52 protein-coding genes (2 of these 52 running past the window's edge) are annotated in these 57,671 nt (G+C 71.7%); 7 read left to right on the top strand and 45 right to left on the bottom strand.

Annotation, left to right across the window (positions count from 1 at the left end):
- The 10 genes from gmk to pyrR form a co-directional block, all read right to left on the bottom strand.
- On the bottom strand, positions 1-520 hold the 5' portion of the coding sequence (gene gmk, locus AB0A97_RS31115) for a guanylate kinase (RefSeq protein WP_125048152.1). 74 nt of this gene lie to the left of the window's left edge; only the first 520 of its 594 coding nucleotides appear in the window; the start codon lies at positions 518-520; its stop codon lies beyond the left edge, outside the window.
- A gap of 38 nt (positions 521-558) precedes the next feature.
- Positions 559-882 (bottom strand): integration host factor, encoded by a 324-nt coding sequence (locus AB0A97_RS31120; protein ID WP_030999380.1) that lies wholly within the window; start codon positions 880-882, stop codon positions 559-561.
- Positions 883-1,074: 192 nt separating this feature from the next.
- On the bottom strand, positions 1,075-1,953 hold the full coding sequence (gene pyrF / locus AB0A97_RS31125; RefSeq protein ID WP_361156045.1) for an orotidine-5'-phosphate decarboxylase: 879 nt from the start codon (positions 1,951-1,953) through the stop codon (positions 1,075-1,077).
- The gene (locus AB0A97_RS31130) at positions 1,950-3,062 is read right to left on the bottom strand and encodes a quinone-dependent dihydroorotate dehydrogenase (RefSeq protein WP_361156047.1); all 1,113 of its coding nucleotides are present in this window, start codon (positions 3,060-3,062) and stop codon (positions 1,950-1,952) included. Before AB0A97_RS31130 ends, pyrF begins: the two co-directional genes overlap by 4 nt.
- A 146-nt stretch (positions 3,063-3,208) precedes the next feature.
- Positions 3,209-6,520: a carbamoyl-phosphate synthase large subunit gene (gene carB, locus AB0A97_RS31135; RefSeq protein WP_361156050.1), complete on the bottom strand. Its 3,312-nt coding sequence runs from the start codon at positions 6,518-6,520 to the stop codon at positions 3,209-3,211.
- On the bottom strand, positions 6,513-7,694 hold the full coding sequence (gene carA / locus AB0A97_RS31140) for a glutamine-hydrolyzing carbamoyl-phosphate synthase small subunit (protein WP_361156053.1): 1,182 nt from the start codon (positions 7,692-7,694) through the stop codon (positions 6,513-6,515). Before carA ends, carB begins: the two co-directional genes overlap by 8 nt.
- A complete protein-coding gene (locus AB0A97_RS31145) occupies positions 7,691-8,272 on the bottom strand; it encodes a hypothetical protein (protein ID WP_361156055.1) in 582 nt (193 codons plus the stop codon). Before AB0A97_RS31145 ends, carA begins: the two co-directional genes overlap by 4 nt.
- Entirely contained in the window at positions 8,269-9,564 is a 1,296-nt protein-coding gene (locus tag AB0A97_RS31150; RefSeq protein WP_361156058.1) for a dihydroorotase, read from the bottom strand. Before AB0A97_RS31150 ends, AB0A97_RS31145 begins: the two co-directional genes overlap by 4 nt.
- A 2-nt stretch (positions 9,565-9,566) precedes the next feature.
- Entirely contained in the window at positions 9,567-10,571 is a 1,005-nt protein-coding gene (locus tag AB0A97_RS31155) for an aspartate carbamoyltransferase catalytic subunit (RefSeq protein WP_361156060.1), read from the bottom strand.
- 94 nt (positions 10,572-10,665) lie between these two features.
- Positions 10,666-11,241 (bottom strand): bifunctional pyr operon transcriptional regulator/uracil phosphoribosyltransferase PyrR, encoded by a 576-nt coding sequence (gene pyrR, locus AB0A97_RS31160; protein ID WP_361156063.1) that lies wholly within the window; start codon positions 11,239-11,241, stop codon positions 10,666-10,668.
- Positions 11,242-11,463: 222 nt separating this feature from the next.
- Here pyrR and bldD point away from each other — a divergent pair, with 222 nt between their 5' ends.
- A complete protein-coding gene (bldD, locus tag AB0A97_RS31165; protein ID WP_003982726.1) occupies positions 11,464-11,964 on the top strand; it encodes a transcriptional regulator BldD in 501 nt (166 codons plus the stop codon).
- 215 nt (positions 11,965-12,179) lie between these two features.
- Here the strand turns inward: bldD and nusB are convergent, their stop codons facing one another.
- From nusB to AB0A97_RS31235, 14 genes are all read right to left on the bottom strand, one after another.
- Positions 12,180-12,614 carry a transcription antitermination factor NusB gene (gene nusB, locus AB0A97_RS31170; RefSeq protein ID WP_030024534.1) on the bottom strand — a complete coding sequence of 145 codons (435 nt, stop codon included), beginning with the start codon at positions 12,612-12,614 and terminating at the stop codon, positions 12,180-12,182.
- Between the two features lie 2 nt (positions 12,615-12,616).
- Positions 12,617-13,183, bottom strand: a complete 567-nt coding sequence (gene efp / locus AB0A97_RS31175; RefSeq protein ID WP_361156067.1) for an elongation factor P — start codon at positions 13,181-13,183, stop codon at positions 12,617-12,619.
- A 67-nt stretch (positions 13,184-13,250) separates the two neighbouring features.
- Complete coding sequence (locus tag AB0A97_RS31180; protein ID WP_361156069.1) at positions 13,251-14,357, bottom strand: aminopeptidase P family protein; 1,107 nt, start codon at positions 14,355-14,357, stop codon at positions 13,251-13,253.
- 713 nt (positions 14,358-15,070) lie between these two features.
- Entirely contained in the window at positions 15,071-15,922 is an 852-nt protein-coding gene (locus tag AB0A97_RS31185) for an AAA family ATPase (protein WP_361156072.1), read from the bottom strand.
- 265 nt (positions 15,923-16,187) lie between these two features.
- Complete coding sequence (gene aroQ / locus AB0A97_RS31190; protein WP_361156074.1) at positions 16,188-16,625, bottom strand: type II 3-dehydroquinate dehydratase; 438 nt, start codon at positions 16,623-16,625, stop codon at positions 16,188-16,190.
- Positions 16,622-17,713: a 3-dehydroquinate synthase gene (gene aroB / locus AB0A97_RS31195; RefSeq protein WP_361156077.1), complete on the bottom strand. Its 1,092-nt coding sequence runs from the start codon at positions 17,711-17,713 to the stop codon at positions 16,622-16,624. The genes aroQ and aroB overlap by 4 nt, the downstream gene beginning before the upstream one ends.
- The gene (locus AB0A97_RS31200) at positions 17,710-18,291 is read right to left on the bottom strand and encodes a shikimate kinase (RefSeq protein WP_361156080.1); all 582 of its coding nucleotides are present in this window, start codon (positions 18,289-18,291) and stop codon (positions 17,710-17,712) included. The genes aroB and AB0A97_RS31200 overlap by 4 nt, the downstream gene beginning before the upstream one ends.
- The gene (gene aroC, locus AB0A97_RS31205; RefSeq protein WP_361156082.1) at positions 18,288-19,472 is read right to left on the bottom strand and encodes a chorismate synthase; all 1,185 of its coding nucleotides are present in this window, start codon (positions 19,470-19,472) and stop codon (positions 18,288-18,290) included. Before aroC ends, AB0A97_RS31200 begins: the two co-directional genes overlap by 4 nt.
- Before the next feature lie 117 nt (positions 19,473-19,589).
- Positions 19,590-20,429: a shikimate dehydrogenase gene (locus AB0A97_RS31210; protein WP_361156085.1), complete on the bottom strand. Its 840-nt coding sequence runs from the start codon at positions 20,427-20,429 to the stop codon at positions 19,590-19,592.
- 122 nt (positions 20,430-20,551) lie between these two features.
- Positions 20,552-22,441 carry an endolytic transglycosylase MltG gene (gene mltG / locus AB0A97_RS31215; RefSeq protein WP_361156088.1) on the bottom strand — a complete coding sequence of 630 codons (1,890 nt, stop codon included), beginning with the start codon at positions 22,439-22,441 and terminating at the stop codon, positions 20,552-20,554.
- Between the two features lie 125 nt (positions 22,442-22,566).
- Positions 22,567-23,031 carry a Holliday junction resolvase RuvX gene (ruvX, locus tag AB0A97_RS31220; RefSeq protein WP_030023480.1) on the bottom strand — a complete coding sequence of 155 codons (465 nt, stop codon included), beginning with the start codon at positions 23,029-23,031 and terminating at the stop codon, positions 22,567-22,569.
- A 13-nt stretch (positions 23,032-23,044) separates the two neighbouring features.
- A complete protein-coding gene (alaS, locus tag AB0A97_RS31225; protein ID WP_361156090.1) occupies positions 23,045-25,714 on the bottom strand; it encodes an alanine--tRNA ligase in 2,670 nt (889 codons plus the stop codon).
- Complete coding sequence (locus AB0A97_RS31230) at positions 25,714-26,082, bottom strand: DUF6167 family protein (RefSeq protein ID WP_361156093.1); 369 nt, start codon at positions 26,080-26,082, stop codon at positions 25,714-25,716. Before AB0A97_RS31230 ends, alaS begins: the two co-directional genes overlap by 1 nt.
- An 8-nt stretch (positions 26,083-26,090) precedes the next feature.
- Positions 26,091-26,528 carry a DUF948 domain-containing protein gene (locus AB0A97_RS31235; protein WP_361156095.1) on the bottom strand — a complete coding sequence of 146 codons (438 nt, stop codon included), beginning with the start codon at positions 26,526-26,528 and terminating at the stop codon, positions 26,091-26,093.
- Positions 26,529-26,696: 168 nt separating this feature from the next.
- Here AB0A97_RS31235 and AB0A97_RS31240 point away from each other — a divergent pair, with 168 nt between their 5' ends.
- Complete coding sequence (locus AB0A97_RS31240; RefSeq protein ID WP_361156098.1) at positions 26,697-28,976, top strand: AAA family ATPase; 2,280 nt, start codon at positions 26,697-26,699, stop codon at positions 28,974-28,976.
- 59 nt (positions 28,977-29,035) lie between these two features.
- On the opposite strand, the gene rpsD is transcribed toward AB0A97_RS31240, so the two are convergent.
- Positions 29,036-29,647 (bottom strand): 30S ribosomal protein S4, encoded by a 612-nt coding sequence (gene rpsD / locus AB0A97_RS31245; RefSeq protein WP_030023487.1) that lies wholly within the window; start codon positions 29,645-29,647, stop codon positions 29,036-29,038.
- Between the two features lie 185 nt (positions 29,648-29,832).
- Here rpsD and AB0A97_RS31250 point away from each other — a divergent pair, with 185 nt between their 5' ends.
- A complete protein-coding gene (locus AB0A97_RS31250) occupies positions 29,833-30,591 on the top strand; it encodes a DUF2470 domain-containing protein (protein ID WP_361156373.1) in 759 nt (252 codons plus the stop codon).
- A gap of 78 nt (positions 30,592-30,669) precedes the next feature.
- On the opposite strand, the gene AB0A97_RS31255 is transcribed toward AB0A97_RS31250, so the two are convergent.
- The 5 genes from AB0A97_RS31255 to AB0A97_RS31275 all read right to left on the bottom strand — a co-directional run bounded on the left by AB0A97_RS31255 (position 30,670) and on the right by AB0A97_RS31275 (position 35,711).
- A complete protein-coding gene (locus AB0A97_RS31255; protein WP_361156101.1) occupies positions 30,670-31,185 on the bottom strand; it encodes a 2,4'-dihydroxyacetophenone dioxygenase family protein in 516 nt (171 codons plus the stop codon).
- Positions 31,186-31,416: 231 nt separating this feature from the next.
- Complete coding sequence (locus tag AB0A97_RS31260; RefSeq protein ID WP_361156104.1) at positions 31,417-32,772, bottom strand: replication-associated recombination protein A; 1,356 nt, start codon at positions 32,770-32,772, stop codon at positions 31,417-31,419.
- Between the two features lie 92 nt (positions 32,773-32,864).
- Positions 32,865-33,509 (bottom strand): vitamin K epoxide reductase family protein, encoded by a 645-nt coding sequence (locus AB0A97_RS31265; protein ID WP_361156107.1) that lies wholly within the window; start codon positions 33,507-33,509, stop codon positions 32,865-32,867.
- Between the two features lie 208 nt (positions 33,510-33,717).
- On the bottom strand, positions 33,718-34,980 hold the full coding sequence (hisS, locus tag AB0A97_RS31270) for a histidine--tRNA ligase (protein WP_361156108.1): 1,263 nt from the start codon (positions 34,978-34,980) through the stop codon (positions 33,718-33,720).
- Between the two features lie 11 nt (positions 34,981-34,991).
- Positions 34,992-35,711 (bottom strand): MBL fold metallo-hydrolase, encoded by a 720-nt coding sequence (locus AB0A97_RS31275; RefSeq protein WP_361156111.1) that lies wholly within the window; start codon positions 35,709-35,711, stop codon positions 34,992-34,994.
- A gap of 155 nt (positions 35,712-35,866) precedes the next feature.
- On the opposite strand from AB0A97_RS31275, the gene AB0A97_RS31280 reads away from it, so the two are divergent.
- Both AB0A97_RS31280 and AB0A97_RS31285 read left to right on the top strand, forming a co-directional pair.
- Positions 35,867-36,691 carry a peptidylprolyl isomerase gene (locus tag AB0A97_RS31280; RefSeq protein WP_361156114.1) on the top strand — a complete coding sequence of 275 codons (825 nt, stop codon included), beginning with the start codon at positions 35,867-35,869 and terminating at the stop codon, positions 36,689-36,691.
- A 252-nt stretch (positions 36,692-36,943) separates the two neighbouring features.
- Positions 36,944-38,176, top strand: a complete 1,233-nt coding sequence (locus AB0A97_RS31285) for a DUF349 domain-containing protein (RefSeq protein WP_361156116.1) — start codon at positions 36,944-36,946, stop codon at positions 38,174-38,176.
- 57 nt (positions 38,177-38,233) lie between these two features.
- Here the strand turns inward: AB0A97_RS31285 and AB0A97_RS31290 are convergent, their stop codons facing one another.
- From AB0A97_RS31290 to pgsA, 15 genes are all read right to left on the bottom strand, one after another.
- Entirely contained in the window at positions 38,234-40,750 is a 2,517-nt protein-coding gene (locus AB0A97_RS31290; protein ID WP_361156118.1) for a RelA/SpoT family protein, read from the bottom strand.
- Positions 40,751-40,969: 219 nt separating this feature from the next.
- Positions 40,970-41,518, bottom strand: coding sequence for an adenine phosphoribosyltransferase (locus AB0A97_RS31295; RefSeq protein ID WP_361156121.1), 549 nt, complete (start codon positions 41,516-41,518; stop codon positions 40,970-40,972).
- Positions 41,515-42,657 (bottom strand): protein translocase subunit SecF, encoded by a 1,143-nt coding sequence (gene secF / locus AB0A97_RS31300; protein ID WP_361156124.1) that lies wholly within the window; start codon positions 42,655-42,657, stop codon positions 41,515-41,517. Before secF ends, AB0A97_RS31295 begins: the two co-directional genes overlap by 4 nt.
- 1 nt (position 42,658) lies before the next feature.
- A complete protein-coding gene (secD, locus tag AB0A97_RS31305; protein WP_361156126.1) occupies positions 42,659-44,431 on the bottom strand; it encodes a protein translocase subunit SecD in 1,773 nt (590 codons plus the stop codon).
- 149 nt (positions 44,432-44,580) lie between these two features.
- Positions 44,581-45,150 carry a preprotein translocase subunit YajC gene (gene yajC / locus AB0A97_RS31310; RefSeq protein ID WP_361156129.1) on the bottom strand — a complete coding sequence of 190 codons (570 nt, stop codon included), beginning with the start codon at positions 45,148-45,150 and terminating at the stop codon, positions 44,581-44,583.
- 162 nt (positions 45,151-45,312) lie between these two features.
- Complete coding sequence (gene ruvB, locus AB0A97_RS31315; RefSeq protein ID WP_361156375.1) at positions 45,313-46,341, bottom strand: Holliday junction branch migration DNA helicase RuvB; 1,029 nt, start codon at positions 46,339-46,341, stop codon at positions 45,313-45,315.
- 214 nt (positions 46,342-46,555) lie between these two features.
- Positions 46,556-47,176, bottom strand: coding sequence for a Holliday junction branch migration protein RuvA (gene ruvA / locus AB0A97_RS31320; RefSeq protein ID WP_361156132.1), 621 nt, complete (start codon positions 47,174-47,176; stop codon positions 46,556-46,558).
- Entirely contained in the window at positions 47,173-47,796 is a 624-nt protein-coding gene (ruvC, locus tag AB0A97_RS31325; protein WP_361156134.1) for a crossover junction endodeoxyribonuclease RuvC, read from the bottom strand. The genes ruvA and ruvC overlap by 4 nt, the downstream gene beginning before the upstream one ends.
- A 149-nt stretch (positions 47,797-47,945) precedes the next feature.
- Positions 47,946-48,698: a YebC/PmpR family DNA-binding transcriptional regulator gene (locus AB0A97_RS31330; protein ID WP_360135757.1), complete on the bottom strand. Its 753-nt coding sequence runs from the start codon at positions 48,696-48,698 to the stop codon at positions 47,946-47,948.
- A 102-nt stretch (positions 48,699-48,800) separates the two neighbouring features.
- The gene (gene pdxT, locus AB0A97_RS31335) at positions 48,801-49,388 is read right to left on the bottom strand and encodes a pyridoxal 5'-phosphate synthase glutaminase subunit PdxT (RefSeq protein WP_361156138.1); all 588 of its coding nucleotides are present in this window, start codon (positions 49,386-49,388) and stop codon (positions 48,801-48,803) included.
- 46 nt (positions 49,389-49,434) lie between these two features.
- A complete protein-coding gene (gene pdxS / locus AB0A97_RS31340) occupies positions 49,435-50,364 on the bottom strand; it encodes a pyridoxal 5'-phosphate synthase lyase subunit PdxS (RefSeq protein ID WP_361156140.1) in 930 nt (309 codons plus the stop codon).
- A 98-nt stretch (positions 50,365-50,462) separates the two neighbouring features.
- Positions 50,463-51,008: a membrane protein gene (locus tag AB0A97_RS31345; RefSeq protein WP_030999449.1), complete on the bottom strand. Its 546-nt coding sequence runs from the start codon at positions 51,006-51,008 to the stop codon at positions 50,463-50,465.
- A 408-nt stretch (positions 51,009-51,416) separates the two neighbouring features.
- Positions 51,417-52,577: a glycosyltransferase family 4 protein gene (locus AB0A97_RS31350; protein ID WP_361156144.1), complete on the bottom strand. Its 1,161-nt coding sequence runs from the start codon at positions 52,575-52,577 to the stop codon at positions 51,417-51,419.
- Complete coding sequence (locus AB0A97_RS31355; RefSeq protein WP_361156147.1) at positions 52,574-53,566, bottom strand: phosphatidylinositol mannoside acyltransferase; 993 nt, start codon at positions 53,564-53,566, stop codon at positions 52,574-52,576. The genes AB0A97_RS31350 and AB0A97_RS31355 overlap by 4 nt, the downstream gene beginning before the upstream one ends.
- Positions 53,563-54,219 carry a phosphatidylinositol phosphate synthase gene (pgsA, locus tag AB0A97_RS31360; protein WP_361156378.1) on the bottom strand — a complete coding sequence of 219 codons (657 nt, stop codon included), beginning with the start codon at positions 54,217-54,219 and terminating at the stop codon, positions 53,563-53,565. Before pgsA ends, AB0A97_RS31355 begins: the two co-directional genes overlap by 4 nt.
- Positions 54,220-54,497: 278 nt before the next feature.
- On the opposite strand from pgsA, the gene AB0A97_RS31365 reads away from it, so the two are divergent.
- Together AB0A97_RS31365 and AB0A97_RS31370 are read left to right on the top strand one after the other, a co-directional pair.
- Positions 54,498-56,699, top strand: a complete 2,202-nt coding sequence (locus tag AB0A97_RS31365; protein ID WP_361156150.1) for an elongation factor G-like protein EF-G2 — start codon at positions 54,498-54,500, stop codon at positions 56,697-56,699.
- 130 nt (positions 56,700-56,829) lie between these two features.
- On the top strand, positions 56,830-57,671 hold the 5' portion of the coding sequence (locus AB0A97_RS31370; protein ID WP_361156153.1) for a hypothetical protein. Its footprint extends 829 nt past the window's final position; 842 of the gene's 1,671 nt are visible here — the first part of the coding sequence; it begins with the start codon at positions 56,830-56,832; its stop codon lies beyond the right edge, outside the window.

Genomic DNA, 57,671 nt, shown 5'->3' on the forward strand with positions numbered 1-57,671 from the left:
ACTCGGTCTCTGCGGCGAGCTCGACCTTGGCGGCCGTCAGACGGCGCTCGATGACCTCGGGCGCCTCCGTACCCCGGCCGGTGAGCCGGCGGACCAGTTCCTCCCAGCTCGGCGGGGCCAGGAAGACCAGCTGGGCCTCCGTCATGGACTCGCGGACCTGCCGCGCGCCCTGGAGGTCGATCTCCAGCAGGACGGGCTCGCCGGCCTCCAGGCGGTCCTGGACGGCCTTGCGCGGCGTGCCGTAGCGGTTCCCCGCGAATTCGGCCCACTCCAGCAGTTCGCCGTTGGCGACGAGCTTGTCGAATTCCTCGTCGTCCACGAAGAAGTACTGGACGCCGTGCCGCTCCCCGGGGCGCGGCTTGCGGGTGGTGGCCGACACCGAGAGCCAGACCTCGGGGTGGACCTTGCGCATATGGGCGACGACCGTGCTCTTCCCGACCCCGGAGGGGCCGGAGAGCACGGTCAGCCGCGGACGGGAGTCCGGGGATGCGGGGGATGAGCCCCGGGGTGTTGCAGCCATGCGGCGATTATTCCAGTTCCCCGGCGGTGCCAGAAAACTCAGCCGGCCTTGCTGCCGAATTCCCGCTCCAGGGCAGCGATCTGGTTGGTGCCCAGACCGCGGACCCGGCGGCTCTCGGAGATGCCGAGCCGCTCCATGATCTGCTTGGCGCGGACCTTGCCCACGCCGGGCATGGACTCCAGGAGGGCGGAGACCTTCATCTTGCCGATGACGTCGTTCTCCTGGCCCTGCTTGATGACGTCATGGAGGGAGGCGCCGGAGTTTTTGAGCCGATTCTTGACCTCGGCGCGCTCCCGGCGAGCCGCGGCGGCCTTTTCGAGCGCGGCTGCGCGCTGTTCAGGGGTAAGGGGCGGAAGAGCCACGCCTACGTCACCTCGGATGTAGAACTGTCGGATACGGACCGGTGTGGAACCTAGTCGCCCCGCACCTGCGGGGCAACGAGCAACGCGCTTACGTGCACTGCTCTCGTCGGAGACTAGCGGCCAAGGCGCTCGGAGTCAGCGAGAACAGACGAAAAGTCCTGGTCAGACTCTGCTGACCAGGACATATCGGGACTAAAGCCCCTGCCGTTCGACCGCTGTACGCACCTCGGCGACCGCCGTACGCACCTCGTCGGCACATCCGAGGGCGGCCGCGCGAAGTGCCGCGACGTCCGGACCGTGCCGCAGCACCCCCCGGCTGACGCTCGGCACGACGTTGCGGACCGCGGCACCGAAGACCCGCGGGAGGTCTGCGGGGGTCGCGCCCTGGGCACCGATGCCGGGCGCGAGCAGCGGTCCGCCGGTCGCCAGGTCGTACGAGGACAGGTCGCCGAGCGTGGCGCCGACGACGGCTCCGTACGAGCCCAGCTCCCCGCGGGCGGCCGCGTCGGCGTTCGCCGCCTTCAGGTGGCCCAGCACGGTCGCGGCCACGGTACGGCCGTCGGCCCGTACGGCGTGCTGGACCTCCTGCCCCTCGGGGTTCGAGGTCAGCGCGAGGGCGAACAGGCCGCAGCCGTTCTCCCGGGCCAGGTCGACGGCCGGACGCAGCGACCCGAAGCCCAGGTACGGACTGACCGTGACCGCGTCGGAGAACAGCGGGGAGGCCGGGTCCAGGTAGGTGGCGGCGTACGCGGCCATGGTGGAACCGATGTCGCCGCGCTTGGCGTCCATCAGCACGAGGGCACCGGCCTGCCGGGCCGCCGCGACGGTCTCCTCCAGGACGGCGACGCCGCGCGAGCCGAAGCGCTCGAAGAAGGCGGACTGCGGCTTGAGGACGGCGACCCGGTCGGCCAGCGCCTCCACGACGGTCCGCGAGAAGGCCGCCAGGCCCGCCACGTCGTCGTTCAGGCCCCAGTCGGCCAGCAGCGAGGCGTGCGGGTCGATGCCGACGCAGAGCGGGCCGCGGGCGTCCATGGCGCGGCGCAGGCGGGCGCCGAAGGGTTCGGGGCTCACGAGGAGGTCACCTTCCTGTGCTCGGCGCCGACGGCGTCGGCGAGGGTGGCGTACGGACTGTTGCGCAGGCGGGCGGCGAGGCCCTTGTGGATCGCGCGGGCGTAGAACGGGCCCTCGTAGACGAAGGCGCTGTAGCCCTGTACGAGGGTGGCACCCGCGAGGATGCGCTGCCAGGCGTCCTCGGCGTTCTCGATGCCGCCGACGCCGACCAGGGTGACGCGGTCGCCGACGCGGGCGTACAGGCGGCGCAGCACCTCCAGGGAGCGGGCCTTGACCGGGGCGCCGGACAGGCCGCCGGTCTCCTGGACCAGGGCCGGGTCGGAGGCCAGGCCGAGGCTGTCGCGGGCGACGGTGGTGTTGGTGGCGATGATGCCGTCCAGGCCCAGTTCCACGGCGAGGTCGGCGACCGCGTCCACGTCCTCGTCGGCGAGGTCCGGGGCGATCTTGACCAGCAGCGGGACGCGGCGCCCGGTGACGGTACGGTCGGCCGCCTCACGGACCGCGGCGAGCAGCGGGCGCAGGTGGTCGACGGCCTGGAGGTTGCGCAGGCCGGGGGTGTTCGGCGAGGAGACGTTGACGACCAGGTAGTCGGCGTGGCCGGCGAGGCGCTCCGTGGAGGTCACGTAGTCGGCGATCGCCGCGTCCTCCGGGACGACCTTGGTCTTGCCGATGTTGACGCCCAGCGTCGTGCGGAAGACCGGGTTGCGGGCCGCCAGGCGGGCCGCCACGGCCGCCGAACCGTCGTTGTTGAAGCCCATCCGGTTGATGAGCGCGCGGTCCGGTACGAGGCGGAACAGGCGCTTCTTGGGGTTGCCGGGCTGCGGCTCGGCGGTGACCGTGCCGATCTCGACGTGGTCGAAGCCGAGCATGGCCATGCCGTCGATCGCGACAGCGTTCTTGTCGAAGCCGGCGGCCAGCCCGAAGGGACCGTGCATCCGGCGGCCCAGGGCCTCGGTGCGCAGCTCCTTGTAGCGAGGGGCCAGCACGGCCGCGGCGAAGGTGCGCAGCACCGGGATGCGCGCGGTCAGCTTGATCCAGCGGAAGGCCAGGTGGTGGGCCTTCTCGGGGTCCATACGCCGGAAGATCAGTTTGAAGAAGAGGGAGTACACGAGCGGGCGGGGCCTTCCGCGGGTCGAGGAGGTCGGAGGGGACGGGGCTCATGAACGGTCCCGGTGAGGGCGGGGCTCATGAATGTTCCCGGCGGGACGGGGCTCATGAAGAGGGGGACACCGCGTGGTGTCCCCCTCCGGTGGCCCTACTCCTCGCGGGCCGCGGTCAGCTGCCGCGCGTGTTCCTGGAGGGAGCGCACGCCCACGTCGCCGCGGGTCAGCGCCTCGATGCCCTGGACGGCGGCGGCCAGCGCCTGGACCGTGGTCAGGCACGGAACGGCGCGGGCGACGGCCGCGGTGCGGATGTCGTAGCCGTCCAGGCGGCCGCCGGTGCCGTACGGCGTGTTGACGATGAGGTCGACCTCGCCGTCGTGGATGAGCTGGACGATGGTCTTCTCGCCGTTGGGGCCCTCACCCTCGCTCTTCTTGCGCACGACGGTGGCGTTGATGCCGTTGCGGCGCAGCACCTCGGCGGTGCCGGAGGTGGCGAGCAGTTCGAAGCCGTGGGCGACCAGCTCCCGCGCCGGGAAGATCATCGAGCGCTTGTCGCGGTTGGCGACGGAGACGAACGCGCGGCCCTTGGTGGGCAGCGCGCCGTACGCACCGGCCTGCGACTTGGCGTACGCCGTGCCGAAGACCGAGTCGATGCCCATGACCTCGCCGGTGGAGCGCATCTCCGGGCCCAGCACGGTGTCCACGCCGTGCCCCGCGGCGTCGCGGAAGCGCGACCAGGGCATGACGGCCTCCTTGACGGAGATCGGCGAGTCCAGCGGCAGCGTGCCGCCGTCGCCGCTCCTGGGCAGCATGCCCTCGGCGCGCAGCTCGGCGACGGTGGCGCCCAGCGAGATCCGCGCGGCGGCCTTGGCCAGCGGCACCGCGGTGGCCTTCGAGGTGAAGGGGACGGTGCGCGAGGCGCGCGGGTTGGCCTCCAGCACGTACAGGATGTCGCCGGCCATCGCGAACTGGATGTTGATCAGTCCGCGCACGCCGACGCCCTTGGCGATGGCCTCGGTGGAGGCGCGCAGCCGCTTGATGTCGTAGCCGCCGAGCGTGATGGGCGGCAGCGCGCACGCGGAGTCGCCGGAGTGGATGCCGGCTTCCTCGATGTGCTCCATGACGCCGCCGAGGTAGAGCTCGTGGCCGTCGTAGAGGGCGTCCACGTCGATCTCGATGGCGTCGTCCAGGAAGCGGTCGATGAGGACCGGGTGCTGGTCGATGAGGCCGGCGTGCCGCTCCAGGTACTCCCCCAGCGACGGCTCGTCGTAGACGATCTCCATGCCGCGGCCGCCCAGGACGTAGGACGGCCGGACCATGACCGGGTAGCCGATCTCGGCGGCGATGCCCTTGGCCTCGGCGAAGGAGTAGGCGGTGCCGTACTTGGGGGCGGGCAGGCCCGCGTCGGTCAGCACCTGGCCGAACGCGCCGCGCTCCTCGGCCAGGTCGATGGCCTCCGGCGAGGTGCCGACGATCGGTACGCCGTTGTCCTTGAGCGCCTGCGCCAGGCCCAGCGGGGTCTGGCCGCCGAGCTGGACGACGACGCCGGCGACCGGGCCCGCCTGCTGCTCGGCGTGCACGATCTCCAGGACGTCCTCCAGGGTGAGCGGCTCGAAGTAGAGCCGGTCGGAGGTGTCGTAGTCGGTGGAGACGGTCTCCGGGTTGCAGTTGACCATGACGGTCTCGTAGCCCGCGTCGCTCAGCGCGAAGGAGGCGTGGACGCAGGAGTAGTCGAACTCGATGCCCTGGCCGATGCGGTTCGGGCCGGAGCCCAGGATGATCACGGCGGGCTTCTCGCGCGGCGCGACCTCGCTCTCCTCGTCGTAGGACGAGTAGAAGTACGGGGTCTTCGCGGCGAACTCGGCGGCGCAGGTGTCCACCGTCTTGTAGACGGGGCGGACGCCGAGCGCGTGCCGGACCTCGCGGACGACGTCCTCGGTCAGGCCGCGGATCGCGGCGATCTGGGCGTCGGAGAAGCCGTGCCGCTTGGCGTACGCCAGGACCTCGGGGCCGAGCTGGTCGGCGGCCGCGATCTCGTCGGCGATCTCCTTGACCAGGAAGAGCTGGTCGACGAACCACGGGTCGATCTTCGTGGCGTCGAAGACCTCCTCGGGGGTGGCGCCGGCCCGGATGGCCTGCATGAGGGTGTTGATCCGGCCGTCGGTGGGGATCTCGGCCTTCACCAGAAGCTCGGCCTTGTCGCCCGGGTCGCCGGTGAAGTCGAACTGGCTGCCCTTCTTCTCCAGGGAGCGCAGCGCCTTGTTGAGCGCCTCGGTGAAGTTGCGGCCGATGGCCATGGCCTCACCGACCGACTTCATGGTGGTGGTCAGCCGGGCGTCCGCCGCCGGGAACTTCTCGAAGGCGAAGCGCGGGACCTTGACGACGACGTAGTCGAGGGTGGGCTCGAAGGACGCCGGGGTCTGCTCGGTGATGTCGTTGGGGATCTCGTCGAGCGTGTAGCCGACGGCCAGCCGGGCGGCGATCTTCGCGATCGGGAAGCCGGTGGCCTTGGAGGCGAGCGCGGAGGAGCGCGAGACGCGCGGGTTCATCTCGATGACGATGACCCGGCCGTCGACGGGGTTGACGGCGAACTGGATGTTGCAGCCACCGGTGTCCACGCCGACCTCGCGGATCACGGCGATGCCGACGTCCCGCAGGATCTGGTACTCGCGGTCGGTGAGCGTCATCGCCGGCGCGACGGTGATGGAGTCACCGGTGTGCACGCCCATCGGGTCGAAGTTCTCGATGGAGCAGACGACCACGACGTTGTCGTTCTTGTCGCGCATCAGCTCCAGCTCGTACTCCTTCCAGCCGAGGATGGACTCCTCCAGGAGCACCTCGGTGGTCGGCGACAGAGTCAGGCCCTGGCCGGCGATACGGCGCAGCTCCTCCTCGTCGTGGGCGAAGCCGGAGCCGGCGCCGCCCATGGTGAAGGAGGGACGGACGACGACCGGGTAGCCGCCCAGCTCCTCGACGCCCTTCAGGACGTCGTCCATGGTGTGGCAGATGTAGGAGCGGGCGGACTCGCCGTGGCCGATCTTGCGGCGGACGGCCTCCACGACCTCCTTGAACAGGTCGCGGTCCTCACCCTTGTTGATCGCCTCGACGTTGGCGCCGATCAGTTCGACGCCGTACTGCTCCAGAATGCCGGACTGGTGCAGCGAGATCGCGGTGTTCAGCGCGGTCTGGCCGCCCAGGGTGGGCAGCAGGGCGTCCGGGCGCTCCTTGGCGATGATCTTCTCGACGAACTCCGGGGTGATCGGCTCGACGTACGTGGCGTCGGCGATCTCCGGGTCGGTCATGATCGTGGCCGGGTTGGAGTTGACCAGGACGACCCGCAGGCCCTCGGCCTTCAGGACCCGGCACGCCTGCGTACCGGAGTAGTCGAACTCGGCTGCCTGGCCGATGACGATCGGGCCGGAGCCGATGACCAGGACGGACTGGATATCGGTGCGCTTAGGCACGCTGGCCCTCCATGAGCTGGACGAAGCGGTCGAACAGGTAGGCCGCGTCGTGCGGACCCGCGGCGGCCTCGGGGTGGTACTGGACGCTGAAGGCCGGCCGGTCGAGGAGCTGGAGCCCCTCCACCACGTTGTCGTTGAGGCAGACGTGGGAGACCTCGGCGCGGCCGTAGGGGGTCTCGGAGACCTGGTCGAGCGGCGCGTCGACGGCGAAGCCGTGGTTGTGCGCGGTGACCTCGACCTTGCCGGTCGTACGGTCCTGCACCGGCTGGTTGATGCCGCGGTGCCCGTACTTCAGCTTGTACGTGCCGAAGCCCAGCGCGCGGCCGAGGATCTGGTTGCCGAAGCAGATGCCGAACAGCGGCGTGCCGCGCTCCAGGACCGCCTGCATGACGGAGACCGGGTGGTCGGCAGTGGCCGGGTCGCCCGGGCCGTTGGAGAAGAAGACACCGTCGGGGTTGACGGCGTACACGTCCTCGGCGCTCGCCGTGGCGGGCAGCACGTGCACCTCTATGCCGCGCTCGGCCATGCGGTGCGGGGTCATGCCCTTGATGCCCAGGTCGACCGCGGCGACGGTGAAGCGCTTGGTGCCCTGCGCGGGCACGACGTACGCCTCCTTGGTGGCCACCTCGGCGGACAGGTCGGCGCCCTTCATCTGCGGGGCCGCGTGCACCTTGGCGAGCAGCGCCGCCTCGTCGGCGAGACCGGTGCCGGACGGGCCGTCGAGGCCGGGGCCGGAGAAGATGCCGACCCGCATCGCACCGCGTTCGCGCAGGTGGCGGGTGAGCGCGCGGGTGTCGATGCCGCTGATGCCGACGACGCCCTGGGCGGCCAGCTCGTCGTCGAGGGAGCGGGCCGAGCGCCAGTTGGACGGGGTGCGGGCGGGGTCGCGTACGACGAAGCCGGACACCCAGATGCGGGCGGACTCAGGGTCCTCGTCGTTGACGCCCGTGTTGCCGATGTGCGGGGCGGTCATGACGACGACCTGGCGGTGGTACGAGGGGTCGGTCAGCGTCTCCTGGTAGCCGGTCATGCCGGTGGAGAACACCGCCTCGCCGAAGGTCTCCCCCACGGCCCCGTAGGCGCGGCCGCGGAAGCTGCGGCCGTCCTCCAGGACGAGTATGGCGGGAGACGCCGCCCTCCTCTGCGAGGCGTTCCCCTGGATGGAGGTCGTCATCGTGCGCCTTCCGTTTCGGTGGTCTTGCTGTTCTTGCCGGTCAGCTCGGTCAGAGCGGTGACCCATGCGGTGTGCTCGGCGGCCCGGTCGGACCGGAAGCCGGAGTCGAGTTCCTTGTCGCCGTGCGCCCAGGTGATCACCAGCAGGCCGCCCTCGGGCAGGACCTTGCCGGCGATGCCCTTGTCCAGGCGGGCGCCGCGCAGCGCGGCGGCCGGGACGAAGAAGTCCTGCGCACCGGGCCGTACGACGTCCAGGCCGGCGTCCGTCAGGGTCAGCTCGGCGCGGCTGCGGGTGCCCAGGCCGCGGGCGACGACGCGGTCCAGCCACTGTCCGGCGGTGGTGGAACCGTGGTAGCGGCCGGTCATCGTCAGCCGCGGCTCCCCGGTGTCCTCGGGCGCCGTGGGCAGCTCGGGCAGGTCGCCCTGGAGGGTGCCGCGCCACTTCCAGCCCTCGCGCATCAGCCAGTACAGGAGCGCGACGAACAGGAGCAGTCCGACGACCCAGCCGATCCGGGCCGCCCAGTCGGTGACCTCGGCGGACTTCTGCTCGGCTGCCAGTTGGATGATTGAAGATGTCACGCCAGTTTCCCGTCCACGACCGTTGCCCGGCCCCGCAGGAAGGTGTGGGTCACGCGACCCGGCAGCTCACGGCCCTCGTAGGGCGTGTTGCGGCTGCGGGAGGCGAAGCCCGCGGGGTCCACGGGTCCACGGTATGCCGGATCGAGCAGCGTGAGGTTGGCGGGCTCGCCAGGCGAGACCGGACGGCCGTGCCCCTTGAGACGGCCGATCTCCGCGGGGCGGCTGGACATCCGGTCGGCGACGCCGGCCCAGTCGAGCAGGCCGGTGTCGACCATCGTGTGCTGGACGACGGAGAGCGCCGTCTCCAGGCCGACCATGCCCATGGCGGCCGCGCCCCACTCGCAGTCCTTGTCCTCGTGCGGGTGCGGGGCGTGGTCGGTGGCGACGCAGTCGATGGTGCCGTCGGCCAGCGCCTCGCGCAGCGCGAGCACGTCGGCCTCGGTACGCAGCGGCGGGTTCACCTTGTAGACGGGGTTGTAGGACCGGACCAGCTCGTCGGTCAGCAGCAGGTGGTGCGGGGTGACCTCGGCGGTGACGTTCCAGCCCTTGGACTTGGCCCAGCGGACGATCTCGACGGACCCGGCGGTGGACAGGTGGCAGATGTGCACCCGCGAACCGACGTGCGCGGCGAGCAGCACGTCCCGCGCGATGATCGACTCCTCGGCCACCGCGGGCCAGCCGGCCAGGCCCAGCTCGGCGGAGACGATGCCCTCGTTCATCTGGGCGCCCTCGGTCAGCCGGGGCTCCTGGGCGTGCTGGGCGATCACGCCGTCGAAGGCCTTCACGTACTCCAGCGCGCGGCGCATGATCACCGCGTCGTCCACGCACTTGCCGTCGTCGGAGAAGACCCGGACGCCCGCGGCCGAGTCGTGCATGGCGCCCAGCTCGGCGAGCTTCTTGCCCTCCAGGCCCACGGTCACCGCGCCGACCGGCTGGACATCGCAGTAGCCGGACTCCTTGCCCAGGCGCCAGACCTGCTCGACGACGCCCGCGGTGTCGGCGACGGGGAAGGTGTTGGCCATGGCGTGCACGGCGGTGAACCCGCCGACGGCGGCGGCCTTGGTGCCGGTCAGGACGGTCTCGGAGTCCTCACGGCCCGGCTCGCGCAGGTGGGTGTGCAGGTCCACCAGGCCGGGCAGCAGGATCTGGCCCGCGGCCTCGACGACGGTGGCGTCCTCGGCACTGGAGACGGTCAGGTCCGTACCGACGGCGGTGATCGTGCCGTCAGTGATCAGGACGTCCTGCGGCTCGCCACCCAGGACCTTCGCCCCGCGGATCAGGGTCTTGCTCATGATTACTTGCTCTCCTCGGTACGAATGGAGGGGCGGCGCGCAGCGCCTCCGTCCGGGGTGGTGGTGACGGCGGGCTCGTTGCCGCCCAGCAGCAGGTACAGGACGGCCATCCGGATGCTGACACCGTTGGCCACCTGCTCGACGGCGGTGCAGCGCGGCGAGTCGGCGACCTCGGCGGTGATCTCCATGCCGCGGTTCATCGGTCCTGGGTGCATCACGATCGCGTGGTCGGGCATCCGGCCCATCCGGTCGCCGTCCAGTCCGTAGCGCCGGGCGTACTCCCGCTCGGTGGGGAAGAAGGCGGCGTTCATCCGCTCGCGCTGGACGCGCAGCATCATCACCGCGTCCGACTTGGTCAGCACCGCGTCCAGGTCGTAGCTGACCTCGCACGGCCACCGCTCGACACCGACCGGCACCAGCGTGGGCGGCGCGACCAGCGTCACCTCGGCCCCCAGGGTGGTCAGCAGGTGGACGTTGGAGCGGGCGACCCGGCTGTGCAGGATGTCGCCGACGATGGTGATGTGGCGTCCGGACAGGTCCTGGCCCGCGCCGTCGGTCAGGTGCCGGCGCATGGTGAAGGCGTCCAGCAGCGCCTGGGTGGGGTGTTCGTGCGTACCGTCGCCCGCGTTGACGACCGAGCCGCCGATCCAGCCGGAGGTGGCCAGGCGGTGCGGGGCGCCGGAGTCCCCGTGCCGGATGACGACGGCGTCCGCGCCCATCGCCTCCAGGGTCAGCGCGGTGTCCTTCAGCGACTCGCCCTTGGAGACGGACGAGCCCTTCGCGGAGAAGTTGATGACGTCCGCCGACAGCCGCTTGGCGGCCGCCTCGAAGGAGATGCGGGTGCGCGTGGAGTCCTCGAAGAAGAGGTTGACGACGGTGCGTCCGCGCAGGGTGGGGAGCTTCTTGATCGGCCGGTCCGCCACCCGGGCCATCTCCTCGGCGGTGTCGAGGATCAGGACGGCGTCGTCGCGGGTGAGGTCGGCGGCCGAGATGAGATGACGCTTCATCCGGTTTTCTCCGTGATTGATGGAGGTGTACGGGTATGTCCGTCGAGCAGGCATGACTGGCGGCCCGGCCGTACCGGGTCCGTCCAGAGAGGCGCTACTGCTCGCCGGCCGGGGCGGTCTGCTTGACGCCGAGCAGCACGGCGTCGCGGCCGTCCTCCTCGGTGAGCAGGACCTTGACCGTCTCCCGCAGCGACGTGGGGAGGTTCTTGCCCACGTAGTCGGCACGGATCGGCAGCTCGCGGTGGCCGCGGTCGACCAGGACCGCGAGCTGCACGGCGCGCGGCCGGCCGATGTCGTTGAGGGCGTCGAGCGCGGCGCGGATGGTCCGGCCGGAGAAGAGCACGTCGTCGACGAGGAGGACCACACGGCCCTCGATGCCGTCACCGGGGATGTCGGTGCGCGCGAGGGCGCGCGCCGGACCCAGGCGCAGGTCGTCGCGGTACATCGTGATGTCGAGCGAGCCGACCGGTACGGCGCGGCCGGTGATCTCTTCGAGCTTGGCGGCCAGCCGGCGGGCGAGGAAGACCCCGCGGGTGGGGATGCCGAGGAGCACCACGTCGTCGGCGCCCTTGGCGCGTTCGACGATCTCGTGGGCGATGCGGGTGAGCATGCGCGTGATGTCCGGCCCTTCGAGGACCGGACGCGCAGCGTTGGAGCTGGGGGCGTCCATGACGAACGGACCTCCTTCTCCGCCTCACAGGACGGACTTTAAAGGACGTCGGGGTTACGCCGTTCACGGTACCAGGAGCCGCGGCGGAGTCCGAGCGCACCCCTTCGGGGCCACCGTGTGACTCATTCGGCTTGACGATGCCGAATTACGCTGCGTAACCTCACAGTGAGTTACCAGCCGCGCGGCCCGCGCCGCACGTCTACACAGCGTCCGGGGAGCTTTATGTCCAGCGAATACGCCAAACAGCTCGGGGCCAAGCTCCGCGCCATCCGCACCCAGCAGGGCCTCTCTCTCCACGGTGTCGAGGAGAAGTCCCAGGGCCGCTGGAAGGCCGTCGTGGTGGGTTCGTACGAGCGCGGCGACCGTGCCGTGACCGTGCAGCGCCTGGCCGAGCTGGCCGACTTCTACGGTGTGCCGGTGCAGGAACTGCTGCCGGGCACGACCCCGGGCGGAGCGGCCGAGCCGCCGCCGAAGCTGGTCCTGGACCTGGAGCGCCTCGCCCACGTCCCCGCCGAGAAGGCCGGCCCGCTGCAGCGCTACGCCGCCACGATCCAGAGCCAGCGCGGTGACTACAACGGCAAGGTCCTCTCGATCCGCCAGGACGACCTGCGCACGCTCGCCGTGATCTACGACCAGTCGCCCTCCGTGCTGACCGAGCAGCTGATCAGCTGGGGTGTGCTGGACGCGGACGCGCGCCGCGCGGTGCAGCACGAGGACATCTGACCCCGTACGGGCGTCACCTGCCACCTGCAGAAACGTACCGCCGCTTCCGACTCCGTCGGGGCGGCGGTTTTCTGTGTCGGTACGGCGGTTCTCCGCCGGGGCGGAGAGTTTCCGTGCCGACGACGCAGGGCTGCCGCACTGGCCCCTGCGCCCCCCCGTGCGAAGGGCCCGGAGCGTCGATACGCTCCGGGCCCTTTCAGGGATCCACCGCCGCCTCAGCGCGCCTCGCGCCGCAGGCCGGGCTTCAGTTCCTTCAAGCGGGCCAGCAGGCCGTTGACGAAGGCCGGGGATTCGTCCGTGGAGAACTCCTTGGCCAGCTGCACCGCTTCGTCGATCGCCACGGCGTCCGGGATCTCGTCCTCCCAGATCAGTTCGTACGCACCGAGCCGCAGGACGTTCCGGTCGACCACCGGCATCCGGTCGAGCGGCCAGTCGACGGAGTAGTCGGAGATCAGATCGTCGATCCGCTCGATGTGCTCGGCGTACCCCTCCACCAGTTGCAGGGTGTACTCGTTGACCGGCGGCTGCCGCGAATCGGTCCGGGCGTGCCGCATCCAGTCCGCCAGCACGGTCTGCACGTCGGCACCGCGCTGGTCGGCCTCGAAGAGAATCTGGAAGGCGCGCTTACGGGCCTTGTTACGGGCGGCCACGGTTAGCTGTTCACCCGGCCGAGGTACTCGCCGGAGCGGGTGTCGACCTTGATCTTCTCACCGGTCGTGATGAAGAGCGGCACCTGGATCTGGTAGCCGGTCTCCAGGGTGGCGGGCTTGGTGCCACCGGTGGAACGGTCACCCTGGACGCCCGGCTCGGTCTCCTGGATGACCAGCTCGACGGCGGCCGGCAGCTCGACGTAGAGCACCTGGCCGTCGTGCTGGGCCACCACGGCCTCGAAGCCTTCGAGCAGGTAGTTGGCGGCGTCACCGACGGTCTTGCGGTCGATGTGCAGCTGGTCGTAGGTGTCCATGTCCATGAAGACGAAGTACTCGCCGTCCATGTACGAGAACTGCATGCCGCGCTTGTCGACGTTGGCCGTCTCGACCTTCACACCGGCGTTGAAGGTCTTGTCCACCACCTTGCCGGACAGCACGTTCTTGAGCTTGGTGCGGACGAAGGCCGGGCCCTTGCCGGGCTTGACGTGCTGGAACTCGACGACGGACCAGAGCTGGCCGCCTTCGAGCTTGAGCACCAGGCCGTTCTTGAGGTCGTTCGTGGAAGCCACGGTTGCGGAATCTCCTGGACTGCGGGTGGTGGGACCCCGGGCAGTCGCGCGTCGAACCGGGTCCGGCTCAGAGCGCGAGCAGCTCCTTGGTCGTGATCGTGAGTAGCTCGGGTCCGCCGTCCGCCTCGGGGCGGACGACGAGTGTGTCGTCGATCCGGACGCCGCCGCGGCCCGGGATGTGAACCCCTGGATCGACGGTGACCGGCACGCAAGCGTCCAGTTTACCCATGGCCGCAGGTGACAGCCGAGGGTCCTCGTCGATTTCGAGTCCCACGCCGTGTCCGGTACCCGGTCGCAGGCGCTCGCCGTGGCCCGCGCCGACCAGTACCTGACGTGCCGCCCGGTCCACCTCGCGGCACTCCACCCCCGGCGCCAGTGCCTCCCGGCCGGCCCGCTGGGCTGCGAAAACAAGGTCGTACAGCTCGATCTGCCAGTCCGCCGGCGTGGTGCCGATGACGAAGGTACGGCCGATCTCGCAGCGGTAACCGCGGTAGTTCGCGCCCAGGTTGACGCTCAGGAAGTCACCTTCCTCGACCCGGCGGTCGGTGGGCAGATGTCCGGGACGTCCCGAATGCGGGCCCGTGGCGACCGAGGTGGCGAAGGCAGGGCCGTCCGCGCCGTGGTCGACCAGGCGGCGCTCCAGTTCCAGGGCGAGGTGCCGCTCCGTACGGCCCACCAGGATCGACTCCAGCAACTCGCCGAGCGCCTGGTCGGTGATCTCGGCGGCGATCCGCAGGCAGGAGATCTCCTCGTCGTCCTTGACGACCCGCTGCGCCTCGACGGCGCGGGCGAGGTCGGCGAGCCGCAGCCGGGGCGCCACCTGGGCCAGCGCGCGGTGCCGGGCGACCGTGAGGTGGTGCTCCTCGACCGCCAGCGAGCCCGCCCCGGCCCGCACGGCCTGATCGGCGGCGGCCACCACCGGGTCGCCGTCCCGGGTGGGCAGCTCGGAGACCCGCAGCTCCTCGGCGGGCCGCCCCTCCGAGGGATCGCCGCTGAGCGGCCCCTCGGTCAGCAGGAGGTCGTCGGCGGGGCCGAGCAGCAGCGCCGCGCCGGGCGGCGCGCAGCCGGCGAGGTAGCGGACGTTGGCGGGACGCGAGATCAGCGCCGCGGCGCTGCCGGCGGCGGCGCAGCGGTCGCGCAGCCGCGTACGCCGGGCCGAGTAGAGCTCGGACATGCACCGAGCGTACGGGCCCCGGTCCGGGGCGGCCGGTCGGGCGGGTCCGGCCGGGGGACCGGGGGGGTGGGTTCGTCGGGGTGCTGTGAGGCGGGTTCGTCAGGGGGGTGCGAGACCGTCCGGAAGCCGTGCGGCGGGTCCGCTGGCGGTACGCGCGGCGGGTGCCGACGGGCACGGCGAGCACGGCCGGGGGCTGCCCGACGGGTGCGGCCGGGGGGCGCGCGGCGGGAATCGGGGGGCGGGGGAATCGGGGGGGGGGGACGCGCGACGGGTCCGGGCGGACGGGCAGGGACGGGCGGACGGTGCTGCGCGCGGGCCAGGCGGGGCGGGCTCGACTCGGCGGGCAGGCAGGGTCGGGCGGACGACGCCGGGCAGGCTCAGCCTGATGCGCCAGGCCGGGCGCGCGGACTGGATCGGACGCGTCCCGCCGGGCCGGGCAGGCTCGGCCCAGCGGGCAACCAGCGGTCGGGCAGACGACGCCGGGTGGGCCTGGCCGGGTGGTCAGAGCCGGGCATACGGCGCCGCCCACACGGGCCTGGCCGGGCAAGCTGGGCCGGACGGGCCAGGCCGGGCGGGCGGGATCGGCCGGGCGGGCAGGTGGCCCTACGGGGCGAATCGAAAATGATCGTCCCCCCGACGGGGGAATACCCGGAGGGGGTGGCGGGAACCCCGGGAGCCCTGGGAAGCCCGTGGCCCCTGCGTCTTCGTGCCCGCTACCAGCTCGGCGGGCTGGCGATGCTGCGGGCGACCACGTCGTCCAGGAGGCGGGCCGTGGTGGGCACGTCGTGCGCGGAGTTGTCGATGATGGGCAGTCCGGAGCCGTACCACCCCGCCATCCGGCCGTGGATGCGGGCGACCTCCTCGTCGGAGAGGCGCCGGTTGCCCGTGCGGCGGGCGTTGCGCTCCAGGACGATCTCCAGGCCCGGCAGCAGCACGATCGGCAGCAGACCGGGACCCACGTGGCGCTTCCAGCCGCCGAGGCCGATGACCGGGCGGTCCGGGAAGACGGCGTCGTCGAGGATGCAGGAGATGCCGTTGGCGAGGAAGTTGCGGGCCGCGAAGCCGCAGGTGCGGCGGGCCAGGCGGTACTGCGCCTCGGAGTGGTCGTTCCAGCCCGACCGGGGGTCGGCGAAGCCGGACCGCACCCATTCGCGGACGTCGTCGAGGCTGATGTGCGCGGTGGGCACCCGGCGGGTGTCGGCCCAGTGCCGGGCGACGCTGGTCTTGCCGGCGCCGGCCGGGCCGATGAGCAGCACGGCCACGGCGGCGTGCGCGGCGTCCGGCGCGGAGGCGCCGGCGGGCGGGCTGGGCAGCGCCACGGGGGCGCCGGGCGGTAGCTGGATGTGCCCGGTGGCCTCGGCGGGCGGCGGCGCGGTCGGTGCGCCGTGCGGCGGGGCGGCGGGCAGCGGGGGCCAGCCGGGCGCGGGCGGCGCGGCCTGCGGCTGTTGCTGGTGCTGGTGCGGCGGTATGGGGTGGCCCGGGCCGGGATGCGGGGTCATCGCGGCCCCGTGGCCCGGCACGGGCCCGTGAGGCGGTGGCAGCGGAGTCCCCCCTGCGTGCTGCATCCGGTGGCTCTCCGTCTCGTGCGGTCGAATCTTCGCGGGCCACCCGGGGGATGCGCAGTGTCCGCGGTACGGGCGGGAGTTCCGTCCGTACGGTGCTCGCGTGTCCGGCGCGCCGGGCGTCCGGCCCGGGTGGGCCGAGGTGGTTGTCCGGCGAACGGTACCCGCAGAACACGGCCGCAGTCCTCCCCCGGCGGGGGCAGCCGGTGCCTCCGGCCGTCGGCTCTGCGACGGCCGGAGGCGGCGCGGTGGGCGGGGCGGGCCGCGCTCAGCCGGTGAGTTCGGCGGCCAGTGCGCGCAGCGCGAGTTCGTAGGAGCCGATGCCGAAGCCGGCGATCGTACCGCTGGCCACGGCCGCGATCACCGAGGTGTGGCGGAACTCCTCGCGGGCGTACGGGTTGGAGATGTGCACCTCGACGAGGGGCGCCGTGCGCTGGGCGGCGGCGTCCCGCATGGCGTACGAGTAGTGCGTGAACGCGCCGGGGTTGAGGACGACCGGAACCGATCCGTCCGCCGCCTCGTGCAGCCAGCGGACCAGCTCACCCTCGTCGTTGGTCTCCCGGACTTCCGCCTCGAAGCCCAGCTCCTTGCCGAGCGCGGTGCACCGCTCGACCAGCCCGGCGTAGGAGGTGGCCCCGTACACGTCGGGCTCGCGGGAGCCCAGCCGGCCGAGGTTGGGCCCGTTGAGGACCAGGACGCGCCTCACGCGGCGATCTCCGCGTGTGCGGCGAGCAGCATGGCCGGGTCGGGGCCCTCCAGGACGGTGGGCTTGGCCAGGCCGTCCAGGACGATGAAGCGCAGCCGGTCGCCGCGCGTCTTCTTGTCGACCTTCATCGTCTCCAGCAGCTTGGGCCACTGGTCGCCGCGGTAGGTCAGCGGCAGGCCGACCGAGCCCAGTACGGCGCGGTGCCGGTCGGCGGTCGCGTCGTCCAGCCGGCCGGCGATCCGGCCCAGCTCGGCGGCGAAGACCATGCCGACGGAGACGGCGGCGCCGTGCCGCCAGTTGTAGCGCTCGTTCTTCTCGATGGCGTGCGCCAGGGTGTGCCCGTAGTTGAGGATCTCACGCAGGCCGGACTCCTTGAGGTCCGAGGAGACCACCTCGGCCTTGACCCGGATGGCGCGCTCGATCAGCTCGGCGGTGTGCGGGCCGTCGGGGCGCTTGGCGCCCTCGGGGTCGGACTCGATCAGCTCCAGGATCGCCGGGTCGGCGATGAAGCCCGCCTTGATGACCTCGGCGAGCCCGGACACGTAGTCGTGGACCGGGAGGGAGTCGAGCGCGGCCAGGTCGCACAGCACACCGGCCGGCGGGTGGAAGGCGCCGACCAGGTTCTTGCCCTCGGCGGTGTTGATGCCGGTCTTGCCGCCGACCGCGGCGTCCACCATGCCGAGCACGGTGGTCGGTACGGCGATCCAGCGCACCCCGCGCAGCCACGTCGCGGCGACGAAGCCCGCGACGTCGGTGGTGGCTCCGCCGCCGACGCCCACGATCACGTCGGTGCGGGTGAAGCCGGTCTGGCCGAGCGCCTTCCAGCAGTACGCGGCGACCTCGGCGGTCTTGGCCTCCTCGGCGTTGGGCAACTGGACGGCGATGGCCTCGTAGCCCTGGCCCGCCAGGTCCTCGCGCAGCGCCTCGCCGGTGGCGGCCAGCGCCTCCGGGTGCAGCACGGCGACGCGCTTGGCCTTCTTGCCGATCAGGCCCGCCAGCTCGCCCAGGAGCTGCCGGCCGACCAGGACCTCGTACGGGTCGGTGCCCGCGGTGCCGCCGACCTGGATACGGGTGGCCTGCTCCGTCACGGGTGTTCCTTCCTCCCGGGCGTGCCGGGGGCCGCGGCGTCCGCCGCCGGTGTCCCGGCCTCCGGTGATGTGTGTAGCTGCAATGCGTCCAGTACGGCCGCGGCGACCTCTTCGGGCGTCCGGCTGTCCGTGGCGACCACGGCGCGCGCGACCTCCGTGTACAGCGGGCGGCGCGCCTCCATCAGCTCGCGCCACCGCTGCCGCGGGTTGACGGCGAGCAGCGGGCGCGGCGCGTCCAGCCCCACACGCCGTACGGCGTCGGCCAGTTGGACGTCCAGGAAGACGACCGGCAGGCCGGTGAGCAGGGCGCGGGTGCCCTCGTCCATGATCGCGCCACCGCCGAGCGAGAGCACGCCGGGGTGGCTCTCGACCGCGGCGCGTACGGCCTGCCGTTCCAGCTCGCGGAAGTGCGGCTCGCCGTGGTCGATGAAGATGTCCGGGATGGGCTTGCCCGCGCCCGCCTCGATGTCCGTGTCGGTGTCGCGGTACCCGGCGCCGAGCCGCTCGGCCAGCAGGGCCCCGACGGTGGACTTCCCCGCGCCCGGGGGGCCCACCAGCACCACCAGCGGCGGCGTCACTTGATCGCCAGGCCGTCGAGGAAGGACCGCACGTTGCGGCGGGTCTCCGGCACGCTGTCGCCGCCGAACTTCTCCGCCACCGCGTCCGCCAGCACCAGCGCGACCATCGCCTCGGCGACGATGCCGGCCGCGGGGACCGCGCACACGTCGGAGCGCTGGTGGTGCGCCTGCGTGGCCTCGCCGGTGGCGACGTCGACGGTGGCCAGGGCGCGCGGGACGGTCGCGATGGGCTTCATCGCGGCCCGTACGCGCAGCAGCTCGCCGGTGGTCAGGCCGCCCTCGGTGCCGCCGGAGCGGCCGGTCGTACGGCGGATGCCCTCGTCGGTGGAGACGATCTCGTCGTGCGCCTTGGAGCCGGGCACCCGGGCCAGGTCGAAGCCGTCGCCGACCTCGACGCCCTTGATGGCCTGGATGCCCATGAGGGCACCGGCCAGCCGCGCGTCCAGCCGCCGGTCCCAGTGGACGTGCGAGCCGAGGCCCACGGGCACGCCGTACGCCAGCACCTCGACGACGCCGCCGAGGGTGTCGCCGTCCTTGTGGGCCTGGTCGATCTCGGCGACCATCGCCGCGCTCGCCTCCGGGTCCAGGCAGCGCACCGGGTCGGCGTCCAGCCGCTCCACGTCCGAGGGCGCGGGGACCACGCCGTACGGGGCCTTGGCGGCGGCCAGCTCGACCACGTGCGAGACGATCTCGATGCCGGCCGTCTCCTTGAGGAAGGAGCGGGCGACCGTGCCGAGCGCGACGCGGGCCGCGGTCTCGCGGGCGGAGGCGCGCTCCAGGATCGGGCGGGCCTCGTCGAAACCGTACTTCTGCATGCCGGCGAGGTCGGCGTGGCCGGGGCGGGGCCGGGTCAGCGGGGCGTTACGGGCCAGCTCGGCCAGCTCCGCCTCGTCGACCGGATCGGCCGCCATGACCTTCTCCCACTTGGGCCACTCGGTGTTCCCGACCATGATCGCGACGGGCGAGCCGAGGGTGCGGCCGTGCCGGACACCGCCGAGGAAGGTGACCTCGTCGCGCTCGAACTTCATGCGGGCACCGCGGCCATAGCCGAGCCGGCGACGGGCCAGGGCGTCCGCCACCATGTCCGTGGTGATCGGGACGCCGGCCGGGAGGCCCTCCAGCGTCGCCACGAGTGCGGGGCCGTGCGACTCCCCCGCCGTCAGCCAGCGCAACCTGCTCAACGATGCTCCTCATGTCCTGCTACTGCGCGAACAGTCTTCCCCTGATCCTCCCACGTCCGCGCCGGTGGACCGCCGCCCGTCCAGGAACCGGACCACCGGCCGGACAGGCCGGACGGGTCACCGCCCCGCGAGCGCCGCCTCCCCCGCCGCGCGCATCGCTTCCAGGGGTGCCGGGTACCGCCCCGTCATCTGCTCCACCTGGAGTACGGCCTGGTGGACGAGGAGGTCCAGGCCGCCCACGACCGCCCCGCCGCGCGCGCCCCACGCGGTGGCGAGGGTGGTCGGCCAGGGCTCGTACAGGACGTCGAAGAGGGTGCCGGGCTGTTCGGGCACGTCGGCGGCGAGCGCGTCGGTGGTACCGGCCGGGGTGGTGGCGATCACCAGCGGCGCCTCGAAGGCGGCGGCGGCCTGCGACCAGTCGGCCGTACGGACGGCGACGCCCAGCCGCTCGCCCCAGCCGCGCATCTCCGCGGCGCGCGCCTCGCTGCGCACGTAGGCGGTCACCTCGCCCGCGCAGATACGGGACAGCGCCGCGAGCGCGGAGGAGGCGGTGGCACCGGCGCCCAGGACGGCGGCCTGTTCGACCTGCTGCACGCCGCGTTCGCGCAGGGCGGCCAGCATGCCCGGGATGTCGGTGTTGTCGCCCATGCGCCGCCCGTCCTCGGTGAAGACGACGGTGTTCACGGCCTCCACGGAGGCGGCGGTGTCGCTGATCCCGTCCAGCAGCGGGATCACCGCGCGCTTGAGCGGCATGGTCAGGGAGAGGCCCGCCCAGCCGCCGTCCAGCCCGGCCATGAAGCCGGGCAGCGCGGCCTCGCCGACCTCGTGCCGGCCGTACTCCCAGCCGGTCAGGCCCAGTTCGGTGTAGGCGGCCCGGTGCAGGACCGGGGAGAGGGAATGGGCGATCGGCGACCCGAGGACCGCCGCACGGTGACGGCCCTGGACTTCACTGGACATGCTTCTCCTCAGCTCGGACCCGCGAAACGATAGACGAACCGCGCGCGGGGGCCGAGGCACCCCCTGACCTGAGGCCCCCGGCCGCCCGCCGTACGCGGCGGCCGGGAGCCGGGAGCCGGGTCCTACGACGTGCGCTTGCGCTGGTTGAACTCCTGGACCAGCTTCTCGTGGTCCTTGAGGTTGGTCGTGAAGTCCGTCTTCTTGCCGTCGATCGAGATGAAGAACAGCCACTTCGCGCTGTCGTCCGGGTCGACCGACGCCTTCAGCGCATCCGCTCCCGGATTGCCGATCGGGCCGGGCGGCAGGCCCTTGTAGAAGTACGTGTTGTACGGATCGTCGTAGTTGCGGATCTCCCGCGTACTGATGTCGATCTTGCTCTGGTTCTTCAGGTAGTTGTACGTGGAGTCGAATTCGAGCTTCTGGTTGGTGATCGTGTTGCTGGTCGCCAGCCGGTTGTAGACGACCGCGGCCATCTTCCGGAAGTCGTCGTGGGTGATGCCCTCGGCCTGGGTGAGACTGGCGACCGTGATCAGGTCCAGCGGCGACTTGAGGTCCAGCTTCCTGGCGTTCTCCTCCAGGTCGTACTTGGCGTACTCCCGGTTGGCCCGCGCCACCATCTCCTTGAGGACGTCCTCCGGCTTCGCCTTGCCGCTGACGCTGTAGGTGGACGGGTAGAGGAACCCTTCCAGCGGATCCTTGATCTTCGGATTGCTGTTCGCCCAGGAGGGCAGCCCGAGGTTCTTGACCTGCGAGGCGGCGACGTCCTTGGTCGTGCCGGACTTCAGGTGCAGCTTCTTGTCGATCAGGTCGTAGACGGCACCGTTGCGCAGGCCCTCGCGGACGGTCAGGCCGTTGCGGCTCTTGGGGTCGAGCATGAGCTGCACCGCGGACGCCGCGGACATCTGCTTGCGCAGCGAGTAGGCGCCGGCCTGGAGCTGCTTGTCGCTCGCCGCCTCCGTGAAGGCGTCCGCGCTCTTGACGACGCCCGCCTGCTTGAGGAGCAGGCCCATCTTCAGGAGGGAGGCGCCGGACGGGATCTCGACCTGCACGTCCCCGCTGCCCTCGCCCTCGAAGTCGGGGGCCGGGCCGAAGTGGCTCTGCCAGAAGTCGTAGCCGAAGTAGGCGACACCGCCGCCGCCGACGACGAAGACACCGGCGACGATCAGGCAGGCCATCCGGCTGCGCTGTTTGCCCTTGCGGCCGCGGCGCTCGCGGCCGGCGCGGCGTTCCTCGCGCGGGTCGGTGTCGGCGTCGTCGTAACCGTCGTCGCCGTCCCGGTCGCCCCGGTCGTCCTGGAAGAAGGAGTGCGCCGGGTCGCGTACCTGCTCGTCCTGCTCCGGACCCGGACCGGCCCGGAAGTCGTCGCCGGGCGGGGACGGGTGCGGCGGCTGGCGCAGGTGCTCCGGCCGTACGGCCTCGAACTGGGCGGTCTGGGCGACCTGGTCTCCCTGTTCGCCCTGCCCCTGCGGTCCGTGGGAGCCGGGCTGGCCGTGCGGTCCCGACTGTCCGGCCTGGCCGTGCGGTCCGGGCTGCCCGGCCTGCTGCTGCCGGAGGTGCTGGGGCTGCGGCGGCGGGTAGGCGTCCTGCGTCCCGTAGTAGTCGGGGCTCTGGCCGCTGTACGGGTCGACCGGCGGGTGCTGCCCGTACGGGTCGTACGGGGCGCCGCCCTGGGACGCGTCCCAGCCGCCGCCGTACTGCTGCTGGACCGGAGGGTACGGGCCGGACAACTCGTCCCACTGCCGGTCCTGCGGCTGCTGCCCGTAGGGCTGCGGCTGACCGCCATGGCCGCCGTGCTGCTGGCCACCATGCTGCTGACCGCCGTGACCGCCGTGCTGCTGGCCCCCCTGCTGCTGCCCGCCGTAAGCGTTCTGCTGCTGCGGGCCGCCGTACTGCTCCCCGTAGGGACCTTGCTGAGGTTGTTGCGGCTGGCCCCCGTAACGACCCTGGTCTCCGTAGAGTGGGTCGTCCGGATGCCACGGTTCGGAGCCGTAGCCCCGGCCATACTCAGTCATCGATCCCCTAGAGCCGCGAGGCGGTGCGCTCCTGGGTGGCAGCGCCTGCGGTAGCGACCGCCTCTTTCTGCACGTGCGGTTGTTCGATCCGCCGCCACGTCGCGCGGAACGTTACCGTACCGCGATCAGATGACCACTTCGACGCTCTCTCCGGGTGGCTGACCAGACACCCGTTCGGTCTCCAGCGCGCTCTGCAGAATCACCACGGCAGCGGCCTGATCCACCACCGAACGGCCCTTCTTGCTCCGCACCCCCGACGCCCGCAGCCCCTGCGTGGCTGTGACGGTTGTCATGCGCTCATCGACGAGACGTACCGCCACCGGAGCGATCCCGCGCGCCATCTCCTGCGCGAAGGCCCGCACCTTGGCCGCGGCCGGCCCCTCTCCCCCGTTCAGGGAGCGGGGCAGGCCGACGACGACCTCGATGGGCTCGTACTCCTCGACGATCGCCTTGAGCCGCCGGTGCGCCGCCGGGACGTCCCGGCCCGGCACCGTCTCCACGGGGGTCGCGAGGACCCCGTCGGGGTCGCACGAGGCGACTCCGATCCGGGCGTCACCGACGTCGATGGCGAGGCGCCTGCCGCGCCGCATCTCACTCACGTGCTCAGGCCGCCTCGGCCACGAGGCGCTCGACGGCCTCGACGGCCTCGGGCACCGCGGCGGCGTTCTGGCCGCCGCCCTGGGCGACGTCCGGCTTGCCGCCGCCACCGCCACCGAGCGTCTTGGCAGCCGTACGGACCAGGTCACCGGCCTTGATGCCGCGCTCGCGGGCGGCCTCGTTGGTGGCGATGACGGTCAGCGGGCGGCCGTTGGCCACGGTGAACAGGGCGACCACGGCCGGGCGGTCGCCCGGGATGCGACCCCGCACGTCCAGCACCAGCTTGCGCAGGTCGTCGGCGGAGGTGCCGTCGGCGACCTGGGCGGCGGCCAACGCGACGCCCCGTACGTCCTTGGCGTCCCGCGCCAGCCCGGCGGCGGCCTGGAGGACCTTCTCGGCGCGGTAGCGCTCGATCTCCTTCTCGGCCTCCCGGAGCTTGGCCAGCATCCCGGAGACCTTCTCGGGCAGCTCCTCGGGACGGCCCTTGACCAGCTCGGTCAACTGCGAGACGACGGTGTGCTCGCGGGCCAGGAAGTGGTACGCGTCGGCGCCGACCAGGGCCTCCACGCGGCGCACGCCGGAGCCGATGGAGGACTCGCCGAGCAGCTTGACCAGGCCCAGCTGGGCGGTGTTGGCGACGTGCGTGCCGCCGCACAGCTCCTTGGAGAAGTCGCCGATGGTCACCACGCGCACCTGGTCGCCGTACTTCTCGCCGAACTCGGCGATGGCGCCCTGCTTCTTGGCGTCCTCCATGCTCATGACCTCGGCCTGGACGTCCAGCTCGCGGGAGAGCACCTCGTTGATCCGCTGCTCGACGTCGGTCAGGACCGTGCCGGGCACGGCGGCCGGCGAGCCGAAGTCGAAGCGGAAGCGGCCCGGGGAGTTCTCCGAACCGGCCTGGGCGGCGGTCGGGCCGAGCGCGTCGCGCAGCGCCTGGTGGGTGAGGTGGGTGGCGCTGTGGGCACGGGCGATGGCCCGGCGGCGCTTGACGTCGATGGTGGCGTACGCGGCCGAGCCGACCACGACCTCGCCGACCTGGACGACGCCCTTGTGGACCGTGACGCCGGGGACCGGCCGCTGCACGTCGCGGACCTCGACGACGGCGCCCGACGCCAGCCGGATGCGGCCGGTGTCGGCGAGCTGGCCGCCACCCTCGGCGTAGAAGGGGGTACGGTCCAGGACGATCTCGACCTCGTCGCCCTCGTGGGCGGCGGGGGCGGCCGTGCCGTTGGCCAGCAGGCCCACGACGGTGGACTCGCCCTCGGTGTGCGCGTAGCCGGTGAAGACGGTGGCGCCGGCGCGGTCGGCGACCTCGCGGTAGGCGGACAGGTCGGCGTGGCCGTGCTTCTTGGCCTGGGCGTCGGCCTTGGCGCGCTCCCGCTGCTCCTTCATCAGCCGGCGGAAGCCGTTCTCGTCCACCGAAAGGCCCTGTTCGGCGGCCATTTCGAGGGTGAGGTCGATGGGGAAGCCCCAGGTGTCGTGGAGCAGGAACGCCTTGTCGCCGGAGAGCACCGTGCCGCCGCCGGCCTTGGTCTCGCTGACGGCGGTGTCCAGGATGGTGGTGCCGGCCTTGAGCGTCTTGAGGAAGGCGGCCTCCTCGGCGAGGGCGACCGTCTCGATGCGCTTGCGGTCCTCCAGCAGCTCCGGGTACTGCTGGCCCATCGTCTTGATGACGACGTCCAGCAGGTCGTGGACGACCGGGCCGGTGGCGCCGAGCAGGCGCATGTTGCGGATGGCGCGGCGCATGATGCGGCGGAGCACGTAGCCGCGGCCCTCGTTGCCGGGGGTGACGCCGTCGCCGATGAGCATGGTGGAGGTGCGCATGTGGTCGGCGACCACGCGCAGCGACACGTCGGTGTCCGGGCCGGCGCCGTAGCGCACCCCGGTCAGCTCGCCGGCCTTGTCGATCACGACCCGCAGGGTGTCGGTCTCGTACATGTTGTGGACGCCCTGGAGAATCATCGCCAGGCGTTCCAGGCCGAGGCCGGTGTCGATGTTCTGGCTGGGCAGGTCGCCGAGGATCTCGAAGTCGTCCTTCGAGGTGCCCGCGCCCCGCTCGTACTGCATGAAGACCAGGTTCCAGATCTCCACGTACCGCTCGTCGTTGACGGCCGGGCCGCCCTCGACGCCGAACTCGGGGCCGCGGTCGTAGTTGATCTCGGAGCAGGGGCCGCACGGGCCCGGGACGCCCATGGACCAGTAGTTCTCGGACTTGCCTAGGCGCTGGATGCGCTCCTTGGGCACGCCGACGACCTCGTGCCAGATGCGCTCGGCCTCGTCGTCGTCCAGGTAGACCGTGACCCAGAGCCGCTCCGGGTCCAGGCCGTAGCCGCCGTCCGCCTGCGAGCTGGTCAGCAGCTCCCAGGCGTACGTGATGGCGCCTTCCTTGAAGTAGTCGCCGAAGGAGAAGTTGCCGCACATCTGGAAGAACGTGCCGTGCCGGGTGGTCTTGCCGACCTCTTCGATGTCCGGCGTGCGCACGCACTTCTGGACACTGGTGGCGCGGTCGAAGGGCGGCTTGACCTCGCCGAGGAAGTACGGCTTGAAGGGCACCATGCCCGCGGGGACCAGCAGCAGGGTCGGGTCGTCCGCGATGAGCGACGCCGACGGCACTACGGTGTGCCCGCGCTCCTCGAAGAAGCGCAGCCAGCGGCGGCGGATTTCAGCCGACTCCATCAGTGGTCCTCATTTCCGGTCGGTCCGGTCGGGCCGGGTGTTCTCGTTCGGTGCTGCGTGAGCTGGTGTTGCGTGATCCGGTACTGCGTCGTTTCGAGTGCGGCGCGGGAGCGCGCCGGCGGCAGCTCGCGGGCGTCGCCCTGGTCCGTCAGGCCCAGCGCTTCGTGGAGCTGCCCTTCACGGTCCGCCATTCCCGTCCGGACGTCCAACGCGAATTGGCGCAGCCGCTGTCCGGTCTCGACGGCCTTGTCGGCGGCCTGGGCCGCGAGGCTGTCGGGCTGGAGCTTGCGCAGCTTGCGGTTGACCTTGGTGGTGGCCCAGACTCCGGCGGCGGCGCCGGTGGTGAACCAGAATGCGCGGCGGAACATCGCGGCGATCAGTCCTTGGAGCGACGGTTGCGGCGCCCGCCTCGGCGGGCTGCGGGCAGGGTGCGGCCGGCGACGGTGCGCTTCGGCTCGGGCGGCGGCGCGCCCTTCTTGCCGATCGCGCGGCGCACGCCGTAGCCGAACGCCGCGACCTTGACCAGCGGTCCGCCGAACGCGGAGGAGACGGTCGAGGAGAGCGCGGAGGCGTTGGCGGTGACCTCCTGGACGTCGGAGGCGATCGCGTCGACACGGGCGAGCTGGGTGTGCGCGGAGCGGACGGTCGCGGACGCGTCGGCCAGCAGCGGTACGGCCTGTTCGGACACCTCGGCGACCATCTTGGTCGTCGCCTTGAGCGTCTGCGCGAGCCTCACCAGCGCCAGGGCCAGGAAGGACACGAGGATCGCCCAGAAGACGGCCACGAGGATCCCGGCCACCTCTCCACCGGACACGTTGGCACCACTCTCCGACTGACTTGTTCTGGTCCCGTCCCGCTCGAACGGCAGAGCCCGAGCCTATCGCGCCGCGGCCGTCGGGCCGTACCGCGTTCCCCGTGCGGCGCGGGGCCCACCGGCGGGCGATTGTACGGTGCGCACACCTGCGAGTACGCTCCGTGTTCCATGCGACGCTCCCTGCGCCCCGACCCCCTTCCCCGGGTTCCCCGCCCCTTCGCCGCGCGCCTGCGGGTGCCCGGGAACCTGCCCGCGGAGCTCACCCGGTTCGTCGGCCGCGACGGTGAACTCGCCGCGCTCGCCGGTCACCTGGAGTCCGCCCGGCTGGTGACGGTCACCGGGGTCGGCGGGGCCGGGAAGACCCGGCTCGCCACCCAGGCTGCCGCAATCTTGCAGGATCGCTTCTGCGACGGGGTGTGGCTGGTCGAGCTGGCCGCCCTGCGCCACGGCGGCCTGCTGGACCACGCCGTCGCCGAAGCACTGGGCCTCGCCGATCACACGGGCCGGCCGCCGCGCGCCGCGCTCCGCGACCACCTCGCCGGACGCGAGCTGCTGCTCGTCCTGGACGGGTACGAGCACCTGGTCGACGAGTGTGCCGCGCTCGCCGCCGACCTGCTGCGACGGGCGCCCGGCCTGCGCGTCCTGGCGGCGGGCCGACGCCCGCTCGGGCTGCCCGGCGAGCAGAACCTGCCGCTGCCGCCGATGGACGGCCCGGACGCGGCCGCCCTCTTCCACGACCGCGCCGCCGCCGTCGTCCCCGGCTTCCGCACCGACGCGGACGGCGAAGCCGCCGTCGCCGAGCTGTGCCGGCGGCTCGACGGCATCCCGCTCGCCCTGGAACTGGCGGCCGGGCGGCTGCGGGCCCTGTCGGTGGAACAACTGCTGCACCGGATCGACGACCGCTTCCGCCTGCTGACCGGGGGCGCCCGCCCCTCTCCCCCGGCCTTCCCTGCGCCCCCGGAGCAGGGCACGCCACCGGCGCGCCACCAGACCCTGCGGACGACGATCGGCTGGAGCCACGAGCTGTGCACCCCCGCGGAACGCCTGCTGTGGGCACGGCTCTCCGTCTTCGCCGGGCAGTTCGACCTGGACGCCGCCGAGTACATCTGCTCCGGCCCCGACCTGCCCGCGGACGAACTGCTCGACGTCCTCGGTGAACTGGTGGCCCAGTCCGTGGCCGTACGGGAGGAGACCCCGGCGGGCCTGCGCTACCGGATGCTGGACACCGTGCGGGAGTACGGGGCCGGCTGGCTGGAAGCGCTGGGCGACGTCGAGCGGCTGCGCCGCAGACACCGCGACTGGTACGTGGGCCTGGCCACCTGGTGCGAGCTGGACTGGTTCAGTCCGCGGCAGGCCGAGGTCGCCGCCCGTATCGAGTGCGAGCTTCCCAACCTGCGGACCGCCCTGGAATACAGCCTCGACAGCTCAGGAGACGCGCACCTGGGCCAGTACCTGGCGGGCACCTTGTGGTTCTACTGGGTCGGCTGCGGCCGGCTCTCGGAAGGGCGGCACTGGCTCGACCGCTCCCTGGAGCTGGACAGCGAGCACGACGACGCGCGCCTCAAGGCCCTGTGGGTGGCCGGGTACGTGGCGGTGCTCCAGGGCGACGCGGTGGGTGCGATGGGCGCGCTGCGGGAGTGCGGCGAGGAGGCGGAGCGCGCGGGCAACGCCACCGCGGCCGCGTACGCCGTGCACCGCACCGGCTGCCTCGCGCTGGTCCGCGACGACATGCCGCGCGCCGAGCGGCTGCTGGGCGACGCTCTCACCCGCTACCGGGACATCGGCGAACTCAACAGCAACGTACTGATGGCGCAGGTCGAGCTGGCGATGGCGGTGGCCTTCCAGGGCGACGTCGCGGAGGCGGTGCGCCTGTGCGAGGACGTACGGCAGGTCTGCGACGACCACGGGGAGCGGTGGGCCCTGGCGTACGCGCTGTTCGTACTGGCCTACGCGGCCTGGAAACGTGGCGAGGCGGCGCGGGCGCGCGCCCTGCTGGAGGAGTGTCTCGCCATCGACCATGCCTTCCACGACCTGCTGGGCGCGGTGCTGGCCGTCGAGCTGCTGGCGCTGGTCACCCTCGGCGAAGGCGATCCGGCGGAGGCGGCGCTGCTCCAGGGGGCCGCCGGGCGGATCTGGCCCTCGGTCGGGCTGCCGCTGTTCGGCTCCCGCTACTACAACCAACCGCACCAGTTGTGCGAGGAGCAGGCGCGGGAGCTGCTCGGGGCGGAGCGGTACGAGCACTGCGTACGGGCCGGCGCCCGGCTCGACCTGGACGCCACGGTCGCCCGGATCCTGAACGGCGGCGGCAGCGACAGCGGCGACGGGCACGGGGACACCCGGCCGGACGGCGCCGCGCCGCGCCCGCGGCCCACGGCACCGGGACCGCGCCCGGCAAACAGCGAACCCGCCGCCTCCCCCACCGCGAGCGGCGGGGAGACGACGGGCTGAGCACGCGGCTGTCCGCACGCGGGGCGCGCGGACCGATCCGTGCGGTGCCTACGCCTGGATCAACGGGCGTAGTACTCGACGACGAGCTGCTCGTCGCAGATCACCGGGATCTCCTTGCGCTGCGGGTCACGGTCCAGGCGGAACGCCAGGGCCTTCAGGTTGACCTGCAGGTAGCGGGGGGTCTCGCCGTCGGGGGCGTAGCCACCCTCACGCGCGACCTGGAAGGGGTGCTTCTCGCGGCTGCGCTCGCGGACCATCACGACGTCGTCGGGACGGACGCGGAAGGAGGGCTTGTCGACCTTGCGGTCGTTCACCGAGATGTGGCCGTGGACGACCATCTGACGGGCCTGGTAGATCGTCCGGGCGATGCCCGAACGCAGGACGAGCGCGTCCAGACGGCGCTCAAGCTCGATGATCAGCGCCTCGCCAGTCTTGCCTTCGACCTTCCGAGCGCGGTCGTAGGCACGCGCCATCTGGCGCTCGCTGATGTCGTACTGCGCACGCAGGCGCTGCTTCTCCAGCAGACGGACCTTGTAGTCACTGTTCTGCTTGCGGCCACGGCCGTGCTCGCCGGGCGGGTAGGGACGGGCCTCGAAGTACTTGACGGCCTTCGGCGTCAGGGCGATGCCGAGAGCGCGCGACTTCTTGACCTTGGGACGCGACTGGTTCACGTGGAACGGACCTCCGTGTAGGTTAGGTTAGGCTTACCTTACTTCGAGGAGAACGCATGTTTCGACCTGGGATCCCCCTGCCCGGTGCTGGTCAGAGCACCGGGACGGGTCAGCCGCGTCCCGTGGAAGACGCCCAGCAGCCAGCCGCCGCCGAGCGCGTACGAACCCTCGTCGAGTCCAATGGTATGGCCTCGCTGAGCATCCCCGGAATCGAGGACCCCGACGACGCCGGACTCTCGTCCCCAGTATGCCGTACGGTCACCGGTGCTGGTGACGTGCTCCTCCTGGTTCCCGGGGACGCCGCGGCCGCCAGGGCCGCCGCCCACGCCCAGGACGACGACCTGACCGCCGTGATGGAGATCACCGACGTGGCCCCCGTCTCGGTGCCCCACCGCATCCGCGGCCGGGCCTGGGTCGCGGGCTGGCTCACTCCCGTACGCAACGAGGAGCGCGCCCGCGCGGCCATGCTGCTCGCCGAACGGCACCCGGTCGGCGAGCTGCTCGGCATCGGCGAGGCCCTCCAGCCCGACCCGCCGCCGGGCATGTTCGGGCGGCCCGCCTGGATGATGCTGCGCATGGAGGTCGGCGAGGCGGCCGTGGACGACCTGTGGGGCGCCCAGGCCATCGAGCCTGACGAGTTCGCCCAGGCCGAGCCCGACCCGCTGGCGGCCCACGAGGCGGAGCTGCTCCAGCACCTCCACTCGGCCCACAGCGACCAGGTCCGCGGGCTGTGCACGCTGCTCGGGGACCGCTCGCAGCGCGCGTGCGACTTCCGCGACCGGGCCGTACCGGTGGCCCTGGACCGCTTCGGCCTGCGGGTGCGCTTCACCGACGACGCGCACCGCTCCTTCGACGCCCGCTTCGACTTCCCCGAACCCGTCCGCGACGTCTCCGAACTCCGCCGCGCCATGCACACCCTCTTCGACGCGGCCGCGTCCGGATGACCACCGGCGCCGCTCCTCGCCGGACGGGCCGGCCCCCGGCCCGTCCGGCGATCGAGAAGCCGCGCCGAAGCCCCGGTGTCACAGATAGAGCGCCCGGTTGACCGGAATGCCCTGCTCCGCGCAGCCGCGCTCGTAGTGGTCGATGAACCAGAAGACGTCGATCACCTCCGTCACCCGGTCCCGCTCGTCGAGGAACTCCACCGGCCCGTTCAGCCAGAAGACGGTCTTCATGCCCTCGTCGGAGACCAGGGTGTGGGTACGGCCCGGACTCTCCCGGACGAAGTCACCGGGGCGCCCGACCCAGTCGTACTCCAGGTAGCGCCAACTGCCGTCGAGCACATAGCCCGAGACCGGGCCCCGGTGGCGGTGCCGGCCCAGCACCCCGCCCGCCTGCACCCACAGGACGTTCGCGGCCGAGCTGCTGCGGACGTCGAACGTCAGGTGCTTGATCATCACCTGTGGGGCGAACGGGAGCCACGGCGAGTCCGCCTCCGCGATGTGCCCTTCGGGCAGCGCGTACTGGTCCCGGCGCCGGTCGATCCGCGCTTCGATCTCGGTCAGGCTGTCCGCATGCGGATTCGAGCTGGTCGTCATGGCGGAATCCTTCCTGTGGGTGCCGGGTCCTGAGCGGACACGCGAGCACAGCCATGGTCGGCTCCCCGCACCCCGGCCCGACAGTGGCTTCCCGGACGGCCGGGGGACGGAAGGGCCCGCACCTGACGACCGGTCTCAGCGGAAGTCAGCCCGTCCGGCATTTGAGGACGGCCCTCGGCCACGAGTGACCCGCACCCGGCACGCAACCGCCCCGTCCACACACCCCGGCGTTTACGGTTCCTCGCCGCGCAGGCGGCCCCGCACCCGGTCCGTCACGTCCGCGTACCGCGCCTCGGCGCCGTACCGCGTCGGCGCGTAGTACCGCTTGCCGTGCACCTCGTCCGGTGCGTACTGCTGGGCCGCGATCCCGCCGGGCAGGTCGTGCGGGTACTGATAGCCCTTGCCGTGTCCCAGTTTCTCGGCGCCCTTGTAGTGACTGTCGCGCAGATGCGACGGCACCGGGCCCGCGAGTCCGGCCCGTACGTCCGCGAGGGCCGCGTCGATGGCCAGGTAGGCCGCGTTGGACTTCGGGGCCAGCGCCAGCGCGATCGTGGCCTGGCTGAGGGTGATCCGGGCCTCCGGGAAGCCGATCAGCGCGACGGCCTGGGCCGCGGCCACCGCGGTCTGCAGGGCGGACGGGTCGGCGAGCCCGATGTCCTCGCTCGCCGAGATCATCAGCCGGCGGGCGATGAACCGCGGGTCCTCGCCCGCCTCGATCATCCGCGCGAGGTAGTGCAGTGCCGCGTCCACGTCGGAGCCCCGGATCGATTTGATCAGGGCGCTGGCGACGTCGTAGTGCTGGTCACCGGCCCGGTCGTACTTCACCGCGGCCCGGTCGACGGACTCCTCCAGCGTCTGGAGGGTGATCTTCTTCTCCCCCTTGGAGATCGCCGATCCGGCCCCCGCCTCCAGGGCCGTGAGCGCGCGGCGCGCGTCGCCGCCCGCGATGCGCAGCAGGTGCGCCTCGGTGTCCTCGGGCAGGGTGACCGCGCCCGCCAGCCCCCGCGCGTCCGTCAGCGCGCGCTTGAGCAGGCCGCGCAGGTCGTCGTCGGTGAGCGGTTCGAGTGTCAGCAGCAGCGAGCGGGAGAGCAGCGGGGAGATCACCGAGAAGTACGGGTTCTCGGTGGTGGCGGCGATCAGCGTCACCCAGCGGTTCTCGACGGCGGGCAGCAGGGAGTCCTGCTGGGCCTTGCTGAAGCGGTGGATCTCGTCGAGGAAGAGGACGGTCTCCTTGCCGTAACCGCCGGAGGCGCGGCGCGCGCCGTCGATGACGGCGCGGACTTCCTTGACGCCGGCGGTGATCGCGGAGAGCTCCACGAAGCGCTTGTTCGTCGCCTGGCTGACCACGTACGCGAGGGTGGTCTTGCCGATGCCGGGCGGGCCCCACAGGAAGACGGAGGACGGCCCGGCGGGCCCGCCGTCGCCCTCGCCGACCAGGCGGCGCAGCGGCGATCCGGGCTTGAGCAGATGCTGCTGGCCGACCACCTCGTCGAGGGTGCGCGGACGCATCCGTACGGCGAGGGGTGACCCGGTCGGGTCTTTCTCCTGGCGGTCTTCGGCAGCGGCGGTGAACAGGTCGGGCTCCACGCTCAGAGCCTAATTCACCGCACTGACAACGCCGCCGGGGAGCCGGATTCCCGGCCGCCCGGCGGCGCGGTGCGAAGACCCGTGTACCCGGTTCAGATCAGCGAGCTCCAGTACGACCACCACTTGGTGAGGATCAGCAGCGCGATCACGCCGTACCAGAGCACCGGCACGACCCAGTGGAACTCCAGCACGGCCTTCCGCAGGCCGGCCGGTGCGGGGATGATCCCGTGCTTGAGGTTGTGCACGGTGGTGTACCAGAACATCAGGATGGTGACGCACCAGGTCAGCGTGCACCACAGGCACAGCGAGTTGATGACGTACAGCGACTGCGACATCAGCCACATGCAGAAGACGGAGCCGGCGAGGGTGCCGATGTTCAGGCCGATCCAGTACCAGGCGCGGTAGCGGGCCCCGGCGAGCAGGCCGACGCCGATCCCGATGACCACACCGAACGCGATCAGGCCGGCGACCGGGTTGGGGAAGCCGAAGACCTCGGCCTGCTGGCTCTGCATCACATTGCCGCAGGAGACGATCGGGCTCAGGCTGCAGGCCGGCTTGAAGTTCGGGTCCTTCAGCAGCTCGATCTTGTCCATGGTGATCACCCAGGACGCGAGCAGGCCCAGGGCGCTGGTGATCACGAGCAGCCAGGCCAGCCCCCGCCCCGAGCCGGTCGGGCCGCCGCCGCGGCCCGGGTGATCGTCGCCGGTGGACACGTCGTCAAGCGCTGTCGTCGTCATATCGCCGTTCCGTCGGTGCCGTGGGGAGTGAGCGGGCGGCGCGTTCCAACTGGCGCGCGCCGGGCCCTCATTCTGCCCCAACCGGACACCCGACCACTGTTCGATGCGCATAAAGACCCCCTTCCGAGCCACCGCGCGGACAGCGCGGTGGACGGCCGGAAGGGGGCCCCTACACGACGACGACGGCCCCGTACAGAGGCGGCCGGGGTCAGCCGAGCCTGCGGCGGACCTCTTCGACCACCGAGTCCAGCGCGACCGGCGTCTGCTCGCCGCTCTCCAGATCCTTGAGCTGCACGACGCCTTCGGCCAGATCCCGCTCACCGGCGACGACCGCGAGGCGGGCGCCCGAGCGGTTCGCCGACTTCATCGCGTTCTTCAGGCCCTTGCCGCCGTACGCGAAGTCGGTGGCGACCCCCGCCCGGCGCAGCTCGGTGACCGTGCCGAACAGGGTCCGCCGGGCCTCCTCGCCGAGCGGCACGGCGAAGACGGCCGTGCTCGCGGGCAGCTCCAGCTCGACGTCCTCGGCCTCCAGGGCCAGCACCGTGCGGTCCACGCCGAGCGCCCAGCCCACCGAGGGCAGCGCGGGGCCGCCGATCATCTCGGACAGGCCGTCGTAGCGCCCGCCGCCGCCGACCGCGGACTGCGAGCCGAGGCCGTCGTGGACGAACTCGAAGGTGGTACGGGTGTAGTAGTCCAGCCCGCGCACCAGCTTCGGGTCGTCCTCGTAGGCGACGCCCGCCGCGGTCAGCAGCTCGCGCACCTGCTCGTGGTACGCCTTGCACGCCTCGCACAGGTGGTCGCGCAGCAGCGGCGCGCCCACCAGCTGCTTCTGCACGTCGGGGCGCTTGTCGTCGAGCACCCGCAGCGGGTTGATCTCGGCGCGGCGGCGGGTGTCCTCGTCCAGGTCGAGCCCGTACAGGAACTCCTGGAGGGCCGCCCGGTAGACGGGGCGGCACTCCTTGTCGCCGAGCGAGTTGAGCAGGATGCGGAAGTTCTTCAGGCCCAGCGACCGGTAGGCGTCGTTCGCCAGGATGATCAGCTCGGCGTCCAGCGCCGGGTCCTCGGCGCCGATGGCCTCGGCTCCGACCTGGGAGAAGTGGCGGTAGCGGCCCTTCTGCGGGCGCTCGTAGCGGTAGTACGAGCCGGAGTACCAGAGCTTGACGGGGAGGTTGCCCGCCTTGTGGAGGTTGGCCTCCAGGGCGGCGCGCAGCACCGAGGCGGTGCCTTCGGGGCGCAGTGCGAGCCGGTCGCCGCCCTTGGTCTCGAAGGCGTACATCTCCTTGGTCACGATGTCGGTGGACTCGCCGACGCCGCGCGCGAACAGCTCGACGTTCTCGAATCCGGGCGTCTCGACGTAGCCGTAACCGGAGCGCTTGAGGGGTCCGGAGATCGCGTCGCGGACCGCCAGGTAGGTGGCGGACTGCGGCGGGATCAGGTCGTAGGTGCCCTTGGGGGCCTTGAAGGTGCTCACGGAAGTTCTCGTCACATTCCTCGTCGCGGAGCCGGGCTGTGCGGTGCGCCGTCTCCGAGGCCGGCGGCCACCTCCCGCAGGAACGGGTTGGTGGCGCGCTCGCGGCCGATGGTGGTCTGGGGGCCGTGGCCGGACAGCACGACGGTCTCGTCCTGGAGGGGCAGGCACACCCGCTCCAGCGACCGCAGTATCTCGGCGTGGTCGCCGCCCGGCAGGTCGGTGCGTCCGATGGAGCCGGCGAACAGCAGGTCGCCCGAGAAGAAGACCGGCGGAATGTCGGCCTGCTCGGGCAGCCGGAAGGTCACCGACCCCTTGGTATGGCCCGGGGCGTGCGCGACCGAGAACTCCATCCCGGCCAGCTCCAGCCGCGCGCCGTCGCCCAGCTCCTTGACGTCGTCCGGCTCCCCCACGGTCAGCTCACCCATGAGCTGCTGCCCGATGGAGCGGCCGAGGGCCTTCTCCGGGTCGCTCATCATGTAGCGGTCCTCGGGGTGGATCCAGGCGGGCACGTCGTGCGCGCCGCACACCGGGACGACCGAGGCGACGTGGTCGATGTGGCCGTGGGTGAGGACGACGGCGACGGGCTTGAGCCGATGCTTCTTCAGCGCTTCCTCGACGCCACGGGCGGCCTGGTGGCCCGGGTCGATGATCACGCACTCCTCACCCGCGGCCGGGGCGACCAGATAACAGTTGGTCCCCCAGGCCCCGGCGGGGAACCCGGCAATGAGCACGTTCGTCCTCAACATTCGACGGCGGCGGACGGATCGCCGGCGGCGATCCGGAAGATTTCGGCTGTTGAAGAGCCTACCGGCGGGACTCCCACCCGGGCGAACCCGTATACGGTACGGCCCACGGCAGACCTCAGCGCACACCTAGGAGACGACCGGTGGTCAGCAGCGATCAGCGGCGGCGGCAGCTCGCCCGCGAGAAGTACGAGCGCCAGCAGCAGCGGCGTGCCGCGGCCCGGCGCAAGACCAAGCGCCGCAACGTGATCGTCGCGGCGGCCGTGGCGGTCGCCCTGGCCGCGGGCGCGGCCGCGTACGCCTCGGTCGGACTGGCGGGCGGCGGTGACACGACGGACGCCGCGGCGCCGAGCCCGAGCAAGCCCGCCGACCCGTGCGGCAAGCCGGCACCGGGCGCGCCGTCCAAGGAGCGCTGGAAGAAGGAGCCGGCGATGACCGTGGACACCTCGGCGTCATACGCGATGAAGCTCCAGACGACGTGCGGCGACATCGGCATCAAGCTGGATGCCGCGAAGGCGCCGCGCACCGTCAACTCCTTCAATTTCCTGGCGGGTAAGAAGTTCCTCGACCACAGCAAGTGCCACCGGCTGGTCGACCAGGGCATCTACGTCCTCCAGTGCGGCGACCCGACCGGCACCGGCTCGGGCACCCCCGGCTACACCATCCCGGACGAGAACCTGAAGGACCCGAAGCTCAAGGGCGACATCTACCCGGCGGGCACGGTCGCGATGGCCAACCGCTACGACGGCAAGAGCGACAAGACCCGTAACAGCGGCGGCAGCCAGTTCTTCCTGGTCTACCAGGACAGCAAGCTGCCCCCGAACTACACGCCCTTCGGCACCGTCACCGAGGGCATGGACGTCCTGAAGAAGATCGCGGCGGCGGGGTCCACCCCCGACCAGGCGACGGGCAACACCGCACCCAACGCGACGGTGGTGATCGACCGGGCGACCGTCACCAAAACCTGACCGGGTACGCCCCCGGGCACGCCGGAGGCGCCGCCGCGGTGGGCGAACCGCGAAATTTCGGTCGTGCTGGATGCGGACAGCCGACCCGCCGGTCGCCTAGATTGGCGTTGTGTAGGGTGCCTGCTCCGACGGCTGCCACCCGCACCCGCAAGACACCCGTCGGACCGGCCGGGGCGCTGCCCCGCCGGACAGAAACTGTGGACGATGCCGGGGGGCGACGCGCTCTCGTCGGCATCATGTGGAGGAGGCGCTGTGAGCAGCGACCCATGGGGCCGCGTCGACGAGACGGGGACCGTGTACGTGCGTACCGCCGACGGCGAGCAGGTCGTCGGATCGTGGCAGGCGGGAACTCCCGAAGAGGCCCTCGCCTACTTCGAGCGCAAGTATGAGGGCCTGGTCGTCGAGATCGGCCTCCTCGAACGGCGGGTCAGGACCACCGACCTGTCGGCCAAGGACGCGACGGCCGCGATCGACCATCTGCGGCAGCAGGTGGACGAGCACCACGCGGTGGGTGACCTGGACGCGCTGCGCAAGCGGCTGGACCAGCTCGTCACCGATGTCGAGGCGCGCCGCGAGGAGCGCAAGGCGCAGAAGGCGCGGCAGAGCGACGAGGCCCGGCAGGCCAAGGAGAAGCTGGTCGCCGAGGCCGAGGAGCTGGCGGCCAGCGAGCAGTGGCGGGCGGCCGGCGAGCGGCTGCGGGCCCTGGTGGACACCTGGAAGGGGCTGCCGCGGCTGGACCGCAAGGCGGACGACGAGCTGTGGCACCGCTTCTCGCACGCCCGCTCGGCGTTCTCCAAGCGGCGCAAGGCGCACTTCGCTTCGCTGGACGCCCAGCGCGAGGAGGCCCGTAAGACCAAGGAGCGGCTGGTCTCGGAGGCCGAGGCGCTGTCCGGTTCGACGGACTGGGGGGCCACCGCGGCCCGTTACCGCGAGCTGATGGCCGACTGGAAGGCCGCGGGCCGTGCCCAGCGCGAGCACGAGGACGACCTGTGGAACCGCTTCCGCGGCGCCCAGGACGTCTTCTTCCAGGCGCGCAGCGAGGTGTTCGCCGAGCGCGACGCCGAGCAGCGGGAGAACCTGACGCGCAAGGAGGAGCTGGTCGTCGAGGCCGAGAAGCTGCTCCCGGTCTCGGACCTGAAGGCGGCGCGGGCCGCGTTCCGTTCGATCAACGAGCGGTGGGAGGCCATCGGCCATGTGCCGCGGGACGCCCGCCCGAAGATCGAGGGCCGGATGCACGCGGTCGAGCGCGCCATCCAGGAGTCCGAGGAGGCCGAGTGGCGCCGGACGAACCCGGAGGCGCGGGCGCGCGCCGCGGGTCTGACCGGGCAGCTCCAGGACGCGGTCGACAAGCTGCAGAAGCAGATCGACGCGGCCCGCGCGGCCGGCAACGACGCCAAGGCCGACAAGCTCGGCCGTGAGCTGGAGGGCCGCCAGGCACTGCTGGACCAGGCCCTGAAGGGGCTTGAGGAGTTCGGCGGCAAGTAGGCGACAGGACGAGGGCCCCGGTACGGATGTCCGTACCGGGGCCCTCGTACGTGCTCGCTACGGCCGTCGGGCCGACGTCACCCGGTACACGTCGTACACGCCTTCCACGCTCCGTACGGCCTTCAGGACGTGCCCAAGATGTTTCGGGTCGCCCATCTCGAAGGTGAAGCGGGAGGTCGCCACCCGGTCGCGGGACGTCTGGACGGCCGCGGACAGGATGTTGACGTGCTGGTCGGACAGGATGCGGGTGACGTCCGACAGCAGCCGGGAGCGGTCCAGCGCCTCGACCTGGATGGCGACCAGGAAGACCGAGGACTGGGTGGGCGCCCATTCGACGTCCAGAATGCGTTCCGGCTGCTTGGACAGCGAGTCGACGTTGACGCAGTCGGCGCGGTGCACCGAGACGCCGTTGCCGCGGGTGACGAAGCCGATGATCGGGTCGCCCGGCACCGGCGTGCAGCAGCGGGCCAGCTTCACCCACACGTCGTCGACGCCCTTGACCACCACGCCCGGGTCGGCGCTGGAGCGCCGCTTGGAGCGCGGCCGGATCGGCGTGGACTCGGCGATGTCCTCGGTCGCCTCGTCCTGCCCGCCGAGCGCCTGGACCAGCTTCTGCACGACGCTCTGCGCCGTGACGTGGCCCTCGCCGATGGCGGCGTACAGGGACGAGATGTCCGGATAGCGCATCTCGTGCGCGAGGGTGACCAGCGAGTCCCCGGTGAGGATGCGCTGGATCGGCAGGTTCTGTTTGCGCATCGCGCGGGCGATGGCGTCCTTGCCCTGCTCGATGGCCTCGTCGCGGCGCTCCTTGGAGAACCAGGCGCGGATCTTGTTGCGGGCGCGCGGCGACTTCACGAAGCCGAGCCAGTCCCGGGAGGGCCCGGCGCCCGGCGCCTTGGAGGTGAAGACCTCCACGAGGTCGCCGTTGTCGAGGGTCGATTCGAGCGGGACGAGCCGTCCGTTGACCCGGGCGCCTATGGTCCGGTGGCCGACCTCGGTGTGGACCGCGTAGGCGAAGTCCACGGGAGTGGCACCGGCCGGCAGCGCTATCACGTCACCCTTCGGCGTGAAGACGAAGACCTCGTTGCGGGACAGGTCGAAGCGGAGCGACTCCAGGAACTCGCCCGGGTCCTCGGTCTCCTTCTGCCAGTCCAGCAGTTGGCGCAGCCACGCCATGTCGTTGACGGCATCGTCCTTGTTCTTCGGCACGTCCGTACGCACCTTGGACGCGCCGGCCACGGCCTCCTGCTTGTACTTCCAGTGCGCGGCGATGCCGTACTCCGCGCGCCGGTGCATGTCGAACGTACGGATCTGCAGCTCGACGGGCTTGCCGCTGGGGCCGATCACGGTCGTGTGCAGTGACTGGTACATGTTGAACTTGGGCATCGCGATGTAGTCCTTGAACCGCCCCGGGACCGGGTTCCACCGGGCGTGGACGGTGCCGAGCGCCGCGTAGCAGTCGCGGACGGTGTCGACGAGGACGCGGATGCCCACCAGGTCGTAGATCTCGGCGAAGTCACGGCCTCGCACGATCATCTTCTGGTAGACGCTGTAGTAGTGCTTGGGCCGTCCGGTGACGGTGGCCTTGATGCGGGCCGCGCGCAGGTCGGCCTGGACCTCGTCGGTCACTATGGCCAGGTACTCGTCCCGTTTCGGGGCGCGCTCGGCGACGAGCCGCACGATCTCGTCGTACATCTTGGGGTAGAGGATCGCGAAGGCGAGGTCCTCCAGCTCCCACTTGATGGTGTTCATGCCCAGGCGGTGCGCCAGCGGAGCGTAGATCTCCAGCGTCTCGCGGGCCTTCTTCTCCTGCTTCTCCCGCTTCAGATAGCGCATCGTGCGCATGTTGTGCAGCCGGTCGGCGAGCTTGATGACCAGGACGCGCGGGTCCTTGGCCATCGCCACGACCATCTTGCGCACGGTCTCGGCCTGCGCGGCCTCGCCGAACTTGACCTTGTCCAGCTTGGTGACGCCGTCGACGAGCAGGGCGACCTGGTCACCGAAGTCGCGGCGCAGGGTGTCCAGGCCGTACTCGGTGTCCTCGACGGTGTCGTGCAGCAGGCCCGCCATCAGGGTGGCCGGGTCCATGCCCAGCTCGGCGAGGATCGTGGTCACCGCGAGGGGGTGGGTGATGTACGGGTCGCCGCTCTTGCGCTTCTGGCCGCGGTGCCAGCGCTCGGCGACCTGGTAGGCACGCTCCACCTGCCGCAGGGTGGCGGTCTCGATCTTCGGGTCGTTGCTGCGCACGATCCGCAGCAGCGGTTCGAGGACCGGGTTGTACGGGCTCTGCCGCTGCACGCCCAGGCGCGCCAGGCGGGCCCGTACCCGGTTGGAGGAGCCGGTACGGCCGGTGTAGACGGGCGGCGTGGGCTTGGCGGCCGGCACGGGCGACGCGGCGGGCCGGACGGCGGGCGGCTGCGACCTGGGCACGCCGGAACCCTCGCTGTTCTTCTGCGCACCCGAGTCCTGCGCACCCGAGGCGGCCGCGTCCGCGGGGCCGGGCTGGTCCGGATGGGCGGACTGCGGCGCCCCCGGGCGGAGTCCGGGAGAAAGCGGCTGGGCCTCGTCTGGCAAGAGCACTCCTCAAAGGGGGTCCGGACCACAAGACCACGAACGGGTCGGGCTGCCATGGTATCCACCTCGGCGCTCCGGCTCTTCCGCGGCCGCCGGGTCCGTACATGACAGCAAAAGGGCATCCGGGTTTGTTCCGGATGCCCTTTTGCTCGCTTTTTGCGGAATTCCGTGCGTACGGAGGCGGTGCGGCCCCCGGCCTACGGACGGCCCGCAGGCTCGTCAGACCGTGATCAGCGACTCCAGCGGAGCGCCCTTCAGGCCCGGCTCCAGCCGCTGCCGCCCGGCCAGGAAGCCCAGCTCCATCAGGACCGCGACGCCCGCGACCTCGGCCCCGGCCCGCCGGACCAGCTCCAGCGACGCCTCGGCCGTACCGCCGGTGGCCAGCACGTCGTCGATCACCAGCACCCGGTCGCCGGGTGCTACGGCGTCCGCGTGTATCTCGATCTCGGCCGCGCCGTACTCCAGGTCGTACGCCTGGCGGAGCGTCGCACCGGGCAGCTTGCCCGCCTTGCGTACGGGGACGAAGCCGATGCCGGCCCGTACGGCCACCGGAGCGGCCAGGATGAACCCGCGCGCCTCCAGACCCACGACCTTGTCGACCCTGTACCGCTCGCACAGCGACACGAACGCGTCGGTCAGCGCGCCGAAGGCGGCCGGGTCCGCCAGCAGCGGCGTGATGTCCTTGAACACCACGCCCGGCTTCGGGTGGTCCGGCACGTCCGCGATCCGGCTGAGCAGCAGCTCCCGCAGGCCGTCGGGGGCGCTCATCGGCGCTTGCCCGACGGACGGCCGCGGCCGCGGCCGCGGGACGCGGGCTGGTTGCGCTGGCCGACCATGCTGCCGGCCGCGTCCTCGTCGCCCTCCGCGTCCTGGGGCGCGTCCTCGTCCCCGGCGTCCCGCGCGGTCTCCTGCTGCTCCGGCGCGTCGGCCTTGGCGGCGGCCGCGGCGCGCTTCGCACGCACCCGCTTGGCCAGCGCCTTCATCGCCGGGTCGCGCTCCTTGAAGTCGGCGACCAACGGGGTCGCGATGAAGATCGAGGAGTACGCACCGGCCGCGAGGCCGACGAACAGGGCGAGCGAGATGTCGTTGAGCATCCCGGCGCCGAGCACACCGCCACCGACGAAGAGCAGTCCGGCGACCGGCAGCAGCGCCACGACCGTGGTGTTGATGGAGCGCACCAGGGTCGAGTTGATGCTGCGGTTGGCCAGCTCGCTGTAGGTGAAGCGGGTCTGCTTCCCGATGTCCTTCGACGCTTCCTTGAGGCTGTCGAAGACCACGACGGTGTCGTAGAGGGAGTAACCGAGGATCGTCAGCAGACCGATGACGGTGCCCGGGGTGACCTCGAAGCCGACCAGCGCGTACACGCCGACCGTGATCGTGAGGTCGTGGATCAGGGCGATCAGGGCCGCCAGCGCCATTCTCCACTCGAAGGCGATGGCGAGGTAGATCACCACGAGGATCATGAAGATCCCCAGGCCCAGCCAGGCCTTGTTGGCGATCTCCTCACCCCAGCTGGGGCCGACGAGCTGGGTGTTGATGTCCTTGACCGGGACGTCCAGGTCCTTGGCCAGGGCCTCCTGCACCGGCACCGACTGCTGGGTGTCCAGCTCGCTGATCTGGATGCGCAGACCGCCGTTGCCGAGCTTCTGGACGGTGGCCTGGTGGCCCTCCGCCGCGGCCTCGGCCTTGTGCTCCGCCTCCGTCGCGGAGACGGACGTCTTCGGAGTGGTGAAGACCGCGCCGCCGGAGAACTCGATGCCCATGTTCAGGCCGCGCACCGCCAGGCCGACGATGGCCGTGATGGTGATCAGGATCGAGATGCCGTACCAGATCTTCCGCTTGCCGATGAAGTCGTAACCGACCTCACCGCGGTAGAGCCGGGCGCCGATGTTGCCGAGCTTCGACATCTCACGCCTCCTTCGTCTCGGTGGGGGCGATGGTACGACGGCGGCGCAGCGGCGGCTTGGCGCCCAGACGCTTGGGGTCCAGACCGGACCACGGGTGGCCGTTGGCGAAGAACTTCCGCCGGGCCAGCAGCGTCATCAGCGGCTTGGTGAAGAAGAAGACCACCACGACGTCGAGGAGGGTGGTCAGGCCCAGCGTGAACGCGAAGCCCTTCACCTTGCCGACGGTGACGATGAACAGCACGAACGCCGCCAGGAACGACACGAAGTCGGAGACCAGGATCGTGCGCCGGGCCCGCGGCCAGCCGCGTTCGACGGCCGGGCGCAGGGTGCGGCCCTCGCGGATCTCGTCCCGGATGCGTTCGAAGTAGACGATGAAGGAGTCGGCCGTGATGCCGATGGCGACGATGGCGCCGCAGACAGCCGGCAGGTTCAGCGCGAAGCCGATGGCCGGGCCCAGCAACGTCATGATCGCGTAGGTGAGGACCGCGGAGACCGCGAGGCTCGCCAGCGCGACCAGCGCCAGACCGCGGTAGTAGGCGACCAGGTAGACGACGACCAGCACGAGGCCGATGGCGCCCGCGATCAGGCCCGCCTGGAGCTGCTCGCCGCCGAGCGCCGCGGTGACCGTGGTCTCGTCGGCGATCTTGAAGGAGAGCGGCAGGGCGCCGTAGGACAGCATGTTCGCCAGGTCCTCGGCGGTCTGCTGGGTGAAGCCGCCGGAGATGGTGGCGCTGCCGCCGTTGAGCCGCTGGCTGACCCGCGGGTCGGAGACGACCGCGCCGTCCAGCACGATGGCGAACTGGTTCTGCGGCTGGGTCTTGGCGGCCAGCTTGCCGGTGATGTCGGCGAACTTCTTGCCGCCGGCGCCGGTGAAGTCCATCTGGACGATCCAGCCCTGGCCCTGCTGGCTGTCGAAGACCGCGGAGGCGTCCTTGACGTCGGTGCCCTCGACACCGACCGGGCCCAGCACGTACTTCTGCGAGCCGTCGTCCTTGCAGGCCACGACCGGGTCGGACGGCTTGACGCCGGCCGCCTTCTCACCGGCCGCCGCGCGCGACTGCTTGGTGGTGCAGTCCAGGTCGGCGAGCTGCTTCTGCAGCGCGGCCGGGATCTCGTCGGCGCCGGTGGACGGCTGCGGGGTGTCGCTCGGCGCGGGCGTGCTGCTGCCGGACGCCTTCGGCGGGTCGGACGGGCCCTTCTTCAGCGCGCTGGTGACGGCGCGGCCCTGGGTCGTCGAGGTGGGCGTCGGCTTCGCGGAGGACTTGTCGCCCTGCTTGCCGTCGTCCTTCCCGTCCTTCTTGCCGTCGTCGCCCTTGCCGCTCGCGGACGGGGTGGGGCTCGGGCTGGTCGACGGTGTCTTCGCACCGGCGGTGGTGGTCAGCACCGGCCGGAAACCGAGCTGAGCGGTGGTACCGACCTGCTGGCGGGCCTGTTTCGCGTCCGTCCCCTTGGGGATGTTGACGACGATGTGGTTGGTGCCCTGGGTCTGGACCTCGGCCTCGGACACGCCGAGCCCGTTGACACGCCGCTCCATGATGCCCGCGGCGGTGTTCATGTTGGTCTCGTTGATCGCGTTGGGCTTGCCGGGCTGGTTACGGGCCTCCAGCGTGAAGCTCGTACCGCCGGCGAGGTCGATGCCCAGCCGGGGCGTCGAGCTGCCGGAGAGGAACATCCCGCCGACCAGCGCCACCATGGCGATCAAGATCAGGACCAGGGTGCGCCCCGGCCTTCCCTGGCCCCCAGGAGACCTGCGGCCCTTTTTCGGTGCTGCCACCTTCTCGTATCTCCCTGTCCAACCGCCCGGCTCGGTGCCTGCCGAGCGGCCACGAAGTGTAGTGGGGACGTGCCCCCGCCGGAGCCTAAACCGTCCCGGAACCGCGGTGCACCGCTCGAAGGGTGCTCCGCGGTTCCGTCGGGGCGGGGCTACTTCGCGTCGGCGCCGCCGTCCTTCTTCTCGGCCTGGTCGGCCTTGTCGGCCTGCGCACCGCTCTTGGCGCCCTCGGCGGCCTCGGCACCGGCCGCGTCCTCGGCCTTCCCGGCGTCCTTCGCGGCGGCGGGCTCGCTCTTGGCCAGGTCGGCCTTCGGCGACTTGTCCAGGTTCGCGGGCTTGTCGCCGGCGTCGGCCTGGTCGTCCGCGGCGGTCACGGCCGGGGTGCCCTCGGTCAGCGAGGAGGCGTCGTCCGGCACGACCGCGCCGTCCTTGCCGCCCTCGGCGCCGTCGAGGATGCGGTTGTACTCCTCGTCCGGGAGGACAGCGCCGACCGCGTTCTTGGCGTAGAGGGCGTGCACGCCGGGGGCCACCTCCAGGAGGACGGTGTCGTCGTGGATCTCCTTGACGGTGGCGTACATGCCCCCAATCGTCCGGACGCCGGTGCCGGGCTGCATCTCGTCGCGCATCTGCGCGGCCGCCTGCTGCTTCTTCTTGGCGGACCGGGTCATCAGGAACATGGCCCCGATGAGGACGATGAAGGGGAGGAGAGTCACGATACTCACGGGACGAAAATCCTTCGCACGACCGCAAGTCCGCGGTCTGATATACGGGGGTGGGAATGCCGGACCATACGGTCGGCATCGGCGGAGTCTAAGCGAGTCCGCACCGGTGGAACAACGCCCAGCATGGCACCGCAGTTCCTGACCGGGCGAGTCCCCGCGCCGTCACGCGCCGAAGAGCCCCTGCTGTCCGGCTCCGCCCGCCTGCTGCTGGGGCGGCGTCAGACCCATGTGGGTCCATGCGGCGGGGGTGGCGATCCGGCCACGGGGGGTACGGGCGAGCAGGCCCTCACGTACGAGGAACGGCTCGGCGACCTCCTCGACGGTCTCACGCTCCTCCCCCACGGCCACCGCCAGGGTGGACAGGCCCACCGGTCCGCCGCCGAACAGCTTGAGCAGCGCGGTGAGCACCGCGCGGTCCAGGCGGTCCAGGCCGCGGGCATCGACCTCGTAGACGCCCAGGGCCTGCGCCGCGATCTCTCGGGTGATCACACCGTCCGCCTTGACCTGCGCGTAGTCGCGGACGCGGCGCAGCAGGCGGTTGGCGATGCGCGGGGTGCCGCGGGAGCGCCCGGCGATCTCCGCGGCGCCCTCGGCCTCTATGTGCACGTCGAGCAGTCCGGCGGAGCGGTGGATGACGCGTTCCAGTTCGCCGGGGGCGTAGAACTCCATGTGGCCGGTGAAGCCGAAGCGGTCCCGCAGCGGCGGGGGCAGCAGACCGGCCCGGGTGGTGGCGCCGACCAGGGTGAAGGGCGGCAGCTCCAGGGGGATGGCGGTGGCGCCGGGGCCCTTGCCGACGATGACGTCGACGCGGAAGTCCTCCATGGCCATGTAGAGCATCTCCTCGGCGGGCCGGGACATCCGGTGGATCTCGTCGAGGAAGAGCACCTCGCCCTCCTGGAGGGAGGACAGGATCGCGGCCAGGTCGCCGGCGTGCTGGATGGCGGGGCCCGAGGTGATCCGGATCGGGGCGCCCATCTCGGCGGCGATGATCATGGAGAGGGTGGTCTTGCCCAGGCCGGGGGCGCCGGAGAGCAGGACGTGGTCGGCGGTGGCGCCCCGGGCGCGGGCCGCGCGCAGGACCAGGTCGAGCTGCTCGCGCACCCGCTCCTGGCCCACGAACTCCTCGAGGTCCTTGGGGCGCAGCGCGGCCTCGACCGCGGTGTCCTCGCCGTCCGCGTCGGACCCCACCAGCCGGTCGGGCCACTCGGCCGTGCCGTCCGGAGGCGGTCCGGCCGCGGTCTCGGTGGGCTCGTCCCAGTTCACTGCGTCCTGCCTCACGTGGTCGTACCGGCCGGGTCGGCCGGCTTCGCGTCGCGGTTCTTACGGGGGTGGCCGGGCGTACGGCCGGGGACCGCCGGGACCCGCCCGGCCCGGTGTCCTGCGTCCGCCGCGCGGTGCACCGGGCTCACCGCGCCCGGTTCAGCGACTGGAGGGCGGCCTTGAGCAACTGCGACACCTGCGGCGTGCCGCCCTCGGCGATCGCGGCCTCGGCCTGCGGCGCGACCGCGGACACCGCCTCGTCGGCCTCCCGGGTCGCGTACCCGAGGCCGATCAGCGCGGCGTGCAACTGGTCGCCCCACCCGGCCGTCACGACGCTGCCGACGCCCGCGCCGCCCGTGCCGACGGGCGCGCCGAGCCGGTCCTTCAGCTCCAGAAGGAGCTTCTGGGCCCCCTTCTTGCCGATGCCGGGCACGGCCGTCAGCGTCTTCTCGTCGCCGTTGGCGACGGCGAGCCGCAGCGTGTCCGGGGAGTGCACCGCGAGCATGGCCTGCGCCAGCCGCGGGCCGACTCCGCTGGCGGTCTGCAGCAGTTCGAACGTCTGGCGTTCGTCGTCGTCCGCGAAGCCGTACAGGGTGAGCGAGTCCTCCCGTACGACGAGGGAGGTGGCCAGTTTGGCCTGCTGGCCGATGCGCAGCCCGGACAGGGTGCCCGGCGTGCACTGCACGGCCATGCCGATGCCGCCCACCTCCACGACGGCGGTGTCCGGGGCCAGGGCCGCGACCGGGCCGGAGACGAAGGCGATCATCGGGTGCCCTTCTGGGGTGCCTCGGAGCGCGGTCCGAGAGCGCGTACGGGGGTGCGCCGGGTGACGGCGGGCGCCGGGCGGGCACGGGCGGCCGCCTGTGCCTGCCGGAGCCGGTTGGCGGCGTGTGCCTGCTGGAGGCGGTTGACGGCGGGAGCGCGCCAGATGTGGCAGATGGCCAGCGCCAGCGCGTCCGCCGCGTCCGCCGGCTTGGGCGGGGCGTCCAGCCGCAGCAGCCGGGTGACCATCGCGCCGACCTGTGCCTTGTCGGCGCGGCCCGACCCGGTCACGGCGGCCTTGACCTCGCTGGGGGTGTGCAGCGCGACGGGCAGTCCGCGGCGCGCGGCGCACAGCATGGCGACCGCGCTGGCCTGGGCGGTGCCCATGACCGTACGGACGTTGTGCTGGCTGAAGACCCGCTCGACGGCGACGCAGTCGGGCCGCTGCTCGTCGAGCCACTCCTCGATGCCGCGCTCGATGAGCACCAGGCGGTGCGCGATGTCCGCGTCGGCCGGCGTCCGTACGACACCGACGCCGGCCATCGTCAGCGGGCGGCCCGCGACGCCGTCGACCACACCGACACCGCAGCGTGTCAGCCCCGGGTCCACGCCCAGCACCTTCATCGCCGCTCCCCCACTTCTCCCCTGGGTCCAACCGTTCTCCGCGGGCCTCGACCCGCTGATCAGCACAGTATCCGCTGCCACTGACAACGCAGGACGGGCCGGCGGGGTGTGTTCCCCGCCGGCCCGTCACCGCCGCAGCTGACCGCCCGTCAGGCGTCGACCTTCGCCATGACCTCGTCGGACACGTCGAAGTTGGCGAAGACGTTCTGCACGTCGTCGCTGTCCTCCAGCGCGTCGACCAGCTTGAAGATCTTGCGGGCGCCTTCTTCGTCCAGCTCGACCTGCATGGTCGGCACGAAGTTGGTGTCGGCCGAGTCGTAGTCGATGCCCTCCTTCTGGAGAGCGGTGCGGACCGCGACCAGGTCGGTGGCCTCGCTGAGCACCTCGAAGGACTCACCGAGGTCGTTGACCTCCTCGGCGCCCGCGTCCAGGACCGCGCCGAGCACGTCGTCCTCGGACAGCTCGCCCTTGGGGACGATCACCACGCCCTTGCGGTTGAACAGGTACGAGACCGAGCCGGGGTCGGCCATCGAGCCGCCGTTGCGGGTCATCGCGACCCGCACGTCCGAGGCGGCGCGGTTGCGGTTGTCGGTGAGGCACTCGATGAGCACCGCGACACCGTTCGGGCCGTAACCCTCGTACATGATCGTCTCGTAGTCGGCGCCGCCGGCCTCCAGGCCCGCGCCGCGCTTGACCGCGGAGTCGATGTTCTTGTTCGGCACCGAGCTCTTCTTCGCCTTCTGGATGGCGTCGAAGAGGGTCGGGTTGCCCTCGACGTCGGCGCCGCCGGTGCGCGCCGCGACCTCGATGTTCTTGATCAGCTTCGCGAAGAGCTTGCCGCGCTTGGCGTCGATCACGGCCTTCTTGTGCTTCGTCGTAGCCCATTTAGAGTGGCCGGACATCCGCCTGTCTCCTTCGCGTAACCAGGTTGAGAAACGAACGCCACAGATCCTACCGGGACGGGATCGGGCCGCCGCACACACGGCGGCCGACCCACGGGACCGCTACGCGCCGCGCACCATGTCGACGAAGTACGCGTGCACCCGGTGGTCACCGGTGAGCTCCGGATGGAAGGACGTGGCAAGGACGTTACCCTGCCGGACCGCCACCGTGTGCCCGTCGTACGACGCCAGCACCTCGACGGCGGCCCCCGTCGACTCGACCCAGGGCGCCCGGATGAACACACCCTGCACCGCTCCGCCCCCGATTCCGGCCACCTCGACCGCCGCCTCGAACGACTCGTTCTGCCGCCCGAAGGCGTTACGGCGCACGATCATGTCGATGCCGCCCAGCGTCTCCTGGTCGGCGCGGCCGTCCAGCAGCTTGTCGGCCAGCATGATCATGCCCGCGCAGGTGCCGTAGACCGGCTTGCCGGAACCGACGAACTCTCTCAGCGGCTCCAGCATCCCGAAGACGACCGCCAGCTTGGACATGGTCGTGGACTCGCCGCCCGGTATGACCAGACCGTCCAGATCAGCCAGCTCCTCGGGCCGGCGCACCGGCCTGGCCGGCGCGTCCGCCGTGGCCAGCGCCGTCAAATGCTCGCGCACGTCGCCCTGGAGGGCCAGCACGCCGATGGTGGGGTTGCTCATCCGTCCGCCGTTCTCCCGCTCGCCGTTCCCGCGTCCCGCCGCCCGCTCACCAGCCGCGGTTGGCGTAGCGCTCCGCCTCGGGCAGCGTGTCGCAGTTGATGCCGACCATGGCCTCGCCCAGGTTGCGCGAGACGTCCGCGACGACCTTCGGGTCGTCGTAGAACGTGGTCGCCTTGACGATGGCGGCGGCGCGCTTGGCCGGGTCACCGGACTTGAAGATGCCGGACCCCACGAAGACGCCCTCGGCACCGAGCTGGCGCATCAGCGCGGCGTCGGCCGGCGTGGCCACACCACCGGCGGAGAACAGCACGACCGGCAGCTTGCCCAGCTCGGCGACCTCCTTGACCAGCTCGTACGGGGCACGCAGCTCCTTGGCGGCGGCGAACAGCTCGTTGTTGTCACAGCCGCGCAGCTTGGCGATCTCGCCCTTGATCTGACGCAGGTGACGCACCGCCTCGACGACGTTGCCGGTGCCCGCCTCGCCCTTCGAGCGGATCATGGCCGCGCCCTCGGCGATACGGCGCAGGGCCTCGCCCAGGTTGGTGGCGCCGCACACGAACGGGGTGGTGAACGCCCACTTGTCGGAGTGGTTGACCTCGTCGGCCGGGGTGAGGACCTCGGACTCGTCGATGTAGTCGACACCGAGGGACTGCAGCACCTGCGCCTCGACGAAGTGACCGATCCGCGACTTGGCCATGACCGGGATGGAGACCGCCTCGATGATCCCGTCGATCATGTCCGGGTCGGACATCCGGGCCACCCCGCCGTCCTTGCGGATGTCCGCGGGCACCCGCTCCAGAGCCATGACCGCGACGGCGCCGGCGTCCTCGGCGATCTTCGCTTCCTCCGGCGTGACGACGTCCATGATCACGCCGCCCTTGAGCTGCTCGGCCATGCCGCGCTTGACGCGGGCGGTACCGGTCTCGGGGGACCCGGCGGGAGCGGTGGCAGACGTGGCGTTCGGCGTGCTGGACACGGTATGGACCTCACTAAGTGCGGGCGGATGGACTGCGCCGCCCACACAACCGTTTGCGCCCGGCCACTGAAAAGGGCCAATCGGAAGGCAGTGGCTCGTCAGCGGCCGACGGCGCGGTCACCGAGCACCACCGGGGGCTCGTCGTCCATCTCGAAGGCCATCGGAAACGGCGCGTGCCCCGCCAGCCGGAACCAGCGCACCACCCGGTGGCGCCGTACGGCACGCGCGGCCCGCACGGCGTCGTTGTGGAACCGCCGCGCCATCGGCACCCGGCGCACCGCCGCCGTCAGCTCGGCGACCGTCTGCTCACCGCCGGGCGCCTCCCGTACGGCTTCGAGCTGCCCCTCGTCGTCGAAGACCGCGCGCAACGCCTGGCTCAGTCCGCTCTCGGCGACCTCCCGCTGTTCCTCGGCCGCCTGCCGCGCCTCGTGCGCCACCTCGTAGAGCACGATCGACGCGGCCGGATCGAGAATCCCGGACGTCCCCAGCTCCTGAGCCACCGAGGCCCGCCGCAGCAACTGCGCGTCCAGCGCCGCACGGGCCGCGTCGATACGGGCATGCAGACGGTCCAGCCGCCCCGCGGTCCAGCTCAGGTAGACGCCGATGACGACGAGAACAGCCGCGATCCAGATCAAAGTGGTCACGCCGGGTCACAGTACCGGCCACCACGATCCCTTCGCCTTCCGCCTGGTGGGGGTACGCGTCGTGCGCGGAGGGGGCGGGGGTGGGGGCGCGGGGCCACTCCAGCGGGGTCCCTCTCCCCCAGCCTTCGGCCGGGGCGCCCCCACGGCATCCTTCAGCCCTGGCCGTCGGGCGGCTGTCCCGGGCGGCCGGGCTGGGGTCTTTACGAGCGCAAGCGCGCGGGTTTGGCGCTCGCGTGGGGCGCTATGGGTCCGGTGGGTGGGGGCTCGGGGCCATCCGGGGTCACTCTCCCCCAGCCTCCGGCCGGGGGCGCCCCCGCCCCCACAACGAACGCAACGCGAGCCCACGCCAGCACAACCTCTCGCGCGCAGCGCAAAGCACACCCGACACTGCGGCGGCCAAAGGCCGCCTCAGTCCCGCGCCAACCCCCACCGAGCCCGCAACCCCGTCCGCTCATCCGTCGCCACCATCGCCGCCCCCGCCGCGACCGTCTCGTACACGGCGAGAATGTCCGCCCCGACCGTCGACCAGTCGAACCGCCGCACGTGCCGGCTGCCACGTTCCCGCAGCTCCGCGAGGCGCGCGGGGTCACCGAGAAGCCGTACTGCCGCAGCGGCGAGCGCCTCCGCGTCCTCGTTGGCGAACAGTTCCCCCGCCTCCCCCTGATCCAGTACCTGGGCGAACGCGTCGAGATCACTGGCCAGCACCGGCGCCCCCGCCGACATCGCCTCGACGAGGATGATGCCGAACGACTCACCGCCGGTGTTGGGCGCGACGTACAGGTCCACGCTGCGCAGCAGCCTGGCCTTGTCCTCGTCGCTGACCATGCCGAGGAACTCCACCCGGGAGCGCAGGTCGGCGGGCAGTGCCGCGACGGCTTCCTCCTCGTCGCCGCGGCCCGCGACCAGGAGCCGGGCGTCGGGGACGGCGGCGAGGATGTCCGGCAGGGCCCGCATGAGGACGGGCAGGCCCTTGCGGGGTTCGTCGATGCGGCCGATGAAGCCGATCGTCCGGCCCTGCCACTCCTCCTTCGGCGTGGCCTCGGCGAAGAAGTCGACGTCGACGCCGTTGGGGATGACGACCGCGTCCCCGCCGAGGTGTTCGACCAGGGTGCGCCGGGCGTATTCGCTGACCGCGATCCGCGCGCTGATCTTCTCCAGCGCGGGTTGCAGGATCGGGTACGCCGCGATCATGACGCGGGAGCGCGGGTTGGAGGTGTGGAAGGTGGCCACGATCGGGCCCTGCGCCGCCCAGCAGGCGAGCAGCCCGACGGACGGCGTGCCGGGTTCGTGGATGTGGATGACGTCGAAGGCGCCGTCGTGCAGCCAGCGGCGGACGCGGGCCGCCGACAGGAAGCCGAAGTTGAGCCGGGCAACCGAACCGTTGTACGGCACGGGGACGGCACGTCCGGCGGAGACGACGTACGCCGGCAGTGGTGTCTCGTCGTCCGCCGGAGCGAGTACGGACACCTCGTGGCCCAGCCGGATCAGGTGCTCGGCGAGGTCCCGGATGTGGAACTGGACGCCGCCCGGGACGTCCCACGAGTACGGGCAGACGATGCCGATCCTCAAGACCGCTCCGTCCGCCGGACGTCGGCGCGCGCCTGGTCGGAACGCGCGCCGTCGGCATCCACCGCGTCCGCGCGCCCCGCCTCCCGTGGTTCCAGGTCACCGAGCCACAGACGTTGCAGCATGTGCCAGTCCTCCGGGTGGTCGGCGATGCCGGAGGCGAAGGCGTCGGCCATCTCCTGCGTCATCGTGGCGGCCTTCTCGGCGCGGGTGCCGGTCTGCGGCACCTCGATCTCCGGGTGCACCCGCCCGCGCATGACCGGGCTCCCGTCGTACCACAGGGTGACCGGCAGGAGCATCGCTCCGGTCTGCACCGCGAGCATCGCGGGCCCGGCCGGCATCTTGGCCGCCTCGCCGAAGAATTTCACCTCGATGCCGGAGGCGGACAGGTCCCGGTCGGCGACGAGGCAGACCAGGCCGCCGGCCCGCAGCCGCCGGGCGAGGATGCCGAACGCGGCGCCGCCGGTGTGCGGCAGCACCTCCATGCCCAGGCCCTCGCGGTAGGCGACGAACCGGTCGTAGAGCGTCTCGGGCTTGAGGCGTTCGGCGACGGTGGTGAAGGGCACACCCAGTTTGGTGGTGACCCAGGCGCCCGCGAGGTCGTAGTTGCCCATGTGCGGCAGGGCGAGGATCACGCCGCGGCCGCTCTTGAGGCCCTCTTCCAGGTGGTGGACGTCGGCCGGCGCGAAGCCGCCCTTTATCCGCTCCTTGCTCCAGGCGGGCAGCCGGAAGGATTCCATCCAGTAGCGCAGGTAGGAGCGCATTCCGGCCCGGGAGAGCTGAGCGAGGCGCTGCGGCGTGGCGTCCGGGACGACGCGCGCGAGGTTGGCCTCCAGGCGCAGGACGCCCTTGCCGCGCCGTTTCCAGACCGCGTCGGCGATCCGGCGGCCCAGTGCGGTGGCGGCCGGTTCGGGCAGTTTCTTGACCGCGCTCCAGCCCAGGGCGTACGCCCCGTCGGTCAGCTTCTCGCGGTCGATGGTCGGGCGCTTCACGCGCTGTTCCCCCCTTGTGCGACGGCGTCGGCCTCGGCGGACTCCCTGCGTACGGTCACCACGCGCTGGGCGAGGGTGACCGCGCTGCCGACGGCGACCACCCACAGGGCGACCGGCAGCAGGTACTGGATGCCGGGGACGCCGAAGGCGTGCAGTCCGGCGAGGCCGGCGGCGACCAGCGTGATGACGAGCCGCTCGGCCCGTTCCACCAGTCCGTTGACGTTGACCGGCAGCCCGATGCTCTCGCCCCTGGCCTTGGTGTACGAGACCACCTGGCCGCTGGCCAGGCAGAAGATCGCCACCGCGCAGAGCCAGAGGCTGTCGCCGGCCCCGGCGTACCAGAGCGCCAGCCCGCCGAAGATCGCCGAGTCGGCGACCCGGTCGAGCGTGGAGTCGAGGAAGGCACCCCAGCGGCTGGAGCGGCCCAGTTGCCGGGCCATGTTGCCGTCCACCAGGTCCGAGAACACGAAGAGCGTGATGACGATCGTGCCCCAGAAGAACTCGCCGAGCGGGAAGAAGACCAGGGCACCCGCCACCACACCCCCCGTGCCGACGAGGGTGACCGCGTCCGGGCTGACCCCGAGACGGATGAGCAGGGCGGCGAATGGCGTGAGGACACGCGTGAAGAATGCACGCGCGTACGTGTTCAGCATGGCCTTCCCGGAGGTCGATACGGGCCGCGCGGTCAATGGGGCCACCGGCTGGCCCATCGTAGCCAGGCGGCACCCGCGTACCGCGAACGCACCACGGCCCGGGGCACGACCTGTGACCGGCCAAGACGTGGACGCAGCAGGTGCCACACCGGCGCGGGCCCCGCGCCGGCGGGGCGTACCGCAAGATCCCTGATCGTCCCTTGTGCGATGTATGGACGTGCCATGACCAGGGTGGAAAGCTCGAACCACCGCAAAGTGTCGACCGGGAGGCGAGACACATGGGCGAGAAGACGAGGACACATCCGGGAGCCGCCGGCAGGGCGACATCGGCCGGCCGGCCCACGTCCCTGAGGAATGTGGTGCTGGTCGGCCACAGTGGTGCGGGGAAGACGACGCTGGTGGAGGCGCTGGCCCTGGCGACCGGCGCGGTCAACCGGGCGGGCCGGGTCGAGGACGGCAGCTCTCTGTCGGACCACGACGAGATCGAGCACCGGCAGCAGCGGTCGGTGCAGCTCTCCCTGGTTCCCGTCGACTACGGCGGAATCAAGATCAACGTATTGGACACACCCGGGTACGCCGACTTCGTCGGAGAGCTGAGGGCCGGTCTGCGGGCAGCGGACGCGGCCCTCTTCGTCGTTTCGGCGGCGGACGGCGTGGACGGCGCGACCCGCATGGTCTGGGACGAGTGCGCGGCGGTCCGGATGCCGCGCGCGCTGGTCATCACGCACCTGGAGGCCGCGCGCGCCGACTTCGACCAGATGACGCGGCTGTGCGGCGCCACGCTGGGCGGTGACGACCCGGACGCCGTCCTCCCCCTGTACCTGCCGCTGTACGGCGCGACGGGCGCCGACGGCCACGCGCCGGTGCACGGTCTGATCGGCCTGCTCACCCAGCGGGTCTTCGACTACTCCTCCGGCGAACGTGTCGAGCGCGCGCCGGAGGCCGACGAGCTGCCGCTGATCGAGGAGGCCCGCAACCGGCTCATCGAGGGCATCATCGCCGAGAGCGAGGACGAGTCCCTCATGGACCGCTACCTCGCGGGCGAGGACATCGACGTGAAGACGCTCATCGGTGACCTGGAGACGGCGGTCGCCCGCGGCACCTTCCACCCCGTGCTGGCCGCGGCTCCGGCCGCGGAGGGCGCCCGGCAGGGTCTCGGCACCGTCGAGCTGCTCGATCTGATCGCCCGCGGCTTCCCCACCCCCGCCGAACGTGAGGCGCCCGCCGTCACCACCCCCGACGGCAAGCCGCGCCCGGCGCTGACCTGCGATCCGGCGGGTCCGCTGGTCGCCGAGGTGGTCAAGACCTCCTCCGACCCGTACGTGGGCCGGCTCTCGCTGGTCCGGGTCTTCTCGGGCACCCTGCGCCCGGACGAGACGGTGCACGTGTCCGGGCACGGCCTGGAGGACCGCGGCCACGAGGACCACGACGTGGACGAGCGGATCGGCGCCCTGTCCGCCCCGTTCGGCAAAATGCAGCGCTCCCTGTCGCAGGCGATCGCCGGCGATCTGGCCTGTGTGGCGAAGCTGACCCGCGCGGAGACCGGTGACACGCTCTCCGACAAGGACGCGCCGCTCCTGATGGAGCCGTGGACGATGCCGGACCCGTTGCTGCCGGTCGCCATCCAGGCGCACAGCAAGGCGGACGAGGACAAGCTCTCCCAGGGTCTGTCCCGGCTCGTCGCCGAGGACCCGACGATGCGCCTGGAGCACAATCAGGGCACCCATCAGGTGGTGCTGTGGTGCCTGGGCGAGGCGCATGTCGACGTGGCCCTGGAGCGGCTGCGGTCCCGGTACGGCGTGCAGGTCGACACCGTGCCGTACAAGGTCTCGCTGCGGGAGACCTTCGGCGGCAGGGCGGCGGGCCGCGGGCGGCACGTGAAGCAGTCCGGCGGGCACGGCCAGTACGCGATCTGCGAGATCGAGGTGGAGCCGCTGCCGGGCGGCAGCGGCATCGAGTTCGTGGACAAGGTCGTGGGCGGCGCGGTGCCGCGGCAGTTCATCCCGTCCGTGGAGAAGGGCGTACGGGCGCAGGCGGCGCGCGGGGTCGCGGCCGGGTACCCGCTGGTCGACGTGCGGGTCACGCTGCTGGACGGCAAGGCGCACTCGGTGGACTCCTCCGACGCCGCGTTCCAGACGGCGGGTTCGCTGGCGCTGCGCGAGGCGGCCGGTGACGCCCGTATCCATCTGCTGGAGCCGGTGGCCGAGGTGACCGTACTGGTTCCGGACGATTTCGTCGGGGCGGTGATGAGCGATCTGTCCGGGCGGCGCGGCCGTGTGGTGGGTACCGATCAGGCCGGGCACGGGCGCACGATCGTACGGGCCGAGGTGCCGGAGATCGAGATCAGCCGGTACGCCGTGGACCTGCGCTCCCTCTCGCACGGCACCGGCCGTTTCCACCGGTCCTACACGCGGCACGAGCCGATGCCGCCGCAGCTCGCCGCGAAGCTCCGCGAGCAGGAGGAGAACGGCTCGTCGTGACGTCCCCTCGCCGGTCGTCCACCTCGGCATCCCCGGGGTGGACGGCGGCGGTACGCTGTGATCGCAGCTCAGAAGGTGTGCGACCGACGGTAGTTGGGAAGAAGGCCGCAGCAGCGGATGCGTGCGGGTGATGGGGGCGGCAGTGGCAGCAGACGGCTTCGACTTCAGTCCCGGGGCGCAGGTCCCGCTGTCCGGCGGTGCCGGACAGACCGCGGCCACCCAGGCGTTGGCCTCGGCGGCGTACCGGGACAATCCGCTCGCCGACATCTCCAAGGCCGACTCCGCCACCGCGAAGTCGACGATCAAACCACCCAAACTCTCCCTGTTCGAACCGAATCTGGGCGAGGCGTTCTCCCGCGCGCTCCAGTTGCGGATGCTCGGCGGTGCCCGCGGCGCGCTCATCCAGTCCTTCGGCATCGAACCGCAGACGGTCGTCGAGCACTGTCTGGCGGCCATCCGCATCCGCAAGATCCGCGATGTGAAGCTGACCGCCCTGATGCTGGGCTTCGGGTTGCTCTTCCTGCCCGGCGTGCTGCTGTGGCTGGGCGCGTTCCAGCTCAAGAAGCTGCTGTCGAAGGCGCAGGGCACCGGCACCTCGGCGCTCGGTGTGGCGCTGATGCTGGCCGTCGGCGCCATCGCTGTGCTCTTCCTGGTGAAGCTGCCGTTCACCGGTTTCTGGTCGGTGTATCTGCGCGCCATGGTGGTGGTGCCGGTGGTCGGCTGGTGGTGGGCGAAGCGGATCAGTGAGGCCACCGCGAAGGACCTGCGGGAGGCGTGGAAGGGCCTGCTCGAAGGCGGCGGTGTGGGTGCCAAGATCCCCGAGGCGGTCCCCAAGGACCCGAACGAGACCGCCGCCGAGCAGATGCGCCAGAGCCTGGCCAAGCTCACCGCCGAGCAGCACAGCAACGTCGCCTTCTACGCGGGCCCCAACGGCATACTCGGCATGGGCACCCGCTGGGGCAGCTGGCAGAT

Source organism: Streptomyces sp. NPDC045470 (genome assembly GCF_040646595.1).
GTDB lineage: Bacteria > Actinomycetota > Actinomycetes > Streptomycetales > Streptomycetaceae > Streptomyces.

Bases quoted from the DNA above. Each gene is read 5' to 3' on its own strand.
- AB0A97_RS31150 (WP_361156058.1), bottom strand. From the start codon at position 9,564: ATGAGCAAGACCCTGATCCGCGGGGCGAAGGTCCTGGGTGGCGAGCCG.
- pgsA (WP_361156378.1), bottom strand. From the start codon at position 54,219: ATGCTGAACACGTACGCGCGTGCATTCTTCACGCGTGTCCTCACGCCA.
- AB0A97_RS31155 (WP_361156060.1), bottom strand. From the start codon at position 10,571: ATGAAGCGTCATCTCATCTCGGCCGCCGACCTCACCCGCGACGACGCC.
- AB0A97_RS31240 (WP_361156098.1), top strand. From the start codon at position 26,697: ATGCGACGCTCCCTGCGCCCCGACCCCCTTCCCCGGGTTCCCCGCCCC.
- mltG (WP_361156088.1), bottom strand. From the start codon at position 22,441: ATGACTGAGTATGGCCGGGGCTACGGCTCCGAACCGTGGCATCCGGAC.
- ruvC (WP_361156134.1), bottom strand. From the start codon at position 47,796: ATGAAGGTGCTGGGCGTGGACCCGGGGCTGACACGCTGCGGTGTCGGT.
- AB0A97_RS31210 (WP_361156085.1), bottom strand. From the start codon at position 20,429: ATGTCCAGTGAAGTCCAGGGCCGTCACCGTGCGGCGGTCCTCGGGTCG.
- secF (WP_361156124.1), bottom strand. From the start codon at position 42,657: ATGTCGAAGCTCGGCAACATCGGCGCCCGGCTCTACCGCGGTGAGGTC.
- ruvX (WP_030023480.1), bottom strand. From the start codon at position 23,031: ATGCGGCGCGGCAGGCGCCTCGCCATCGACGTCGGTGACGCCCGGATC.
- carA (WP_361156053.1), bottom strand. From the start codon at position 7,694: ATGACGACCTCCATCCAGGGGAACGCCTCGCAGAGGAGGGCGGCGTCT.
- AB0A97_RS31250 (WP_361156373.1), top strand. From the start codon at position 29,833: ATGGCCTCGCTGAGCATCCCCGGAATCGAGGACCCCGACGACGCCGGA.
- alaS (WP_361156090.1), bottom strand. From the start codon at position 25,714: ATGGAGTCGGCTGAAATCCGCCGCCGCTGGCTGCGCTTCTTCGAGGAG.
- pdxT (WP_361156138.1), bottom strand. From the start codon at position 49,388: ATGAGCAACCCCACCATCGGCGTGCTGGCCCTCCAGGGCGACGTGCGC.
- AB0A97_RS31265 (WP_361156107.1), bottom strand. From the start codon at position 33,509: ATGACGACGACAGCGCTTGACGACGTGTCCACCGGCGACGATCACCCG.
- AB0A97_RS31330 (WP_360135757.1), bottom strand. From the start codon at position 48,698: ATGTCCGGCCACTCTAAATGGGCTACGACGAAGCACAAGAAGGCCGTG.
- pyrR (WP_361156063.1), bottom strand. From the start codon at position 11,241: ATGGACGCCCCCAGCTCCAACGCTGCGCGTCCGGTCCTCGAAGGGCCG.
- AB0A97_RS31365 (WP_361156150.1), top strand. From the start codon at position 54,498: ATGGGCGAGAAGACGAGGACACATCCGGGAGCCGCCGGCAGGGCGACA.
- AB0A97_RS31185 (WP_361156072.1), bottom strand. From the start codon at position 15,922: ATGCAGCACGCAGGGGGGACTCCGCTGCCACCGCCTCACGGGCCCGTG.
- ruvA (WP_361156132.1), bottom strand. From the start codon at position 47,176: ATGATCGCCTTCGTCTCCGGCCCGGTCGCGGCCCTGGCCCCGGACACC.
- AB0A97_RS31230 (WP_361156093.1), bottom strand. From the start codon at position 26,082: ATGTTCCGCCGCGCATTCTGGTTCACCACCGGCGCCGCCGCCGGAGTC.
- AB0A97_RS31180 (WP_361156069.1), bottom strand. From the start codon at position 14,357: ATGTCCGAGCTCTACTCGGCCCGGCGTACGCGGCTGCGCGACCGCTGC.
- AB0A97_RS31295 (WP_361156121.1), bottom strand. From the start codon at position 41,518: ATGAGCGCCCCCGACGGCCTGCGGGAGCTGCTGCTCAGCCGGATCGCG.
- bldD (WP_003982726.1), top strand. From the start codon at position 11,464: ATGTCCAGCGAATACGCCAAACAGCTCGGGGCCAAGCTCCGCGCCATC.
- AB0A97_RS31255 (WP_361156101.1), bottom strand. From the start codon at position 31,185: ATGACGACCAGCTCGAATCCGCATGCGGACAGCCTGACCGAGATCGAA.